The organism is Roseateles microcysteis, from assembly GCF_036880965.1.
In the GTDB taxonomy this organism is placed as follows: domain Bacteria; phylum Pseudomonadota; class Gammaproteobacteria; order Burkholderiales; family Burkholderiaceae_C; genus JAUASW01.
In genome coordinates, this window is sequence record NZ_JBAJMV010000004.1 from 172551 (window position 1) to 229391 (window position 56841).

The window sequence follows — 56841 nt, forward strand, 5'->3', positions numbered from 1 at the left end:
GCGCCATGCCTTACCGCGCTGGCAACGAAGAGCGCATCGCCTTCCTGTCGGACCGCGATGGCACGGTCAACGTCTGGTCGGTCAATGCACAGGGCCAGGACTTGCGCCAGCACAGCCGGCACAAGGGCTGGGACATCCGCCATGCCTCGGTCGACGGCAGCCGCGTGGTCTATGCGCTGGGGGCCGATCTCTATGTGCTGGACCTCGCCAGCGGCGCTGAAAGCCGCAAGCTCGCCGTGAGCCTGGGCGGAGATTTCGACCAGATGCGTGAGCGCTGGATCAAGAAACCGCAAGACTTCCTCACCGACACCTCGCTGGCGCCCAACGGCGAGCGCGTGCTGCTGGCCAGCCGCGGCCACCTGGCCACGCAAGGCGTGGGCAGCCTGCGCCGCGCCGAACTGCCCACACCGGCCGATGGCCGCTGCCGCAAGGGTGAATTCAGCGCCGACAGCAGGCAGGTCTATGCCATCTGCGATTTCAGCGGCGAGCACGAGATCTGGCGCTTTGCCGCCAATGGCCTGGCCAAGCCCGAGCAGATCACCACGGACGGCAACACGCTGCGCCGTGAACTCAAGGTCTCGCCGGACGGCCGCTACATCGCCCATGTCGACAAGGAAGGCCGCCTCTTCCTCACCGACCTGAAGGCAAGTCCCAAGGTCAGCACCCGCCTCGTCACCCAGGCCAAGCTCGAATCGACCATCGGCGAAATCGCCTGGGCCAGCGACAGCCGCAGCCTCGCGTTCCCGCAGGCGCAGCGCAATGTGGACCGTGCGCAGTTGATGCTCTACAGCATTGCCGACGACAAGCTGCATCAGCTGACCAGCGACCGCTACGACAGCGACTCGCCAAGTTTCAGCCCGGACGGCAAATGGCTGTATTTCGTCTCCAACCGCCAGATCACCATTGCCGGCAACGGCAGCCCCTGGGGTGACCGCAACACCGGTCCGAACTTCGACCGCCGCGCCAAGGTGTATGCCTTGTCGCTGCAGGCCGGTAGCCGCTTCCCGTTTGCAGCCAAGGATGAGCTGGAGCAAGCCGAGGCCAAGGCGGACGCCAAGCCCGAGGCGAAGGCCGAAGCGAAGCCCGATACCAAGCCCGATGCAAAGGCAGACGCAAAGCCCGACAGCAAGGCCAAGCCCGCCATTCAGTTCGACGGCCTGGCCGAGCGCCTGTATGAACTGCCCATGCCGGCTGGCAACTACTACGCGCTGCGCACCGACGGCAAACGCTTGTGGGTGCTCGATACCGAAGGCGAGCGCCGCGGCCTCTTGAAGACCTTCGCCATCGACAACCAGGGCGGCAGCCTGGAGAACATGGCGAGCGACGTGCGCGCCTACGAGCTCAGCGCCGACGGCAAGAAGATGATGCTTGTGCGTGGCGCCAGCCCGGGCAGTGCGCCCGACATCCACATCATCGACGCCGGCCCCAAGCTGCCCGGCGAGGCCAACAAGTTCCAGGTGCGCTGGAGCGACTGGCAGATCGCGACCAGCCCCAAGTCCGAGTGGAAGCAGATGTTTGCCGACGCCTGGCTGATGCACCGCGAGCACTTCTACGACAAGGCCATGCATGGCGTCGACTGGAAGGCCGTGCGCAGCAAGTACGAGCCACTGGTGGGTCGCATCACCGACCGCGCCGAACTGGCCGAGCTGATGGCGCAGATGGTCAGCGAATTGGGCGCCCTGCACAGCCAGGTGGGCGCCGGCGACCTGCGTGCTACGCCGGATGAGCCCGGCCTGGCTGGCCTCGGCACACGCCTCTCGAAGGTGGCCGACGGCTGGAAGATCGAACAGATCTATCTCAGCGACCCCGAGCTGCCGAATGAAGCTGGGCCGCTGGGCTCGCCCGCTCTGGGCCTGAAAGCTGGCGATGTGATCACTGCCGTCAACGGCCGCAAGGCTGGCGAATCGCCGCATATCTCCGAGCTGCTGCGCGGGCAGGCCGGCAAGCAGGTGTTGATCGACGTGAAGCTGGCTGCGGACGGCAAGACGGTGCAGCGCATCATCACGCCTGTGACGCAACGCCGCGACGCGGCACTGCGCTACAACGACTGGCGTTACGGCAACGCCCGTGCCGTCGCCAAGGCAAGCGAAGGTCGCATCGGCTATCTGCATTTGCGCGCCATGGGGCCGGACGACATCGCCGACTTCGCGCGTGAGTTCTATGCCCACAGCGACCGCGAGGGCCTGATCATCGACGTCCGATACAACAACGGCGGCAACATCGACAGCTGGATCCTGGAGAAGCTGCTGCGCCGTGCCTGGGCTTTCTGGCAGCCCCGCGCTCCGCAAGGTGCCGCGGTGTACCCCAACATGCAGCATGCGTTTCGGGGCCATGTCGTGGTGCTGGTCAACGAAGACACCTACTCGGACGGTGAAACCTTCGCCGAGGGCTTCAAGCGCCTGGGCCTGGGCCCGGTGATCGGCAAGCAGACCTCTGGCGCCGGCGTCTGGCTCTCGGACGGCAACCGCCTGCTGGACAACGGCATCATGCGCGCCGCAGAAACCGGCCAGATGACACCGGAAGGCCGCTTCCTGATCGAGGGCGTCGGTGTGAAGCCGGACATCGAGATCGACAACGCTCCACGCGCCACCTTCCTCGGCCGTGATGCGCAGCTCGAAGTCGCCATCGCGCAATTGAAGAAGACCATGGCCGACAAGCCGCTGGTGACGCCCAAGCCGGGCAACTACCCACGCCCGGTCAAGCCTTGAGCTGAGCGCTGCAGGCAAGCCAGCCCGCCCCGCAACGGGGCGGGCCACGGTGCAACACGCACCGTTTTATGGCGCCGAGTCGCAAACGTTGGCCACCGTCAATTCGTCAACCCCCTCAGGCGCGGGGCGGTCGATGCAAAACACCAACGCACATCGGGGCTTCCCCGTGCAAAGTTGTCATAAACAGCGTCTACGCTGCAGCATCCCTCGCTCAATGCTGATCGCACGGCCGGGGTTTGCCCGCGCACGTTTCGACACAGGATTCGCCAAACGTTTGCGGTTGATTGACTTCAGATTTTTGGATTACCCATGCAGTTCAAGCCCGCTCTCCTCCTCGCTGCAGCCGCATTGATCGCGTCCAGCGCACAAGCCACGCCCGTTGCCATCGCGCAGTGGAACTACAACACCAGCAGCACCAAGCAGACGTTCAGCATGAACGGCGCGTCGTTTTCCACCCTGGGCGGCGTGACCACCGCCTTTGTCTCGGGTTCCGGTTCAACGGACTCGGGCAGCCCCAACAATGCCTTGAACACCACCGGCTACGGCACGATCTCGACCGGCAATATGACCCGCGGCGTGCAGTTCATGATCGATACCAGCGGCTACCAGGACGTGTCGTTCACCTTCGACCAGCGCAACAGCGGCACGGGCTCGGCCTGGACCGCCCTGCTATACACGCTGGACGATGGCGACAGCTGGACCAAGGCTTCGCAGTTCCAGATCAGCAGCACCAGCTTCCTCAACAACCGCAGCTTCAGCTTTGCCGACATCGAAGGCGCTGACAACAATCCGCTGTTCGGGGTTCAACTGGTGGCAATGTTTGCGCCGGGCACCTCGGGCTACGTCGGCGCCACTAGCGGCTACGGCTCCAGCGGCACCATCCGCTACGACATGGTGACCCTGTCCGGCACGGAAATCCCGGAAGCGGTCATCCCTGAGCCCGGCAGCCTCGGTCTCCTGATGGCCGGCCTCGGCGGCATCGGTTTTGTAGCCCGCCGCCGCCGCGCGAGCTGAGCGCTTCGCTGCAACAGACCCCTCTTGAGTGAACCGTGCCGCGTCCCGCCGGGATGCGTCGCACCGATGCGCCATCGTGCGCTGAAAGCGAATCAACGTGAACACCACATACATCTTCAAGACAGCCCAAGGGCTGCGCGTCGCCAGCATCACCACGCTGGCTGTCCTGCTGTCCGCCTGCGGTGGCGGTGAGACCGCCAAGTCACAGGCGGCGCAAGGCAACGCCACTGTCGAGCCGACGGTCTCGGCACAAGCCGTCCATCCGAGCGTCAAGTACCCGGACCACCATGAGTTCGAAGCGGCGCTGGACGTGCCCTTCGTCAGCAACGAGGCGAGCGGCGCTCGCACGCTGTCCGTGCTGCTGGACTATCCCGGCGCCCCCGACGGCCAACTGCTCGCCTATCAGGTCGAGCTGCTGAACCCGGCCGGCAATGTCGTCCAGGAATGGAGCGGCCTGCAAAGCTATGCGGGCAAGCCGCAAAGCGTGCGCCTGGCCTGGGCTGGCCGCAGCGGTGATCAGTCCAAGCTGGCCGACGGCATCTATACCGTCCGCATGACGGCCCTGAGCGCCGATGCCGAGCAGGCGCCCAAGGTCGAAGGCAGCAAGGCGAAGGTCGCGGCACTGCTCGCAGGCTACAGCGGCGACCATGCGCCGGTCACGCAAAGCTGGCCGCTCTCGCTGGGCAAGACGCCCCGCGTGGCCATGCCCACCTTCAAGGCGCTGGCCATCGCCAGCCATGTCGAGACCGACAAGCGCCGCGCCCAGGCTGCAACGCCCGCCACCGGCTCCTGGCCCTACACGATCTACTACGGCACCTTCCACGGCCAGACGAATGATTCGGACGGCGGCGGCGCCATTGCGACCTGCAGTTCCTCGCTGCCCGCACAAAGCGGCGAGTTCGGCCCGGATGCCGCGTTCCCGTATGCCAAGAACGCTGGCCTGGACTTCCTGGCCAACACCGATCACAACCACTACTTCGACGGCTCCACGGGCACCAACACCTCGGCCAGTTCGTCGGTGGCCAAGGCCCGCTACCAGAATGGCCTGACGATCGCCGCCAACTACACGGCTGCGACCCCAGGCTTCCTGGCGCTCTACGGCATGGAATGGGGCGTGATCAGCAATGGCGGCCACCTGAACATCTTCAACAGCAATGAGCTGTTCTCTTGGGAATACAACAGTAGCGGCGAACTGTTCGGCGACCGCTACACCTCCAAGACCGACTACGCCGCGCTCTACACGACCATGCGTACGCAGGGCCTGGTCGGCCAGTTCAACCATCCCGACAGCACGGGCCAGTTCGTGGTCAATGGCGTCGATCTCGGCTATACCGCCGACGGCGACGAAGTGATGGTGATGGCCGAGATCATGAACACCTCGGCGTTCTCCAGCAATACGACGGAGACCGAGACCTCGCGCAGCCTCTACGAAGGCAGCTACAAGAAGCTGCTGGAGCGCGGGTTCCATGTTGCACCGGCCACCAACCAGGACAACCACTGCGCCAACTGGGGCCTGTCGTACACCAACCGGACGGCCGTGCTGATCCCGAATGGCACCGCGCTGACCAAGGCCAGCATGGTGGAAGCGCTGCGTGCACGCCGCGTCTTCGCCACGATGGACAAGAACTCGCAGGTGGTGCTGAGCGCCAACGGCCACATCATGGGCGAGCGCTTCGACAATATCGGCCCGCTGAACCTCAATGTCGGCTATGCCAACCCGAACGGCCGCACCGTTGCCCTGACAGAAATCTACGAAGGCGTTCCGGGTCGCAATGGCACGGTGAGCCTGCTGAGCAACAGCCCCGCTGTGTCGATCACGCCGAGCATGGGCAAGCACTTCTACTACGCCAAGCTCACACAGGACGACGGCAAGGTGCTGTGGTCGGCCCCGCTGTGGGTCAACCAGACCGTGGACGGCGCCGACCAGACGCCGCCGACGGTCAGCGCGAGCGTGACCGGCAACACCGGCACGATCACGCTGAACGCCACAGCCAGCGACAACGTCGGAGTCACCAAGGTCGAGCTCTGGCTGGACGGCGGCCTCAAGACCACGCTGACCAGCGCACCCTACAAGCTCGACGTTGACTCCTCGCTGCTCGCCAACGGCACGCACAGCCTGGTCGCCAAGGCATTCGACGCGGCCGGCAACAGCACCGCGTCGAGCCCGGTGAGCTTTGAGGTCAGCAATGTCAGCGCCGGCATGACCGAGTCCGAGTCCAACAACACCATCGCAAAGGCCAATGCCGTGGGCAAGCGCGCCACCGTCAACGGCTTCATCGGCACGACGTCGGACAAGGACTACTTCAGCGTCAGCCTGGCCGCCAACCAGCGCATCCGTGTCGACATGGTCGGCCCCAGCGGCACCGACTACGACCTGTACCTGGTGACCAGCTCCGGTGCCGGCCTGGCCCGCTCGGAAAGCTCTACTTCAAGCGAGTCGATGACCTACACCAACACGGCAACCGCGCGCACGGTCTACATCAAGGTGCAGTCCTACGCCGGCTCCAGCACGACCATGGGCTATACGTTGACGATCAGCTATCCCTGAGCGATCGCCAAAATGAAAGGCCCGGCCCCCGCAAAGGGGCCGGGCCTTTTTTTCTTGCGCCGGAGAAGTCAGGCGCCCAGTGTGACGCGCGCGAACTTGCGCTTGCCGACCTGGGCGACGAAGGTGCCGGCTTCGAGCTTCAAGGCCTTGTCGCTGATGGTCACGCCGTCGATCTTGACGCCGCCCTGCTCGATCATCCGTGTGGCTTCTCCGCCAGAAGCTACCAGGCCCGCACCCAGCAGCACCTTGCCGATCATCAGCGGCGCGCCGCCGAGGCTCACCTCGGGCACCTCATCCGGAATGCCGCCCTTGGCGCGGTTGTTGAAATCCGCCTCGGCGCTCTCGGCCGCCGCGGCGCTGTGGAAGCGCGCGGTGATTTCCTTGGCCAGCAACACCTTCGCATCCTTCGGGTTGCGTCCGCCCACGACCTCGGCTTTCAACGCCGCGATCTCGGCCAGGCTCCTGAAGCTCAGGAGCGTGAACCACTTCCACATCAGCTCGTCGCTGATCGAGAGTACCTTGGCGAACATGGTGTTGGCCGGTTCGGTGATGCCGATGTAGTTGTTCTTGGACTTGGACATCTTGTCCACACCATCCAGGCCTTCCAGCAGCGGCATGGTCAGGATGCACTGCGGCTCCTGGCCGTATTCCTGCTGCAGATGGCGGCCCATCAGCAAATTGAACTTCTGGTCGGTGCCGCCGAGCTCGAGGTCGCTCTTCAGGGCCACCGAGTCATAGCCCTGCATCAGCGGGTAGAGGAATTCGTGGACCGAGATCGGAGTCTGCGCGGCGAAGCGCTTGGTGAAGTCGTCTCGCTCCATCATCCGGGCGACCGTGTACTTGCTGGCGAGCTGGATCATGCCGGCAGCACCCAGCGGGTCGCTCCATTCGCTGTTGTAGCGAATCTCGGTGCGCGCCGGGTCCAGCACCAGGCTGGCCTGCTTGTAATAGGTCTCGGCGTTGGCCAGGATCTGCTCTTTGGTCAAGGGCGGGCGGGTGCTGTTGCGGCCGGACGGGTCGCCGATCATCGACGTGAAGTCGCCGATCAGGAAGATCACCTGGTGGCCCAGGTCCTGCAGCTGGCGCATCTTGTTCAGCACCACGGTGTGACCGATGTGGATGTCGGGCGCGGTCGGGTCCAGGCCCAGCTTGATGCGCAGCGGCACACCGGTGGCCTCGCTCTTGGCCAGCTTCTTGACCCAGTCGGCCTCGGGCAGCAGCTCATCGGCACCGCGCAAGGATTGCGCGAGTGCTTCGCGGACACGATCTGTCACCGGGTGGGCAGGGGTGGCGGGGCTTGTTCGCGATTCGGACATGGGCTGTGTAAAGTTTCCCTTAGCCAGCGCTAAGGTCTTGATTTCTCGGGTTTCCTAGACATTGACCGGGAAAGCGGGCCGGTATACTCGCGGCTCGCTTTTGGCTCCCAAGGGACTGCCCAAGGCGTGCGAATTCTAGTGGACGCCGCATCGGCGGCCTTCTCAAGCAAGTACACAACAAGTACGCGACAAGAACATTGCCCGTGGGATTCCCTGGCCGTTTGAACGATTGGATTGAAGAGTTGCTGAAGGCAGGCCGCCTGGCCGAGGCTTTCGCAGCCAAGCATCCGCGCGCGCTCACCGGCAGCGTGGTCGGCGTCCTCAGCACGTTCGCGATCACCGCCTTCGGCATTGCCCCGCTGGCCCCCGATGCGCAAGACCTGCCGCAGCGTCAGGTCAGCGAAGTCGTCACGACCGACAGCCTGGAAGAGCAACTGGCCGCCCTGGCCGCCAACAAGCTCTCGCTGACTCGCAACGACTTCACCCGCTCCAGCGACACCGCTGACTCCCTGCTGCGGCGCATGGGCGCCTTCGATGCCGCTGCCGCTGCCTTCCTGCGCAGCGACCCGCTGGCTCGTCGTGTCCTGCAAGGCCGCGTCGGCAAGATGGTCCAAGTCTCTGCCGATGCCTCGGGCACGGTGGACAAGCTCATCGCCCGCTTCCCGGCCGAAAAGTCCGAGCAGCAAGCCACTCATTTCAGTCGTCTGACGATCGAGCGCCAAGGCAAGGGCTTCGCCTCTCGCCTGGAGACCGTGGCCATGCAGTCGCAAGTTCGCATGGGCAGTGGCACGGTGCAAACCTCACTGTTCGCCGCGACGGACGATGCCCGCATTCCTGACGGCGTGGCATCGCAGCTGGCCGACATGTTCTCCGGCGACATCGATTTCCACCGCGAGCTGCGCAAGGGCGACCGCTTCTCGGTCGTCTACGAAAGCCTCACCGCCGACGGCGAACCGATCAACTGGGACGGCGCCGCCGGCCGTGTTGTTGCTGCCGAGTTCGTCAACAACGGTCGCAGCCATTCCGCAGTCTGGTACCGCGACGAAGCCAGCGGCCGTGGCAGCTACTACGGCTTCGATGGCCAGAACAAGCGCCGCGCCTTCCTGGCCAGCCCGATGGAGTTCTCGCGGGTGACCTCGAACTTCTCGATGCGGTTCCACCCCATCCTGCAGACCTGGCGCAAGCACCTGGGCACAGACTACGGTGCGCCGACCGGCACGGCCGTGCGCAGCGTCGGCGACGCCACGGTTGACTTCGCAGGCTGGCAGAACGGCTTCGGCAATGTGGTGCATCTGCGCCATGCCGGTGACCGCACCACGGTCTACGCCCACCTGAGCAAGATCGACGTCAAGAAGGGCCAACGCGTCGAGCAAGGGCAGCGCATTGGCGCGGTCGGCTCGACCGGCTGGGCTACCGGGCCGCATCTGCATTTCGAATTCCGCATCGGCGGCCGTCATCAAGACCCGCGCCTGGTGGCCCGCGCCTCCGAGTCGGTGCCACTGCCGGCCACGGCCCGCGCCCAATTCAAGCAGCAGGTCGCCAGTGCGCAGACCCAGCTGCAGGTTGCCGCCACCATCGCCAACGGCGTGAGCGCCGCCGACTGATCAATGAGCAGCCAAGCCGGGCTCTACCTGGGCCTGATGTCCGGCACTTCGCTGGACGGTGTTGACGCCGTACTCGCTCGCTTTCCTTCTCCCACGCAGGTCGAAGTACTGGCGCATTGCCACCAGCCCTTCCCGACTGAGCTGCGCAGCGAGTTGCTGGCGCTGAACAGCGTCGGCGACAACGAAGCCCACCGAATGGCCCTGGCCGCCAACGGCGTCGCCCGCAGCTATGCAGCCGTTGCCGCCGAAGCCCTGCAAGGCATCGCCGAACCGGTAACAGCCCTGGGCGCTCACGGCCAGACCATCCGCCATCAGCCGCTCGCCTTTGACGGTTGCGGCTACAGCCTGCAGCTGCTCAATGGCAGCTTGCTGGCGGAGCTCAGCGGCATCGACGTCATCTGCGACTTCCGCAACCGCGACCTGGCGGCGGGCGGCCAAGGCGCCCCGTTGGTACCAGCCTTCCATCGTGCGCTGTTCGGTCGGACGGATGCGGATGTGGCCGTGCTCAATATCGGCGGCTTCAGCAATCTGAGCCTGTTGGTGGCAGCCGGACAAACGACCGGCTTCGACTGCGGCCCCGGCAACTGCCTGATGGATTTGTGGATCGCTGAACAACGCGGGCTGGCCTACGACGCTGATGGCGCCTGGGCGGCCAGCGGCGTCGTCTTGCCAGGCCTTCTGAAGGCCATGCTGGCCGAACCCTGGTTTGCCCTGCCCCCGCCGCGCAGCACCGGCCGCGATCTGTTCAGCCTGGATTGGCTGCTCGGCCATGTGCGAGGCCATGCAGCCAATGCCAGAGCGGAAGACGTGCAGGCCACACTGTTGGAGCTGACAGTCGAAACCATCGCGCCACATGTCGGCTCACCGATTGAATTGCTGGTCTGCGGTGGCGGTGCGTTGAATGGCCAGCTGATGAGGCGCCTGCAAGCGCGCCTGCCGGCGAGCCAGGTGCTCAGCACGGCAGCGCGCGGCCTGCCGCCGATGCAGGTCGAGGCCGCCGCCTTCGCCTGGCTGGCACAGCGCTTCGTCCAGCGTGAGCCGGGCAATCTGGAGGCGGTCACGGGTGCGCGCGGGCCGCGCATGCTCGGCGCGCTCTACCCGCACTAGGGCTCTGCGCGGTCAGAAATGCAAAAAGCCGCCCGAGGGCGGCTTTCTCTATGGCCGAGCGGCGGTGTTCAGACCGTGAAGCTGGAGCCGCAACCGCAGGTGGTCGTGGCATTCGGGTTCTTGATCACGAACTGCGCACCTTGCAGGTCTTCCTTGTAGTCGATCTCGGCGCCCATCAGGTACTGCAGGCTCATCGCGTCGATCAGAAGCGTCACGCCATTCTTGTTCATCTGGGTGTCGTCCTCGTTGGCCACCTCGTCAAAGGTGAAGCCGTACTGGAAGCCCGAGCAGCCGCCGCCTTGCACGAAGACCCGCAGTTTCAGGTCGGGGTTGCCTTCTTCGGCCACCAGGTCGCGCACCTTGTCGGCGGCACTGTCGGTGAAGACCAGCGGTGCCGGCGGCATTTCGCTGGAGGTGGTGGATTCAAGCACTGCGCTCATGATTGCTGTTCCTGGCAAAAACCATCGATGGGCCGGATTGTCCCCTGAAATCCCGGCCCGTTCCTGACCATGGGTATATAGGGCCTTTCCAGAAACAACAAAGGCCACTGAACAGCGGCCATTGTTGAAAGACTGACTCCGACGGAGCCAGGCTGGGAAGTTCGATCAGCGCTTGCTGAACTGCTTCCTGCGACGTGCACCGTGCAGACCGACCTTCTTACGCTCGACTTCACGCGCATCGCGAGTGACGAAGCCGGCGCGGCTCAGTTCGGGCTTCAGGGCTGCGTCATAGTCGATCAGAGCGCGGGTGATGCCGTGGCGCACTGCACCGGCTTGACCCGACTCACCGCCACCGTGGACGTTGATCTTGATGTCGAAGGCTTCACCGTTGTTCGTCAGCAGCAGCGGCTGCTTGGCGATCATGATGGAAGTTTGACGGCCGAAATACTCAACAATGGCTTTGCCATTGATGGTGATTTGGCCGGTGCCCTTCTTGATGAAGACGCGAGCAACCGACGACTTGCGGCGGCCGGTTCCGTAGTTCCAGTTTCCGATCATCACCGCTCCTTAGATTTCCAGAGCCTTGGGCTGCTGGGCGGCGTGCGGGTGGGTATCACCGGCGTACACCTTCAGCTTCTTCACCATGGCATAACCCAGCGGGCCCTTGGGCAGCATGCCCTTGACGGCCTTCTCCAGGGCGCGGCCCGGATGCTTGGCTTGCATGTCCTTGAACTTGGTTGCGTAGATACCGCCCGGGAATCCCGAGTGACGGTAGTACACCTTGTCATTGGCCTTGTTGCCCGTGACGCGCAGCTTGTCTGCGTTGATGATGACGATGAAGTCACCGGTGTCGACGTGAGGCGTGTAGATGGCCTTGTGCTTGCCGCGCAAACGGAGTGCCACTTCGCTGGCAACACGTCCGAGCACCTTGTCGGTGGCGTCAATCACAAACCACTCGTGCGTCACTTCGGCCGGCTTGGCGCTGAAGGTCTTCATGAGATTCTTTCAAATTCCGGCCGGCTCAAATGAGCTGGCGGAGGATTAATTGGTTGAAAACAGCTGTGATGCCCTTGAATCGGTGCCGCTTGTTGACCGGATTGCACCCGCCCCTGCGACCTCTCATACCAGGAAACCAAAGCTTCTTCCCCGCAACCAAGTCGAGGAAAGCCCGCGAGTGTAGCAGAGCCTCGGGAAATCCCCAAACACCGTGCCAGCTAAGCCCGGAGGGCCCGGGACCTCATGCGCGGGTTAGCATCAGTGCCAGCCCAAGCCCATCCGCCATGACCCTGCCCGCCCCGCAAGACGGTGAAGAAAGCCAGCCCTGGCATCAGGCGGTACTACGCCGCTGGTCGGCCTGGGTGCCGATACGCTCACTGGCCAGGCGGCACCGGCAACGCATCAAGAACCATCTGCTGGCGCTGGACGAGCGGGATCGCTATCTGCGCTTTGGCTACCCCGCTACCGACGAGCAGGTCAGCAAATATGCCCTGGGCCTCGATTTCGAGCGCGATGAGGTGCTGGGCATCTTCAACCGGAAGCTGGAACTGGTGGCGATGGCCCATCTGGCCTACGAACCGCTGCCCCAGCGCGTCGGCAAGCCGGCCATGGCGGAGTTCGGCGTTTCGGTGATGGGAAAGGCTCGCGGCCGGGGGTTTGGCGCCCGCCTGTTCGAACATGCGGCACTGCATGCCCGCAACCGGGGCATCGAGACGCTTTTCATCCATGCACTGAGCGAAAACGCGCCCATGCTCAAGATCGCCCGCAAGGCGGGGGCAACCGTGGAGCGCGACGGTTCCGAATCCGAAGCCTGGTTGCGCCTGCCGCCAGACACCGTGGCCTCGCATGTAGGCGAGGCGCTGGAGCGCCACCTGGCCGAGGTCGATTTCACGCTGAAGAGGCATGTGAAGACCTTCCACGCCATCGTCGACGGCGTGACCGAAGCGGCCCAGAGCCTTGGTGATGGTGGCAAAGGCCCCAAGCCTTGAAATCCTGCCCGCGCCCTGAGTTGCGCCTGACGCCCGGCCTTGCCGGCCCCCGCTCAAGGGGTGGTCTACCCCCGCATTGAGCGGGTAGGCCCGTAGTGACTTGTTGCAAATATCCGCTACATTCGCCGGATAAGCACCCCAGTACAGGTGCATTTCTGCGTTTCAGCCAACATCGCGAGAGCGAGGGATATGTCGGCAAACCTTCCGTGGATCATCGCGCTGGTATCAAGCTGCGGCTTGCTGGCCCTTGCTCTGCTGTGGGCGCTGCGCCGGCCCAACCGAGGCGTCAAGCCGCTGCCGACCGAGTGGTCGCTGACCGCCCGACCGGTCTTCAGCACCGATGAGCGCCGCGTCTATCGCCTGCTCAAGGAAGCGCTGCCGCACCACGTCATCCTGTCCAAGCTGCCCCTGGTGCGCTTTTGCCAGCCCACCGAAGCCAAGGAAGTTCGCTACTGGTTCGACCTGCTGGGCGCCATCCACGTCACCTTCGCGATCTGCAGTCCCAATGGTCGGGTGCTGGCCGCCATCGACCTGGACAACGAACGCAGCGTGTCCGGCCGGGCCTTGCAGATCAAGCAGTCGGTGCTGAGCGCCTGCCGCGTGCGCTACCTGCGCTGCCCGATCGACAACCTGCCCAGCGCAGCGGAGCTGCAGTTGCTGGTGCCATTCAGCAGCAGCAACAACGCTCGCGGCCCGCAAGCGGCCCCCACCTTGCGCCCTGCGGCCCGCCCTGGCATGGCTGGCGTGGCCGAAGCCCGGCGCGGCGGCCGCGACCAGAGCCTCTGGCAAGACTCGGCCCTGTTCGGCGACTCCTTCTTTGCACCCGACAGCCGTTTCGACTCGCTGACCGGCAGCCCGCCGCTCAGCCGCGCCGAGCCCCAGCCTGCCACGGGCCTGCGCAACACCACGCCATTCGCCGAACCCCTGGGCGGCAACTCCCAATTCCCGGACGAAGCGCCGAACGACATCGTCGGCGTGGTAGTCGATTCGCCTCGCTACGGCGCCTCCACGCCGCGCTGACGCCGAGGCTGGGCGCAGCGCCCATAATCGCCAGACGGCGCCCACAGTCGGGCGCCGTTTGCATTTGAGCCCTGATGAGCCAAGACCCTGACACCAGCTTCGGCAACCTGACCCCGGAATTCATGCTGGACGCGCTGGAGCAAGCCGGTCTTTATGGCGATGGCCGCCTGCTGCAACTGAACTCCTACGAAAACCGCGTGCTGCAGGTCCATCTGGAAGACGGCCGCATTGCCGTGGCCAAGTTCTACCGCCCGGGACGCTGGACAGACGAGCAGATTCTCGAGGAGCACAGCTTCGCCGCCGAACTGGCGGAGAGCGAAGTGCCGGTCGCGGCGCCCTGGCTGCTGGGCGATTCGACGCTGCGCCACTATCAAGACCAGCGCTTTGCGGTCACGCCTCGCCAGGGTGGCCGGGCACCAGAGCTTGACGACCCCGAGGTACTGACCTGGATCGGCCGCCTCCTGGGTCGATTCCATCTGGTCGGCCAGCGACGACCTTTCAAGCACCGCCTGCACTGGGCCAGCGCCGAGCCGGGCCGCGTGGCCCGCGACTGGCTCTTGAACAGTGGCATGCTGGCACCCGAGATCAGACCTGCATGGGAAAACGTCGTTCAGCAATGCCTGGCGAGCATCGACGAAGCCTTTGGGGCGATTCCGGACCTGAAGACGCTGCGCCTGCATGGTGACTGCCATCCCGGCAATATCCTCTGGACGCCCGACAAGGGCCCGCATTTCGTTGATCTCGACGATGCGGTGATGGGCCCTGCCATCCAGGACCTGTGGATGCTGCTCTCAGGCGACGACTTGAGCATGCGCCAGCAACTGGCCTGCGTGCTCGACGGCTATGAGACCGTGGCCGAGTTTGATCGCCGCGAACTCGCGCTGATCGAGCCGCTGCGCACACTACGCATGATTCACCACAGCGGCTGGCTGGCCAAGCGCTGGGGCGACCCGGCCTTCCCTCACGCCTTCCCCTGGTTTGGTACACCCAACTACTGGAACGACCAGGTCGCCAAGCTGCGCGAGCAAGTGGAAGCCATGCGGCCGCGCGAGCCCTTTGCAGAGCTGGCACGGCCGGAGGACGAGGTGGACTTCGATGGCGACGGATTTTCCTGAACCGTCGCCAGTTCGTCAGCCCAGGAGCATCGCGTTGACCCGCTTCACGTAGGCGGCCGGATCTTCCAGATTGCCACCTTCGGCCAGCACCGCCTGGTCGAACAGCACGTTGGCCAGATCATCGAAATGCGTCGAACCTTCGAGCTTTTTGACAAGCGCGTGTTCGGCGTTGATCTCAAGCGTCGGCAGCGAGGCCGGTGCCTGCTGGCCGGCCTGCTTCAGCAGGCGCGCCAGATGGCCGGACATGTCGCCCTCTTCCACCACGATACAGGCCGGTGAATCGACCAGGCGAGTGGTCACGCGCACGTCCTTGGCCCGGTCCTTCAGCGCCTCTTTCAGCTTGTCCAGCACGGGCTTGAAGCTCTCGGCCACTTCCTCGGCCTTCTTCTTCTCTTCCTCGTCCTGCAGCTTGCCCAGGTCGACGGCACCCTTGGCCACCGACTGCAGGGTCTTGCCCTCGAATTCGTAGAGGTTGGACAGCATCCACTCGTCCACGCGGTCCACCAGCAGCAGGACCTCGATGCCCTTCTTGCGGAAGATCTCGAGTTGAGGGCTGTTCTTGGCCGCAGCCAGCGAGTCGGCCGTGATGTAGTAGATCGTCTCCTGGCCTTCCTTCATGCGCGACACATAGTCGGCAAAGCTCACGCCGGCGTCGGCATGCGTGGAGGCGAAGCGAAACAGCTTGGCCAGGCGCTCCTGGTTCTGGTGATCTTCACCAATGCCTTCCTTCAGCACCGAACCAAAGTCCTTCCAGAAGGCGGCGTACTTGTCTTTCTCGGCCTGGTCTTCGCTGTCCGCCAGCGACTCCAGCATCGAGAGCACGCGCTTGGTCGAGCCTTCGCGGATCGCCTTCACATCGCGGCTCTCCTGAAGCAGTTCGCGCGAGACGTTCAGCGGCAGGTCAGCCGAGTCGATCACGCCCTTGACGAAGCGCAGGTAGACCGGCATCAGTGCTTCGGCGTCGTCCATGATGAAGACGCGCTTCACATAGAGCTTCACGCCGCCGCGTTTGTCGCGGTTCCACAGGTCCATCGGCGCCTTGGCCGGGATGTAGAGCAGCTGCGTGTACTCGCTGCGGCCTTCGACACGGTTGTGCGTGTAGGCCAGTGGCGCATCGCTGTCGTAGCTGATCTGCTTGTAGAACTCTTCGTACTGTTCCTGCGTCACCTCGCTCTTGGAGCGCGACCACAGGGCCGAGGCCTTGTTGACGCTTTCCCATTCGTCGGTGACTTCTTGCTCGCTCTTTTCCGGGTCCCACTTTTCCTTGCGCATCAGGATGGGCAGAGAGATGTGGTCGGAGTACTTGCTGATGATGGACTTCAGGCGCCAGGTCTTCAGGAACTCGTCCTCGCCTTCGCGCAGATGCAGGATCACGTCCGTGCCGCGGCCGGGCTTGCTGATGGTCTCGACTTCGTAGTCGCCCGTGCCCTCGGAAGTCCAGCGCACGCCCTCATCGGCGCCCAGGCCCGCGCGGCGGGTTTCAACCGTGATGCGCTCCGCCACGATGAAGCCTGAATAGAAGCCCACGCCGAATTGGCCGATCAGGTTGGCGTCCTTTTTCTGATCGCCTTCGAGCTTTGCCATGAATTCGCGCGTGCCGCTCTTGGCAATGGTGCCCAGGTGCGCAATCGCCTCATCGGCGCTCATGCCGATGCCGTTGTCGCTGATGGTGACGGTGCGCTTCTCGGTGTCAAAGCTGACGCGCACTTCCAGATTCGGCTGGTCTTCGAACAGGGCGTTGTTGTCCAGCGCTTCGAAGCGCAGCTTGTCGCAGGCATCCGAGGCATTGGAGACCAGCTCGCGCAGGAAGATTTCCTTGTTGGAGTACAGCGAGTGCGTGACGAGGTGCAGGATCTGCTTGACCTCGGCCTGGAAGGAATGGGTTTGCTTGCTCATGGGGATCTTGTCGATTCAGTAAAGGCAGCAGCGCCGCCGGCGCCCAGCCACCTGGGGACGCCGCGGCGCATTTCAAGGGCGGAATTATTCAGTACGACAGCGTCTGCTTCGGCACATCGACCCTCAGCAGGGCCTTGCTCAAGGCGCCACTGGCCGCACGGGCGTAGTCCAGCGCCACGGCGGCGTCCTTGAAGCCCTCAGGGCCCAGCGCCGCAGCCACACCAAGAATCTTGTCCGCCACCAGCACCTTGCCCGAGCCGCGCATCGGCTCGCAGCCCAGGCGGACGAATTGCTCGTCCAGCCATTGGCGCGATGCTTCGAATGACAAGACCTCCTCGGCCTCGACGGCCAGGTCGATTTCCTTGCCTGGGCCGAACACCAGCTTCACTTGCTTGCGCATGCCGTGATCCTGCAGTTGGGACACATTGATTGTGAGTCAGTTGGCGCGGCGTGCACGCACTGCCTCGCTCAGGATGTCCAGCACCTGCAAGGAGTCGTCCCAGCCCAGGCAGGCGTCGGTGATGCTCTTGCCATACTCGAGCTTGCTCGGGTCGTCCTTGCCAGGGCTGAATTTCTGGGCGCCGTCGTTCAGGTGGCTCTCGACCATCACGCCGAAGATCTGCTGGCGGCCTGCAGTCAGCTGCGAGGCGATGTCGCGGGCCACGTCGAGCTGGCGCGTGTGCAGCTTGCTGCTGTTGGCATGCGAGCAGTCGACCATCAAGGCGCAATCGAGCTTGGCCGCGACCAGGTCCTTGCAGGCCGCATCCACGCTCGCGGCGTCATAGTTGGGCGTCTTGCCGCCACGCAGGATGACGTGGCAGTCCTTGTTGCCCTTGGTCTCGACGATGGCGACCTGGCCGTTCTTGTGCACTGACAGGAAGTGGTGCGGACGCGCCGCCGCCTGGATCGCATCGGTGGCGATCTTGATATTGCCGTCGGTGCCGTTCTTGAAGCCGATCGGCGCCGAGAGGCCCGAGGCCAGCTCGCGGTGCACCTGGCTCTCCGTCGTGCGCGCGCCGATGGCGCCCCAGGCGATCAGGTCGCCGATGTACTGCGGCGAGATCACGTCGAGGAACTCGCTGCCCGCCGGCATGCCCAACCGGTTGATCTCCAGCAGCAGCTGGCGCGCGATGCGCAGGCCTTCGTCGATGCGGTAGCTCTCATCGAGATAGGGGTCGTTGATCAGGCCCTTCCAGCCCACCGTGGTGCGTGGCTTCTCGAAATAGACACGCATGACGATCTCGAGCGTGTCCTTGTGCTTTTCGCGCTCGACCATCAGGCGCTTGGCGTATTCCAGGGCGGCGGCCGGGTCGTGGATCGAGCAGGGACCGATGACGACCAGCAGCCGGTCGTCCTTGCGTTCCATGATGTTGCGGATCTTCTGGCGCGTGCCGGTGATCAACTGCTCCATCGGCGTGCCGCTGATCGGGAAGAAGCGGATCAGGTGCTCCGGCGGCGGCAGCGGCGTCACGTCGCGGATGCGCTGGTCGTCGGTCTGGCTGGTCTTGTCCTGCGGGGAGTACCAGCGATCGGCCTGGGTCGAGGTCTTGGCGTTCATGGACTGGATTCTTTCCGTGTGGGCTGACTAAAAAGCTATGGCGGGGCTCAAGCGGCGAAAAAAAACCGCCGGGTCTTGAGCCCGGCGGTTTTTGGAGATTCGGTTTGCTTGTTCGCTTTGCCTGCTTACGCGCTTGCCTCTCCGCCGCCGGTGCGGTGCGAGAACCAAAAAAACGCAAAAAAGTAGGACTTCAGCGAAAGCATGGCTTGAATGTAGCACGCGCTCCGGCCGATGCAGCCTTCACGCTATGGCAAGTCAGCGTTGCCAATCAGGCGGTGCCGCCCACCGTCAAGGCATCGATGCGCAGCGTCGGCTGGCCCACGCCCACCGGCACGCTCTGGCCTTCCTTGCCGCAGACGCCCACGCCGGTATCGAGCGACATGTCGTTGCCGATCATGCTGACTCGCGTCAACGCATCCGGGCCGTTGCCGATGATGGTCGCACCCTTGACCGGGTACTGGATCTTGCCGTTCTCGACCCAGAAGGCCTCGCTCGCGGAGAACACGAACTTGCCGCTGGTGATGTCGACCTGGCCACCGCCGAAGTTCGTGGCATAGAGGCCTCGCTTGATGCTCGCGATGATCTCCTGCGGGTCCTTGTCGCCCCCCAGCATATAGGTGTTGGTCATGCGCGGCATGGGCGTATGGGCATAGCTTTCGCGCCGGCCATTGCCGGTGGGCGCCACACGCATCAGGCGGGCATTCATCGCGTCCTGGATATATCCCTTCAGGATGCCGTCCTCGATGAGGACATTGCGCTGCGAGGCACAGCCTTCGTCGTCGATGTTCAGGGAGCCGCGCCGGTCGGGAATGGTGCCGTCGTCCAGCACCGTCACGCCCTTGGCAGCCACGCGCTGGCCGATGCGGCCGGCAAAGGTGCTCGATCCCTTGCGGTTGAAGTCCCCTTCCAGGCCATGGCCGACGGCCTCGTGCAGGAGCACGCCGGGCCAACCAGGGCCGAGCACCACGGTCATCTCGCCGGCCGGGGCCGGGCGCGACTCCAGATTCGTCAGCGCCGCGGTGACTGCCTGCTCGACATAGCAGGCAATCATCTCGTCGGTGAAATAGGCCAGGCCGAAACGGCCGCCACCACCACCGCTGCCCACCTCGCGGCGCTCGCCCTGCTCGGCAATCACGGTGATGGAAAGGCGCACCAGCGGACGCACGTCGGCGGCCAAGGTGCCATCGGCGCGTGCGATCAAGACGACTTCATGCTCGGCAGCCAGGCCGGCCATCACCTGCGCTACACGCGGGTCCTTGGCGCGGGCCATGCGCTCGGCGCGCTCCAGCAGCTTCACCTTCTCGGTGCTGTCCAGGCTGGCGATGGGGTCGGACTCGCCGTAAAGCGTGCGGCTGCCCGGCACGACTGGCGTGCTGGGCACCTTCACGCGCTTGCTCTGGCCCGCCGCGGCGATGGTGCGCACGGTGCGAGCTGCATCCAGCAGCGCCGCTTCGGAAATGTCGTCGGAATAGGCAAAGGCCGTCTTCTCACCAGCAACGGCGCGCACGCCAACGCCCTGGTCGATCGAGAAGCTGCCGCTCTTGACGATGCCCTCTTCCAGGCTCCAGCCCTCGGAGCGCGTGGTCTGGAAATACAGGTCGGCGTCGTCCACCCGGTGCTCGGTGATCAGGCGCAACGCTTTCGCCAGGCTCTCATCGCTGAGGCCGAAGGGTTCCAGCAGCTTGCTGCGGGCCGTGATGAGACGGGCCAGGGTGGGTTCGCGAGCGATCATCGGGCCATTGTAGGAGCGGCGAAAGCCCCTGCCGGATGATCGAAAACCAGGCGCAATCGGGGGGCGACCGGATGTCAGTGCTGGAACCGGCTGCCCGCGCGACGGTCTGCGCTTTCACGATTCTTTACACCTCGTGCGGTCGGCGAGCTCACGGGTATGGCGTTGTTTGGCCACGCGCAATTCAGCGCTGCCCGCCCCAACCAAGGAGCCTCTGATGAACCGTCACATCCGCCTGATCGCCCTGCTCGGCTTTGCTGGCTTGAGTGCCCTGAGCCAAGCGCAGGCTCCCGCAGCCACTGCGCCCACGACGACGCCGGCCACGCCGCGCGTCGACCAGCGTGAAGCCCATCAGCAGGCGCGCATTGCCCAGGGCGCAGCCTCCGGCAGCCTGACGGCGCGCGAGACCCGGCGGCTCGAGAAAGAGCAGCACGTCATCAACAAGGCCGAGGACAAGGCCAAGGCCGATGGCACGGTGACCCGGCATGAGCGCCGCCGCCTGCACAAGATGCAGGAAGGCGCGAGCAAGGACATCCATCACGCCAAGCACAACGCAAAGTCTGCCAGCGCCCCGGGGCAATGAACCAGGCGCAGAGGCCCGCCGCGACTGAAAGGACAGCCGATTCAGGCCTCGCGGGCCTTCTTCATCGCCAGCCCCAGTTCGTAGAGCTGGTTGCGCGGCGCGCCGCTGATCTCTGCGGCCAGCGCAACCGCCTGCTTCAAGGGCAGCTCGGCCGCCAGCAGTTCCAGCGAGCGTCGCGCCAGCAGGGGCAGCTCTTCTTCGGCCGATTCGGCGGCAGGAGCCGCATGCAAGACCAGCACGAACTCGCCGCGCCCTCGCTGGGCATCGGCTGCCAACCAGGCCGGCAGCTCGGCGGCCAGCGCCGTATGCACCGTCTCGAATTGCTTGGTCAACTCCCGGCCCAGCGTGACGCGCTGCTGCGGCGCCAGCTCGGCCAGCAGATTCAAGAGATCCTCGATACGGTGAGGTGCTTCGAACAGCACCTGGCTGTGGTCTGCGCCCACGAGGGCCTGCAGGCGCCTGCGCCGTTCCTGCCCCTTGGGCGGCAGGAAGCCGACGAAGCGGAAGCCGCTCGCCTGCGCATCACCAGCCACACTCATCAGCGTTGTCGCGCTGCTGGCGCCGGGCAGCGGCAGGGTTCGCAGGCCCGCAGCCTGCACCGCAGCCACCAGCGCAGCGCCGGGGTCGGAAACAGCCGGCGTGCCGGCATCGCTGACATAGGCAATCCGCTCGCCCGCCTGCAAGCGCGCGACCAGGCCTGCAGCAGCTTCATGCTCGTTGTGCTGATGCAGGCTGAGCAGCGGCTTGTGCAGGCCCAGATGTCGCAGGAGCCCCGCTGTGACGCGGGTGTCTTCACAGGCCACCGCATCGACCAGCGACAGGACCTGGATCGCGCGCAAGCTGATATCCGCCAGATTGCCTATGGGCGTGGCCACCAGATACAGGCAGGCGGCGGGATACTGCTGAGCGCCGGCCGCAGCCTCTGCGGCTTGCAGCATCAGGGAGGCAGGGGCAATGCTCAAGTGGGGCTCTCCGAAGGGGCGCGGCGACGCGGCGGAAGACCGCGCCTTGCAGTATTTGCAGCGCCAGGGGCTGCAGCTGGTGGAGCGCAATTATCGGGTCGCACGCGGGCCGTGCGCGCGGGGCGGCGAGATCGACCTGATCATGCGCACGCCAGACGGCTGCCTGGTCTTCGTCGAGGTGCGCGCCCGCGCGAGCAGTTCGCACGGCGGCGCAGCGGCGAGCGTGAGCTACGCCAAGCAGCGCCGCATCATCCTGGCCGCGCGCCATTACCTGCTGCGCCTGATCACGCCGCCACCCTGCCGCTTCGACGTGCTCGCGCTCGATGGCGAGCGACTCGACTGGTTACAGGCCGCATTCGATGCCTCGGTATGATGCAAGCCAATGCTTGAGCAAAGAATCCAACAACAGTTTTTCGAGAGCGCCGACCTGCTGTACCAGGTGGCTGAAAGCCTCTCGCGGCCGGTGGCCGACGCCGCTCAATTGCTGGTTGACGGCATCACGGCCGGCAACCGCGTGCTTTGCTGCGGCCTGGGCCTGTCCTCGCTGGATGCGCGCTACATGGCCGCACTGCTGAGCGGCCACTTCGAGCAGGATAGACCCGGCCTGGCCGCACTTTTCCTCGATGGCCAGCTGCAGATGAGCGCGCCTGCCGATGCCGGCGCTGCGCTGGCCCGCCAGATCCAGGTGCTGGGCCACCCCGGCGACCTGCTCTTGCTGTTCGAGTCGCAAGGTGCCCCGCGCGCTCAGCTGGCACCCCTATTGGAAGCGGCCCATGCGCAGGACATGACCGTGATCGCGCTCAGCGGCAGCCAGGACGACGAGTGGCGCAGTGCGCTGCTCGACACCGATGTCCAGATCCGCCTGCCGCACAGCCGGCCGGCGCGAGTGGCCGAAGGCCAGCGCCTGCTGGCACATTGCCTGTGCGACGCGATCGACCTGCAGCTGCTGGGCAGCGGCGAGTGACAACCCACCCAATTCTTCAAGGGACGAATCCCCACATGAGCATCCAGAACCAAGCACGCCGCAGCGCCCTGCTGGCCACCGTTCTCGCCAGCGCCCTGCTGAGCACGGCCTGTGCGCCTCTGATCGTGGGCGGCGCCATGATGGGCGGCGCCCTGGTCGCCACCGACCGCCGCACCTCGGGCATGCAGCTGGAAGACGAAAGCATCGAGCTCAAGGTCGGCCAGAACATGCGCCACCACCTGCCGGATCGCGCCCATGTCAATGCCAACAGCTACAACCGCATGGTGCTGCTGACCGGCGAAGTGGCCAGCGAGGCCGACAAGAGCAAGGCCGAGGTCGTGGTCGGCAAGATCGAGAACGTGCGTGGGGTCATCAACGAGCTGGAAGTCACCTTCACCAGCTCGATGACCAGCCGCGCCAATGACAGCCTGCTGGCCACCAAGGTCAAGGGTCGCCTGGTCGAATCCAAGGACCTGCTCGCCAATGCCTTCTACGTCGTCGTCGAACGCGGCAACGTCTACCTGCTCGGCCGCGTGACCGAGCGCGAAGCCAGCCGCGCCGCCGAGATCACGAGCGCCGTCAGCGGCGTCAAGAAGGTCGTGAAGATGTTCGAGCTGATCAGCGAGGAAGAGCTGGCGCGGATGACGCCGAAAGCACCTCCGAAGGAAAAAGACTGATCACTTCAGTCGGCGGATCAGGCTGGACGTATCCCAGCGCCTTCCGCCCATGGCCTGCACATCGGCGTAGAACTGGTCCACCAGGGCGGTCAGCGGCAGCTTGGCGCCGTTGTGCCGGGCTTCATCCAGCACCAGCCCCAGGTCCTTGCGCATCCAGTCGACGGCGAAGCCGAACTCGAACTGGTCGTCCACCATGGTCTTGCCGCGATTGTCCATCTGCCAGCTCTGCGCGGCGCCCTTGCCGATCACGTCCAGCACCTGCTTCATGTCCAGGCCCGCTTTCTGGCCGAAGGCAATCGCTTCGGCCAAGCCCTGGACCACGCCGGCAATGCAGACCTGATTGACCATCTTGGCCAACTGGCCGGCGCCCGATTCGCCCACGCGGGTGACAGCTTTCGAGAAGGCCATCGCCACAGGCTGGATCGCTTCGAAGGGCTCGGCATCGCCGCCGCACATCACGGTCAGCAGGCCATTCACGGCGCCTGCCTGACCACCGGACACCGGCGCGTCGATGAAGTTCAGGCCCAGGCGCAAGGCCTCGCCATGCAGTTCGCGGGCGACGTCGGCAGAAGCCGTGGTGTGGTCCACAAAGATCGCGCCGCGCTTCATGCCTTTGAAGGCGCCGGTTTCACCGAGCACCACCGAGCGCAGGTCAGCGTCGTTGCCCACGCATGCCAACACGATGTCGGCGCCTGCCGCAGCCGCAGCCGGCGTGGGCGCGGCCGAGCCGCCGTACTCCTCGGCCCAGGCTTCGGCCTTGCTGGCCGTGCGGTTGTAGACCGTCACATGATGGCCGGCGCGCGCCAGGTGGCCGGCCATCGGGTGGCCCATCACGCCCAGTCCGAGGAAGGCGACACGGCGCGGAGTGATGGCTTCGTAGCTGCGGTTGCTCATGCGGCCGGCCTCAGACAATGGTCATGTGTTCGGTGCCCGAGCTCAGGTCGCCGCTGCGCGCGCGCTCGCTGTTGAGCTTGATCTGCAGTCGCAGGTCGTTCACCGAGTCGGCATTGCGCAGCGCGTCTTCGTAGCTCACCTTGTGGTTCTCGTAGAGGTCGAACAGCGCCTGGTCGAAGGTCTGCATGCCTTGCTCGCGCGAGCGCTTCATCAGCTCCTTGATCTCGCTGACCTCGCCCTTGAAGATCATGTCGGACACCAGCGGCGTGTTGAGCAGGATCTCGACCGCTGCCACCCGGCCCTTGCCTTCCTGACGTGGCAGGAGCCGCTGCGAGATCAGCGAGCGCAGGTTCAGCGACAAGTCCATCAAGAGCTGCGCGCGCCGCTCTTCCGGGAAGAAGTTGATGATGCGGTCCAGCGCCTGGTTGGCGCTGTTGGCGTGCAGCGTGGCCATGCAGAGGTGGCCTGTCTCGGCAAACGCCACTGCGTGTTCCATCGTCTCGCGGTCGCGGATCTCGCCCATCAGGATCACGTCGGGCGCCTGGCGCAGCGTGTTCTTGAGGGCCATTTCCCAGCTGTCGGTGTCGATGCCCAGTTCACGCTGGGTGACGATGCAGTTCTTGTGCGGATGAACGAACTCGACCGGGTCTTCGATCGTGATGATGTGGCCGTAGGTCGTCTCGTTGCGCTCGTCGATCATGGCGGCCAGCGTCGTGCTCTTGCCGGAGCCGGTGGCGCCCACCACGATCACCAGGCCGCGCTTGGTCTGCACCACTTCGCGCAGGATGTCGGGCAGGTCCAATGACTTGATTGTCGGCAGCGTCGCCGGAATCGTCCGCAGCACGAGGCCCACGCTGCCCTGCTGCAGGAAGGCATTGGCACGGAAACGGCCGATGCCTTGCGGCGAGATCGCGAAATTGCACTCCTTGGTGCGCTCAAACTCCGCCGCCTGCTTGTCGTTCATGATGGAACGCGCCAGCTGCAGCGTGTGCTGGCCGGTCAGTGGCTGCGGCGACACCTTGGTGACCTTGCCATCGACCTTGATGGCCGGCGGAAAGTCGGCCGTCAGGAACAGGTCGGAGCCCTTGCGCGAGACCATCAGGCGCAGGAGGTCGTTGATGAATTTCGAGGCCTGGTCGCGTTCCATGAAGTGCTCTTTCGGTTCGTGACTTGCGGGGGCAAATTTTGCCGTCACTCACATGGCTGACGCCATATGAGTGACGTCGAACTTTCCGGGCTTCAGCCCGGAAAGTTCTCCGGAAACTTGGCTTTGGAGCGGGCCTCGGCCGGCGAGATGATGTTGCGGCGAACGAGGTCGGTGAGGTTCTGGTCCAGCGTCTGCATGCCCATGGCATTGCCGGTCTGGATGGCCGAGTACATCTGGGCCACCTTGTTCTCGCGGATCAGGTTGCGGATGGCCGAGGTGCCCAGCATGATCTCGTGAGCAGCCACCCGGCCGCTGCCATCCTTCAGCTTGCAAAGGCTCTGCGAGATCACCGCCACCAGCGACTCCGACACCATGGCGCGGACCATTTCCTTTTCCGCCGCCGGGAACACGTCGACGATACGGTCCACGGTCTTGGCCGCGGACGAGGTATGCAGCGTACCGAAGACCAGGTGACCAGTTTCAGCCGCGGTCAGTGCCAGCCGGATGGTTTCCAGGTCGCGCATTTCGCCGACCAGCACCGCGTCCGGGTCTTCACGAAGCGCCGAACGCAAGGCGTTGGCAAAGCTCAGCGTGTGCGGGCCGACCTCGCGCTGGTTGATCAGGCTCTTCTTGGATTCATGGACGAATTCGATCGGGTCCTCGATGGTGAGGATGTGGCCGTATTCGTTCTCGTTGAGGTGGTTGACCATGCCTGCCAGCGTGGTCGACTTGCCCGAGCCCGTGGGGCCGGTCACCAGCACCAGGCCACGCGGCTTCAAGGCCAGCTCGGCGAAGACCTTGGGCGCGTTCAGCTGCTCCAGCGTCAGGATCTTGGACGGAATGGTCCGGAACACGGCGCCGGCGCCGCGGTTCTGGTTGAAGGCATTGACCCGGAAACGCGCCAGGCCCTGAATCTCGAATGAGAAGTCGACCTCCAGCGTTTCCTCGTAGGCCTTGCGCTGCGAGTCGTTCATGATGTCGTACACCATGTCGTGCACCGCGCGATGGTCGAGCGCCTCGACGTTGATACGGCGCACATCGCCGTGCACGCGGATCATCGGTGGCAGACCGGCAGAGAGATGCAAGTCCGAGGCCTTGTTCTTGACCGAGAATGCCAGCAGTTGGGTGATGTCCATTGGTCGGGCTACTCCGAAAACGTCGAAGCATTATGGCCACGATCGCTGCCAACTTGTATCAGCTCCACCACCGTATCGACGCGGCCTGCACGGCTGCCTCGCGACCCGTGCAAAGCGTCACGTTGATGGTGGTCAGCAAGACGTTTCCAGGGGACGCAGTGCGGGAGGCGCACGCCGCGGGCGAACATCGCTTCGGCGAGAACTATGTGCAGGAGGGCCTGGACAAGATTGCCGAGCTGGCCGATCTGCGCTCCAGCCTCGAGTGGCATCTGATCGGCCCGCTGCAAAGCAACAAGAGCCGCGGCGTGGCCGAGGCCTTTGATTGGGTGCACAGCGTCGACCGTCTCAAGCTGGCACAGCGCTTGTCAGAGCAGCGGCCGGCGTCCCTGCCGCCGATGCAGGTCTGCCTGCAGGTCAATATCAGTGGCGAAGCCAGCAAGAGCGGCGTCGTGCCGGCAGATCTCCCCGAGCTGGCCCGTGCCGTCGCCTCCCTGCCGCGGCTGCAGCTGCGCGGCCTGATGGCGATTCCGGCGCCGGCTGAGGGTGAGCAGGCACAGCGCCTGCCGCACCGCGCCCTGGCGGAGTTGATGGCCCGCACCAATCGACAGCTGGGCCTCAGCATGGACACCCTCTCCATGGGCATGAGCGCCGACATGGAAGCCGCCATCCTCGAAGGTGCAACGATGGTGCGCGTCGGTTCGGCCATCTTTGGAAGCCGTCCGCGGCCCTGACTCTGACGCCTGCAAGCCCGCGGTCAGGGGGTTGAGGCCCAAACTAGGGATTACCCATCCCCACGTTTGGCAATCCTTCACAGGACCAGCGATGTGCACTCACGAGTTTTGGTGCATCTGGCTTGAAACTTCTTCTTACGCCAAGTGCCAGCGACCATCCGGTCCGCGCAAGGCACGCCAACCACTGACAGTCTGAGGGATTCCCTAGATGAACCTGCTTTCCAAGCTGCGCATCAGCATGCGCCTGGGCCTGAGCTATCTGCTGCTGATCGTCCTGCTGATTGCCATTGGCGCCTATGGCGCAGCGAACTCCAATCGCCTGGCCAATGACCTGAACAGCACCGCCAATTCCAGCCTGGTGAAGATTGCCGCCGCCAATGCCCTGGAAGGCAATGTGAACGTCATCGCCCGGGCTTCCCGCGACCTGCTGCTGCTCGACGAAGCACGCCAGATCAAGAAGCAGAAGGCCGCCCTCGAGACCGCTCAAGCCGACAGCGAAAAGCAGCTGTCCAGCCTGGCCGAAATGCTCGCCGGCGACAAGGAAAAGCAGATCCTCAATGCCGTGCGCGAGCACCAGGCCGAGTTCTTCTCCTCGCTGCAGAAGTTCCTGAAGGTGCAGGAAGCCGGCAGCCCTGATGAGGCCCGCGAAAGCCTGATCACCGTGGTGCGTCCGGCCCAGCAGGCCTACCAGAACGACCTGAAGGGCCTCGTGGACCTGCAGTTCGAAAGCGCCCGCGACCTGGCCGTGGCCGGTAGCGATGTCGCTCAGAAGTCGATCTACGTGACCGCCTTCCTGGTGCTCGTCGCCGTGTTGATCGGCCTGGGCGGCGGCATCGTGATCGCTCGCTCCATCGTCGTTCCGGCCCGCAAGGCCCAGGCCGCCGCCGAGGCGATTGCCGCCGGCGACCTGACCCAGCACATCGACGCCCAAGGCAGTGACGAGCTGGCGCAGATGCTGCATGCCATGCATGAAATGCAGATGGCCCTGAGCGGCGTGGTCCACAGCGTCAGCACCGCTGCCGGCGAAGTGGCCCAGAGCTCCAACCTCATCGCCGACAGCAATGTCGACCTGTCGGACCGCACCTCGCGTTCGGCTGCCAGCTTGCAGAACACGGCCGCTTCGGTGGAACAGATTGCGGCCAACCTGAGCGGCGCCAGCGAGCTGACCCGCAAGGCCGCCGGCATCGCCACCAAGGCCCGTCAATCGGCCTCGGCCGGTGGCGCCGTGGTATCGCAAGTCGTCTCGACGATGCAGGAGATCAGCACCAGCTCCAAGAAGATCGGCGACATCATCGGCGTGATCGACGGCATCGCCTTCCAGACCAACATCCTGGCGCTGAACGCCGCCGTGGAAGCGGCGCGTGCCGGCGAGCATGGCAAGGGTTTCGCTGTCGTGGCCACCGAAGTGCGCGCCCTGGCTTCGCGCTCGGCCGCTGCCGCCAAGGAAATCAAGGTCCTGATCCAGGAAAGCACCGACAAGGTCGAGAACGGCACGACCCTGGTGAACAACGCCGGCGTGACCATCCGCTCGGTCGTCGACGAAGTCAACAACATGGGTCAGCTGATCGAAGAAATCTCGCACTCGGCCCAGGAGCAGGCCTCGGGCGTCGGCGTGGTCAACCAGGCCATGAACGAGCTGGACAAGACCACGCAGCAAAACACCACGCTCGTCGACGAGCTGAGCCGCTCGACCGACGCGCTGAAGACGAGCTCCAGCCGCCTGCTGGATGCCGTGGGCTTCTTCCGCTCGGCCGCCGCCTGATCCAGGCCCGCTTTCTCTACAGATCTTTCTCTCTACAGATCTCTCTCTTCTCTCTCTACCGTTACCAAGAAGTCATCGTCATGCAAGTCTCCAAGTTCTTCGCCTTCGCCGCCGCCCTGAGCCTGGCCCTCTCTGCCCACGCCGCCGCACCCAAGATTGTCAAGAAGGTGCCGCCGGAGTTCCCGCGCGAAGCCGCCCAGAAGGGCATCTCCAACGGCAGCGTCAAGGCCGAACTGGCCATCGATGCCGATGGCAAGGTCAGCAAGGTCACCGTGCTGGAAGCCGAGCCCAAGCGCGTCTTCGACAAGGCCGTCACCGCCGCCCTGTTGGAGTGGAAGTACGAAGGTTCGGGCGAAAAGCAGACCGCTGAAGTGAAGCTGGTTTTCCGCAATGAAGACTGAGTCGTGACCGAGGACAAGCCCTGCGGTTTGTCCGAAGCACGACGAAGGCCAGGCCGTGTGCTGCACGGAGGGGCTGAATCCTGATCCAAGGGCCGCCATCGCGGCCCTTGTTGTATTCACGGGGCATCCCTTGATTGACCTGCGGGCCGGGTCGCACCAGCATGGCGCATGCTCATCGAGGACTGCCCCAAGCCCACCCGCAGCGAACAGACGCGGCAGAAGCTGATCCAGGCCGCGCTGGAAGTGATCGGCGCCCAAGGCTATGAACTGGCGACCACGCGCATGCTCACGGCCCATGCCGGCGTCAACCTGGCCGCCATCCCCTATCACTTCGCCTCGAAGGAAGAGCTCTACCGCGCCGCGGCCGAGTTCCTGGCCGGGCGTCTGAAGACCGACCAGGCCGCGCCTCTGCAAGCGCTGCGGCTGGCAACCGAGCAGCATGGCGGCACCGAAGCTCTGATCGAGGCCGTGATCGCCTTCATGCTGAGCATGGCCCGCAACATCCTGAGCGGCGAGTTGCCGCAGAGCTGGGTGCAGTTTTTCCTGCGCAGCCAGGCCGACCCGGCCGACACCACGGGCCAGATCTTCCGCCAGGCCTTGCAGCCCGGCCGCCAGCAGGTGCGCGCCGCCGTGGCCCTGATCTGTGGCGGTGAAGCCGATTCACTGCCGGTGCGCGCGCTGGCCTTCTCGCTGTTCCACCAAGCGTTCTACTTCCGCCTGGCCGAGCCAGTGCTGCTGCAGCACCTGGCCCAGCAAACCCTCAGCGCCGAGGTGCAGGAGCAGTTGCTGACGACGCTGACCCAGGGCCTGCGCGCGCAATTGCAGGCCGCTGCGCGTTGCTGAAGGCCGCAGGCCCTCAAGCTCTCAGGCCTTGTGCGGCGTGGGTACGGCACTCACGCCGGCCTGTGCCACGGCGGCGATCTGCTGGGCGATCAGGTTCAAAGCGGCGCGAGTATGCGCTGCTCGCGCAGAAACTGCAGGGTGGCGGCCGTCACCTCCTGATGGATCTTCTCGCGCGGTTTTTTGCCGGCCTCCTCGCAGGCAAATGACTCGTTGGTTTCAGCCAGCACTGCCACGCCGGTGGGCGCACACAGGGGCAGGAAGCTGAAGTGCCAGGCTTGCTGGATCTCGACATAGCGGCTGTGAGTTGGCAGCCAGCCAAGAATCGGCTTGACGTGGGTGGCCGGCGGCAGCTGGCCGTCGCGCTCGCCGCTGATCAACAGCACCGGCGTTTTCAAGCCTTGCAGCGAGGATTCGGTCAGCGATTCGGTCAGCCCGGCAGCAATCGCCACGGCAGCGCGGATGCGTGGCTCCCTCAGGTCGGCATTGGCATGCTTGAAAAAGTCGGCATCCAGGCTCGCGAAGCGCGAACGGAAAGCGCGGCAGGCGCCGTCGTCATGGCTCTCACAGAAGCGCGGGAAGCGCTGGAAATCCAGCCGGCCGCCGGCCAGCGACAGGGCCGCCGTACCACCCAGCGAAAAGCCGACCACTGCAATGCGCTGGGGATCGATGCGCGCGCCCCATGGCGAGGCCAGGATGGCGTCCAGCATCTGGCCGACCTCCTGCGGCTGACGCCAGATCTGCAGAAGCTCCGGCCGCTCCGGGTCGCCGCCACTGCTGCCCGGATGGTCGGCCGCGATCACGATGGCACCGTGCCGGACCAGTTCCACGCCCAGCCAGGCCATGCCCTCGCCCGAGCCGCCCGAGCCATGGTTCATGACGATCAAGGGGGCCGGCGCCGCTGTCAGCGGCTTGGCATCCGGTACAGCCAGATAGCCTTGCCGGACCAGGTTCTTGCCTATTCTTTGCACCTTGCCACCCGCGGCCGGGTACCAGAGCCGGGTGAGGAAACCTGGCTTCCCGGCGATGGCGGGCACCTGGAACTCAATGCGACCGACATCCGGCGCCTCGGCCCGGACGATGCCCGGCAGGGCCGCCAGCAACATGAGGCCGGTCGTCAGGCAACGGAGAAATTGGAGCGGACAATTCTTCTTCATCGGGCAGTCCTGGGGAGCATTCGTTGCAATGCCGGCATGCTGGCGGCAGCCGCCCGGAATTGCTCTGAAGCTTGTCGAAAGGTTTTCTGAATGCGTCTTGAATCCTTGAAAATCAAGGACTTGCGGAACTCCGCAGGCCAGGCATGAACAGCTCGCAGCGCTGGCTTCTGGGCGACTGGACGGTCGATCCAGGCAGCAACCGCCTGCTAGGCGCCGAAGAAGAGCGCCTGCTGGAGCCCCGCTTGATGGCCGTGCTGCAACTCTTGATCGCAGCCGGCGAAGGCACGGTGAGCCAGCAAGCGCTGCTGGACGGCGTCTGGCCGGGCGTGGTGGTCAGCGAGGCCTCGGTCTACCAGGCGGTGGCGCAACTGCGCAAGGCGCTGGGCGATACCGAGCGGCCCTATCGCTACATCGGCAGCGTGAGCGGCAAGGGCTACCGGCTCTTGCAGCCAGCCAGCGCCGACACCAGGGCCGCCCAGGCCGCCCTGCCCCCGCAAGCGCCAGGAGGCGCCACGCCGCCCCGAGCCCTGCGAGCCTGGCATGGCCTGGCCGCTCTTGCCGCTCTGGCCTTGCTGGCAGCCACGGTACTCATCGCCTGGCAAGCCTGGCGCCCACCTCAAGCCGGCGACGCCGGCCTGCTGGCCGACACGCCCGCCGCCCGTGCCTACCAGGAAGGCCGTTGGCTCTGGTCGCGGCGCGACCCGGCGCAACTCGCCGCGGCCGAACAGAAATTCCGCCAGGCGCTGCAGCTCGACCCGGGGCTCACGCCGGCCTATGTGGGCCTGTGCGACGTCTTCCATTTCCAGCATCTCTATGGCGACTGGCCCTTGCAGCGCACGCTGGCGCACTGCGAGCCTCTGCTGCGCGAGGCCTTGCGTCGCCAGCCCGAGTTACCGGAAGCCCTGGCCAGCTTTGGCCTCCTGAAGCTCAGCCAGCAGGATCTTGATGCGGCCGGTAGCTTTCTCGACCGAGCCCTGGCCGCCGCGCCCAAGAACGCCAATGCGCAGATGTGGCGCGGCGAGGTGGACCGCGAGCGCGGCGACATGGAGGCAGCGCTGCGCCGCTTGAAGCAGGCTGCCGAGCTGGACCCGCTGTCGGGCCTGATCAAGCGCAACCTGGCCCATGCGCTGGCTGCCAATGGCGAGGCCGCGGCCTCGCGCAGGCAGCTCGAAGAAGCGCTGCTGCTGGAATCGGCGTACGCCAGCCGGCCGCTGGACGAGATCGAGCTGCTGCCGCTGACAGCCACGCGGGCGCGCGCCTTTCTGCAGTGGGCGCAGCGCTTTCCTGATCGCCTGCAAGGGCCACAGGGCATCGAAGCCCGGCTCAGCCTCGCTCATGTGCGGCTAGCCCTGGGACAGCCAAAAGAGGCCAGAGAAACGCTGCAGGGCCTGGGGCCAGAAGAGCAGAAACACGCCTATGTCCAACTGATGCAAGCCATGCTCTTGCGGGCCGAGGGCGCGCATGAAAAGGCGGCCGAACTGCTGGAGCGGCGCGCGAACAGCCGGCCAGCCAACACGTCCCTGCTTTACCCCCTGCTTCATCAATGGGTAGAGATGGGGCGCAAGGACGATGCCCAGACGTTGGTTCGACAGAAGCTGCTCACACTGGCCGACGTCGTGAGCGCAGCACCATCGCCACACCGGGTCCGGGACCTGCTGCTGGCAGTCAGGCTGATGCCTCCAACGGAACGCCTGCGGCATGCAACGCTGGTCCATCGCTGGATCCAGGCCGGCGCTGTCGACGCCGGCGCAGAACTCTCGCTGCTCCAGCTGATTGGCGCTCGACAGGAAGCTGATTCGCGCTTGCGCGCCCTGCTGGCCGAGGACCGGCTGCCCTCGCCGGCGGAGGACTACTTTCTGATCGAGCAAAGCCCTTTGTGGTCGCCCCTGCCCGCCGACCTGCTTGCACAACTGACACGCGTTCGCCGCAGCGCCGAACCTTGAACGCAGGCTAGACGACCCGCGCCTCGAAGCCCATCAGGTCCTCGTCACGCAGGCCCAGGAAGATGGGCGCGCCATCGCGGCGATGGATGTTGACCTTGGCATTGAACACGCGGTGCGGCTGCCCATGCTTGTCCGCGATCTCGTATTCGCTGATCGCGTAAGCGCCATCGGGTGCTTCCGGGCCGGTCAGGTAGCAGGAGATTTCATCGATCTCGGCGCCGGCCAGCGTCAGGCCACCCAGCTGCTGCAGCGGGGCGCGAGTACGCTCGACGAATTCGATGCTGTCGATCTCGACGTCACGGCCGGTGGCCTCGTCGCGCATCTGCGTACGGAACTTGCCGACCAGGATCTGGCCCGGCAAGGCGCGCTCCACCATGCGCGCCAGCTCGATGGTGACCTGCCCCACCACATAGCTGAACGAGGTCGGGTTCAGGCCTTCGCTCTGATGGAATTCATAGTGCGAGCCGACATGGAAGCAGGCGCGCAGCTGCGGCACCGTCGTCTTGCGCGGCGCCCGCTCGCGCGCAATCGCGTTGTCAGCGAGGATGAACTGCATCAGCTGGTACAGCTCCACATTGGCCGCGATGCCGCGCATGCGGTTCCAGATGTAGAAGCCGTCGCCGGTCGTCGTGCGGGCGAAGTTGATGTTGATCTCGCGGTCCAGCAGCTTGGCATAGGCCGCGTTGACCGAGCATGACAGCGCATTGAGCTGCACCACCTGCTCCAGCGGCGAGAGCAGGGAAAAGCCCACCGCGTCGAGCAGGATCACGGCCCGGTCCTGCACCAGGCGGATGCCGTAGCGCTCGACGATGGCCGCCACCAGTGGCAGGCCCAGGCCGGCATCCAGGTTGAAGGGCAGCTCGATCAGGCGCGGCTTCAGGCCCAGTTGCTGGGCGGCGGTATCGAGCGCAGCGGCCGAGAGGTGCTCGCGCCGCGTCATCAGGTGCTCGAGCAATTGCGCGCGGCGCCATTGGCCGGCTTCGTCGGCCGCCTCGGCCACGTACTCGGTCAGCAGCGTGTGCGGCGCCACCAGCACGCGCAGGCCGCGGCCGCTCGGGCTCCAGGCATAGACGAGGTTCTCACCGAGGCGCCACAGTTCGTAGAGCAACTGGTCCAGCAGCACGATGTTGTGCCGCACCGCAGCTTCGCTCAGCCCCGCGGGCAGCGGGTAGGCCATGAAGCCATCAAGCCACGACTTGCGCTTGCGCATCTCTTCGGCCAATTGCACTACTCCAGATCTTGAATTGGAATGCGATTGTCCGGCATGCAACTTCAGGCGCAAGGCCTGGCCCCGCAATCCGGTGCTGAGACAATACACCCCAAACACCCCACAGCAAAGAAGACGAGCAGCAATGGCGATCCAATGGTTCCCGGGTCATATGAACTCGACCCGCAACGCGATCAAGGAACGCATGAAGGGCGGCATCGATGTGGTGATCGAGCTGCTCGACGCCCGCCTGCCCGGCTCCAGCAGCAACCCGCTGCTGCGCGAATTGACCGAGGCCAAGCCCAGCCTCAAGGTCCTGAACAAGCAGGACCTGGCCGACCCCGCGCGCAATGCGCTGTGGCTGGCGCATTACCAGGCCATGCCGGAAACCCGCGCCATGGTGCTCGACACCTCGATGGTCGCGCCGGCCAAGGCCCTGGCGGCCGAATGCCGCGCGCTGGCGCCCAACCGCGGCGGCATGGCCAAGCCCTTGCGCGTCTTGATCTGCGGCATTCCGAACGTCGGCAAGTCCACGCTGATCAACACCTTGATGGGCAAGAAGTCGACCAAGACCGGCGACGAGCCCGGCATCACCAAGGTCGAGCAGAAGCTGGTGCTGGAGAATGACTTCTACCTGTTCGATACACCCGGCATGCTGTGGCCGCGCATCAGCGTCGAGCAGACCGGCTACAACCTCGCCTCCAGTGGCGCCATCGGCCGCAATGCCTTCGAGGAGGAGGAAGTGGCGCTGGAGTTGCTCACGTACCTGCGACATGAGTACCCGGTGGCCATCGAGCAACGCTACAAGCTTGGCGCGGCCGCGTATGAGCTGGATGACGAGGGCCTCCTGACCGCCATCGGCCGCAAGCGCGGCGCGGTGATGAGTGGCGGCCGCGTCAATATGCAGAAGGCTGCCGAGGTCCTGATCTACGAGTTCCGCCAGGGCATCCTCGGTCGCATCACGCTGGAAACGCCCGAACAGTTCGGGGCCTGGTGCCAGGCGGCCAAGGCCAGCGACGCAGCTCGCGAGAAGAAGCTGGCGGATCGCAAGGCCCGCCGCAAGGGCGTGGACAGCCGCGCGGCCGACCGGGCTGCCGCCGCTGCAGCGGTCGAAGACGACAGCGAACCGAACGACTGAGCCTACTGCTGGCCCAGCAGCTCGCGCACGGCTTTCAGCAAGGCCTGCAGCTCCGGCCCGAGAGCCCTCGCCTCCGCCAGCCATTCGGTCTGCGGCTTCTCCTTCAGCGCAAGCTCGAATCGCTGCACCTGCAAGGGCAGGCGTTGCGCGCCAATGGTTGCGGAGGCACCGCGCAGCGAATGCACCAGGCGACTGAGACCGGCCGTGTCGTGCTGTGACAAGAGCACCTCCATCGCCGCCGCGCTCTCGGCATAGCGCTGGACGAATTGCTCCAGCACGCGCCGATAGGCGTCGGGCCGGCCGCCGCAATAGCGCAGGCCCAGCACCTGGTCCAGCGTCTGTGCCTCGGCCTCGGGCGGCGGCGGTGCAGGCACCGGTGCCGGCAAGGCGGAATCGCCCGCCGTGGCCGGCAGCCAGCGCAGCAGCGCGGCATAGAGTTCGGCCGGATCCACGGGCTTGGACACATGGTCGTTCATGCCGGCAGCCAGGCAGGCCGCACGGTCTTCGCCGAAGGCATTGGCCGTCATCGCCAGGATGGGCAGGTCTTGCAGACTGGCTATCGCGCGAATTCGCCGACTCGCCTCCAGGCCGTCCATGCGCGGCATCTGCATGTCCATCAGGATGAGGTCAAAGCGCTGCGGCGGCTGCAGGAGCACCAGGGCCTCGGCGCCATTGCCAGCCACCTCGACCTTGAGGCCGGCCGCCTGCAGCAGCTCCAGTCCGACCTGCTGGTTGACCGGGTTGTCTTCGACCAGCAGCACGCGAGCACCAGCGCAGCGCTCGCGCAGCAGCCGCTCGCCGTCGCCGGCGCGTGTGAGTGGCTGCGGCATGGCTTCACCACGTCTCAGCCGGGCGCTGAACCAGAACTCGCTGCCCTGCCCCAGCGTGCTGGTCACGCCCACCTCGCCGCCCATCAGCCGGGCCAGGCGTTGCGTGATGGCCAGGCCGAGGCCCGTGCCGCCAAAGCGGCGGGTGGTTGATGCATCGCCCTGCACAAAGGCCTGGAACAGCTGCTGCAAGGTCTCGGGCGCCATGCCAATGCCGGTATCGCGCACGGCAAAGCGCAGCTGCAGTTCATCATCGGCCGGGCCTACGCTCAGCAGGCTCACGCCCAGCGTCACGCCACCGCGCTCGGTGAACTTGACCGCATTGCTGAGCAGGTTCAGCAGGCCCTGGCTGAGCCGGGTCGGGTCACCGCGCAGCAGGTCGGGCAGGCCTTCGCCAATGTTCAGCTCCAGGCTCAGCCCCTGCTCGTGCGCGCGCGGCCCCAGCAGCGAGCGGCAGCGCTCCAGCAGGGCGCGCAGCGAAAAGTCGGTCTGCTCCAGCACCAGCTTGTCGGCCTCGATCTTGGACAGGTCGAGGATGTCATTGAGGATCTGCAGCAGATGTGAGGCTGCCTGGCCCACCTGATCCAGCCGTGCCTTCGATGTGCTGTCTTGTGCATCGCGGCGCAAGAGGTAGTTGAGGCCGATGATGGCATTCATCGGCGTGCGGATCTCGTGGCTCATATTGGCCACGAAGGCACTCTTGGCCTGGTTGGCGGCATCGGCGGCTTCGCGCGCCTGCATCAGCTCGGCGGTGCGCTCTGTCACCCGCTGCTCGAGTTCGGCATTGATTGCGCGGATTGCCTGCTCGGCACGGCGGCGCTCGCTGATGTCCACGCTATGGATCGTGATGCCTTCCGGCGAGCGGCGCACATAGAGCTCGAACCAGCACAGCTCCTGGTTGTCGGGGAACTGGTACTCCACTTCGCCGCGGAACTCCTTGCCCTGCTCCATGCATTCCTGCAGTGGCAAAAAGGCCGCGCTGTGCTCGATGCCCGGGAACACCTCCTGCATGCGCCAGCCCAGCATGGCCTCGACCGGCTGCCGGTTCTGCCGCGCTGCGGCCGCATTCAGGTAGAGATAGCGCCAGTCACGATCCAGGATCTGGCATGCCTCCAGCATGTTGTCGAGCAGATGGCGATAGCGCTCGGCACTGCGGTGCAAGGCCTCGTCGGCTTCGATGCGCTGCCTGGCCGCACGATCCAGCAAGGCCTTGGCTGCGTTGATCTCGCGAATCTGCGCCACCGGCCGGCCCTCCGGCTCAGCCTCGTGACCCGGCGACAGCGCCGCCACCGCACGCCCCAGGCGCCGGCTGGCCAGCCAACCGCCGAGCACGCCGACCAGCGTGGCGCCAAGCACCGCAATGGACAAGGTGAGCGCCGCCGCCAGCAAGGGCGCGCGATAGATCGAGCTCGGTATCTCCAGCAGCGCAAACCAGGGCGTACTGGCCACCGGCACCTTCACCTGCTTGCCACCGTCCGTGCTGGCTGCGCCACGATGGGCGATGCGCACGCCGCCGCTGTCCACCAGGCTGACCGACCAGTCGTCGGGCACGGCCAGCCGGTCCAGGTGCGGCTGGAACTGCGTGGCCTCGAACACACTCAAGAGCACCCCGGCATTCTTTTCATCGCGCCGCACGGGCTGGGCCACAGCGACAAGCAGCTGCTGGGCCACCGGGCCGACAAAGGTGTCGCCCACGGCAGGCTGGCCAGTTTCCAGTGCCGTCTGGACCGCACTGCGGCCTTTGGGTTTGGGCAGGCGCGGCAATGGGCTGCCATAGGGCGAGCGGGTGTTGAAGACCATCTGCATCTGCAGATCAGCCAGCACCACATGACTGCCAAAAGCCTGCCGGAAACCCTGAGCTTCCTCATACAGGGACGGCAGGCCCTCGGGCTTGTCGAGCAGTGGCGAGCGCGCCAGCATCTGCAGCCCATTGAGGCGGCCATGAAGGTCTTGCTCGACGTCGACGGCCAGGGCATGGGCCTGGTTGCCGGCACGGCGGTCCAGATCGGCTTGCACCTGCTGCACCCGGGCGTACGCCAGGTAGGCGGCGAGCAGCACCACCGGACTCAGGCAGGCCCAGATCAGCCGGGTGACAAAGACATGCAATGAAATGCCGACGCTAGCCCGCTCGTCAGAATCCACCATCCAGCACTCCCTGGCGGCGCCATTCAATTGGCACCTTGGCACAAGCGTAAGCGCAAACGCTGTTGCAGGCATGCTTCAGGGGCCTAGCATGGGCCTCTTGCCCCGCAAATGAGCCCCACCCATGACACTCCCGCTGTTCCCTTCGGCCTGGATGACTGACGAGCACCGCATGCTGCAAGACAGCGTGGCGCGCTTCTTTCGTGAACGCTGGGTGCCCCGCGCCGCCGCATGGCGCGAGGCTGGCCTGATGGGCCGTGACACCTGGCTGGAAGCCGGCGCCACCGGTCTGCTCTGTGCCGCCATGCCGGAGGAATATGGCGGTGGTGGCGGCGACTTCGGTCATGAGGCCGTCATCCTGCTGGAGCAGGCAAGGGCCAATCTGAGCGGCTTTGGCGGCGGCCTGCATTCGGCCATCGTCGCGCCCTACATCCTTCATCACGGCACTGATGAGCAGAAGCAGCGCTGGCTGCCGAAGATGGCCCGCGGCGAGCTGGTCGGCGCCATCGCCATGACCGAGCCCGGCACCGGCTCCGACCTGCAAGGCGTGCGCACACAAGCGAAGCGGGATGGCGACGACTACCTCATCAGCGGCCAGAAGGTCTTCATCACCAACGGCCAGAACGCCAACCTGGTGATCGTGGTCTGCCGCACCGGCGGCGAGGCCGGCGCGCGTGGCATATCCCTGCTGGTGGCCGAGGTGGAGAACGAGGACGGCTCGCTGCGCGACGGATTCCGCCGCGGCCGCAACCTCGACAAGATCGGCATGAAGGCGCAAGACACCTCGGAGCTGTTCTTCGACGGCCTGCGCGTTCCAGCGGCCAACCTGCTCGGCGGAGCAAGCGGCGCCGAGGGCCAGGGCTTCTTCCAGCTGATGCAGGAGCTGCCGCAGGAGCGGCTGATCATTGCGGTCAGCACCATCGGCGCGATGGAGCGTGCGCTGGCAGACACCGTGACCTACACCAAGGAGCGCCAGGCCTTCGGCAAGGCGGTGTGGGACTTCCAGAACACCCGCTTCAAGCTGGCCGAGGTGCAGAGCCAGGTGCTGGCCGCACGCGCCACCGTCGATGCGGCAATCCAGGCCCACCTGAGGGGCGAGCTCGATGCCGCACGCGCCGCCCTGGTCAAGGCCTGGTGCACCGACCTCGCCTGCAAGGTGATGGACGAATGCCTGCAGCTCTTTGGTGGCTATGGCTACATGATGGAGTACCCGATCGCCGAGCTCTATGCCGATGCGCGAGTAGCGCGCATCTACGGCGGCACGAATGAGATCATGAAGGAACTGGCCTCGCGCTTCATGTAGGCCTCAGGGAGTAGTCGATGTTTGATGCCTATCTGTTCGACCATGTCCGCACGCCGCGCGGCAAGGGCAAGAAGGACGGCGGCCTGCACCAGGCCAGCCCGGTCTGGCTGCTGCGTACGCTACTCAAGGCCTTGCAGGAGCGCCAGCACCTGGACACTTCGCTGGTGGACGACCTGGTGCTCGGCTGCGTGACACCCATCGGAGAACAGGGCGCCGACATTGCCCGCACCGCCGTGCTCGATGCCGGTTGGGCCGAGAGCGTGGCCGGCGTCACCCAATCGCGCTTCTGCGCCTCGGGCCTGGAGTCGATCAATCTGGCTGCCGCCAAGGTGGCCAGCGGCTTTGAGCGCCTGGTGGTGGCCGGTGGCGTGGAATCGATGAGTCGCTGGCCGATGGGCAGCGATGGCGGCGCCTGGTTCATGGACCCACGCATCAACCAGTTGATCGGCTTCATTCCGCAAGGCATCAGCGCCGACCTGATCGCGGCGCTGGAAGGATTCAGCCGCAGCGATGTGGACGCCTTCGCCGTGCAATCGCACCAGCGCGCCGCCGCGGCGCGTGAGGCGGGCAATTTCAGCCGCTCCATCGTGCCGGTGCTGGACATCGCCGGCCTGCCGCTGCTGGCGCAGGACGAGACCATCCGCCCCGGCACCACGCTGGAAACGCTCGCCAGGCTCGAACCCTCGTTCGCCATGATGGGCGGCATGGGCTTCGATGCCACAGCGCTGCGCAAGTACACGACGCTGGAGCAGATTCCGCACATCCACCATGCCGGCAATTCCTCCGGCATCGTCGATGGCGCGGCGCTGATGTTGGTCGGCTCCAAGGCCGGCGGCGAGGCGGCGGGCTTGCGGCCCAGAGCGCGGATACGGGCAGCCGCCGTGGTCGGCTCCGAGCCCACCATCATGTTGACGGGTCCGACGCCTGCTTGCCAGAAGGCGCTGGCGCAGGCCGGGCTCAAGGCCTCGGACATCGACCTCTGGGAGATCAACGAAGCCTTCGCCGTGGTGCCGATGAAGACGGCGCGCGACCTCGGCGTCTCGCTCGACAAGGTCAACGTCAACGGTGGCGCCATCGCCATGGGACACCCGCTGGGTGCCACCGGCTGCATCATCCTCGGCACCTTGCTGGAGGAGCTGGAACGCCGCCATCTGAACCTCGGCTGCGCCACGCTGTGCGTCGGCGGCGGCATGGGCATCGCAACCATCATCGAGAGGGTCTGACCATGAGCACCGCACGGCCGCCCGAAGGGGCTCAACTCCCGCTCGGCGGGACAGCGCGAAGCGCGAAGGGTGTACAAGACTCTGCCCTGCGTTGCGAACTGGAAGAAGGCGGCCTGCTGGTCGCCACCATGGACCTGCCCGGCCATGCGATGAACGTGCTCAATGACGAGCTGGCCCTGCCCTTGGCCGAGCTTGCTGCGCGGCTGGAAACCGATGCGGCGGTCATGGCGCTGATCCTGCGCTCTGCCAAGCCCGACTTTCTGGCTGGCGCCGATGTGGACCGGCTGCGTGCACTCGGCACGGCGCAGCAGGCCTTCGACGAATCGATGCGCTTCAAGGCCTTCATTCGGCGCCTGGAGCGTTGCGGCAAGCCTGTGGTGGCGGTGCTCAACGGCCGCTGCCTCGGCGGTGGTCTGGAGATCGCCATGGGCTGCCATTGGCGCATCGTGATCGACGACGGAAAGGCCAGGCTCGGTCTGCCCGAAGTGAAGCTCGGGCTCTTGCCAGGCGGCGGCGGCACGCAACGCCTGCCGCGGCTGGTGGGCATGCAGCAGGCCCTTCAATGGATGTTGGAAGGCACGGAGGTGCGCGCCGACCAGGCCCTGGCCTCCGGTCTGGTCCACGAGTTGGCCAGCGATGCCGATGAAGCGATGGCCAAGGCCCGCGCCTGGATCGCGCAGCAGGGCAAGAAGAAGCCGCAGCAGCCCTGGGATGCGCCACGGTTCCGCTATCCCGGCGGTGACTCGCGTTCGCCCGCGGTGGCGCAATTGATGTCGGCGGCGCCCTCGATGGCTTCGACCAAGAGCTGGGGCAACTACCCGGCGCTGACGCACATCCTGTCCAGCGTGTTCGAAGGCGGCCTGACCGACATCGACCGGGCCCTTGAAATCGAATCGCGCTTCTTTGCCGCCTGCGCAGTGAGCCCTGCCTCGCGCAACATGATGGGCACGCTCTGGTACCAGCTGAACGCGCTGAAGAAAGGCGCCTCGCGGCCCGCGGGCATCGAGCCGCAGAAGATCCGCCGGCTCGCTGTGCTGGGTGCCGGCATGATGGGCGCGGGCATCGCGCATGCTGCTGCCTCGGTCGGCATCTCCGTCGTGTTGCTGGACCAGACCATGGAAGCCGCCGAGCGCGGCAAGCAGCATTCACGCTGGCTGCTGGACCAGGCGGTCAAGAAGGGACGCCGCACCAGCGAGCAGCGCGAGGCGCAGCTGGCGCTGATCACACCCTGCAACGACTACGCCCATGTGGACGGCTGCGAGCTGGTGATCGAGGCGGTGTTTGAAGACCGCTCGATCAAGGCGGAAGTGACCAAGGCCGCGGAGGCCGTGCTGGCGGCGGATGCGATCTTTGCCTCCAACACCTCGACCCTGCCCATCACCGGCCTGGCCGAGGCCAGCGTTCGGCCGGCCCAGTTCATCGGCCTGCACTTTTTCTCCCCGGTGGACAAGATGCCCCTGGTCGAGATCATCTGCGGCGCGCAGACCAACGAGCCCACGCTGGCCCGGGCGTTCGACTTCGTGCAGCAGATCGGCAAGACGCCCATCGTCGTCAACGACTCGCGCGGCTTCTACACCAGCCGCGTCTTCGCGACCTACGTGATGGAAGGCATTGCGATGCTGGCCGAGGGCGTGCACCCACGCGCCATCGAGGTGGCGGGCCAGCAGGCCGGCATGCCCATGCCGCCGCTGGCCTTGCAGGACGAGGTGAGCCTGAGCCTGGCGCTGCATGTGATCGACCAGACGCGGCGCGACCTGGCGGCGGCCGGCCGGGTCTATCGCGCGCATCCGGCCGAGGCCGTGCTGCGCCGCATCAGCGAACTGGGTCGCATCGGCAAGAAGGCGGGCCAGGGCTTCTACGACTGGGATGACGACGGCCGGCGACTGTGGTCGGGCCTGACCGGGATGTATCCGCAGTCAGCCGAGCAGCCGACGCAGGCCGAGCTGATGGATCGGCTGATGCTGATCCAGGCCAACGAGGCGGCGCGCTGCCTCGATGAAGGCGTGCTGCGCTCGGTGGCTGACGCCAACATCGGCTCGATCTTCGGCTGGGGCTTCGCGCCCTTCCAGGGCGGCGCCTTGCAGTTCATCAATGCGATGGGCTTGCCGGCCTTCGTCGCCCGTTGCCGAGAATTGGCAGCCCGCCATGGCGAGCGCTTCGAACCGGCACAGCTCGTGGTGCGGATGGCTGATCGGGGCGAACGGTTCGCGGAGGGTGGACCTAGTCCAGCTTGAACAAGGCGCCCAGGACAACCATGCCCAGCAAGAGCACCGCGGCGGTCAGCCACAGCGCGCCGGTGTAGCTGCCACTGGCTTGCACCATGGCGCCGGTCAAGGCCGGCGCCGTGATCTGCGCGACGCCGTAGCTGAGCGTCAGCCGCGCCATTGCCTTGCCAGGGTTCGCTGGCGAACGCCGACCCGCCAATGCCAGCGTCAGGCTGACGATGCCGATGAAGGTGGCGCCATAGAGCAGCGCGCCGGCCAGCGCCGCAATGAGAGAGCTGGACAGCACCAGCAGCAGCACGCCGGCGGTCTGCACGGCAAAGGCGACCAGCAGGGCCTGCACGTCGCCCAGCCGACGGGCCACACGGTCCCAGAGAAACACCGCGGGCGTGGCAGCCACGCCCACCAGCAGCCAGGCCCAGGGGCCCTGCCCGGCCAGCAGCGGCTGGCGCTCGACGATGGCGACGGTGAAGGTCGCATTGATCACAAATCCCCAGCCGGCGCAGAAGTACATGGCGATCATCAACGCCATCCACTTTCGCGCCGGTGCCGCGCCTGCGGCAGCCACTCCGGGCGGCGGCGCAGGCGGGCGCCAGGCCCAGGCTGGCACGAGAAAGAGAAGACCGATCAGCGCATAGCCCTGCCATTGGTGCGCCCAGTTCAGGTGAACCAGTGCCATGGCCATCGCGCCCAGCGCCGAGACCACGATACCCAGCCCCAGTCCGGTGAAATGCAGGCCCAGTTCGGGCCGACGGCCGGCGCGCATCAACCAGCCCAGCACCAGCCCTGAACCCAGCAGCATGCCGGCAGCGCCGCACAGGCCGCCCAGGTAGCGCGCCAGGGCCCAGAGCCAGACATTGGGCGCCAGCGCCATCAAGACGCAGGACAGAAGGGATAGCCACAGCCCATGGCTGTAGAGCCGCTGCCGCCAGCGAGGGTCGTCGATCCAGGCGGCCAGCAAGGCGCCGCTCATGTAGCCGGCATAGTTGATCGCCGCGAGCGCACCGGCCATGGCGTCACTCAAGCCGGCTTGCGACTGCATCAGTGGCAGCATCGGTGTGTAGGAGAAGCGGCCCAGGCCGATGCTGAGCACCAGGCCGGCAATGCCGCCGCTGATCACCTGCCAGGCCTGGAGTGACTTGCCACTTGTCTGCATGGGAGCGAGCGTAAGGCCGGAGCACTACTTCGCGCTGACAGCTGGGCGACAGCCCGGGGCACTTGTTCAGGACATTGGCCCGGGACATTCGCTCTTGAATTCGTGCCTGGACCGCCCATCTGACCGTCACAGCCTCTTCCCGGACAAAGCAAGCGCCATGGCCCTGTTCCTGATATTCGCTCTGGGCCTGTTGGGCGTCGCCGCCCTGATCGCCCCGCCGCTGTGGCGCCGCTACCGCCGCCATCAGTTGACGAAACAGCCCTTTCCGCAGGCCTGGCGCCGCATCCTGCGCCGCCGCGTGCCCCAGATCGCGCAGCTGCCTGCCGATCTTCAAATGCGGCTCAAGGGCCTGATCCAGGTTTTCCTGGCCGAAAAGCCCATCATCGGCTGCGGCGATCTGGAGGTGACAGACGAGATGCGGGTGACCATCGCCGCCCAGGCATGCCTGCTCTTGCTGGGCGTGACACGCGGCATGTACCCGAACCTGCGCCAGGTGCTGCTGTACCCGGGGGCCTTCGTGGTGGACCGACCGGTCAACGCGCCAGGCGGCGTGATGCAGGACCAGCGCCGCGCCCTGGCCGGGGAGTCATGGGTGCAGGGCCAGGTGCTCCTGTCGTGGCGGGATGTCGTGATGGGTGCGGCCGATCCGGCGGACGGCCAGAACGTCGTGGTGCACGAATTTGCGCATCAGCTGGACCAGCTGAAAGGCTTTGCCAATGGTGCGCCCCTCTTGAAGAGCCGCGCGGCCTATGAGCGCTGGAGCCGGGTGATGGCCGCGGAATACCAGGCCCTGCAATGGCGAAGCGCCCAAGGAGACGCGGGCCTCTTGAGCGCTTATGGGGCCACCGACCCGGCCGAGTTCTTCGCCGTGGCCAGTGAGGTGTTTTTTGAGCAGCCGCGCGAGATGGCGGTGCTGCATCCGGCGCTGTACGGGGAGCTGGCCGGCTACTACCGGCTCGACCCTCTCAGCTGGAACTGAGGCTTCGCTGGATCAGCGCAAGCCGAGGCGGCTTGATCAGCCGCCGGGGCCGCGACGCTCGAGGTGGCGGAACGTGATCCGGCCCTTGCTCAGGTCGTAGGGCGAGAGTTCCAGCGAAACCCGGTCACCGGCCAAGATGCGGATGTGGTTCTTCTTCATCTTGCCGGCGCTGTAAGCGACCAGCTGATGACCGTTGTCCAGGGTCACGCGAAAACGCGTGTCCGGCAGGACTTCGTCAACCTTGCCCTGCATCTCGATCAGTTCTTCCTTGGCCATGCGATCTCCGTTGGCGCACCACTTTAGCCGGGTGCGAGGCAAAACAAAACCGCCACAACGGCAAGCGTCGCAGCGGTGAATGCAGCGAAGTTTAACAGAACCGGGTGTTTGCGCACCCGGCACTGGTTCACGGCCGACTCAGGCGCGTGCGGCGCTGGCGGCCTTCTTGGCCGCCGGCTTGCGCTTCTTGATCGCCAGATCACCCGCCTCGGCCTGCCAGGTTTTGCTTTCCTGGCGCTTGACCTTGGTGGCGGCGCGCTGGTAGGCCTCCTCGGCCTTCTGACGCATCTCGATCGCTTTCTGGAGCGCCTGCTGATAGCGCTCTATCGTGTAGGTGCTCTCGGAAGCGATGTAGACGCTCGAACGCCGCGGCGATTCGCCAAAACGCGGCAACAGGACGCTGAAGCTGCAATCGCGCACATTCGGGCGGCGCTCCCGCACGATAGGGCCGGAAATGCCCACCGGCAGGTCGTTGCCCTTGTTGGCATTGCGCTCAGGCTTGAGTCGCGTCGGTGCTGGCAGCTTGGCAATGCGCTTGCCCAACTCCGTATTGGCTGCCGCCAGGGCACCACCGGCTCCGCCTTCGAACTTACTGTCCGAGTAGAACTTCGTGCCGCCGTAGCGAAGTTGCCAACCGTGGGTGGAGCGAGCGTCGATGCGCTGGATGCCTTGCGGCACCTTGAACTGCTCGCCGTTGTAGATCAGTACTTCTCTGAATTTCATCTATGAGTATCCCAAGACTGCTGGACCACTCCCCTGTGCTGCTAGTGTACGGTCCACAGGGCAAGGTTCGTGCACGGCAGTAACATGGGACAAACACGGCTTTTGTTCAGCCCGATATGACCTTGACCCCATCGACAGGTCTCGAAGCCGCCCTTGCCGAGCAGATCCTGCGGCGCCTGGGCAGTGTGATGCTGGTGCTGTTCGGTCCCGACGGGCGACTCGTTCATTGCAACGACCTGGCCGAGCAGCAGCTGGGGCGGGAGCTGCTGAACCTGCCCGATCTGCGCAGCGTGCTACCCGAAGGCATGAGCAGCCGGCTTGAAGCCATGCTGCAAGCCGAGCGGGACGTGCAGGACTGGCACAGCGAGCTGGTGCACAAGGGCCGGCGCACGCGCTGGTACTTTCAGCGCCTGGACGACTCCCGCGGCGTGGCGCACCTGCTGTGCTCCGGCGTCGATGTCAGCGCCGAGCGGCAGGCACAGAAGCAGGCGCAAGCGCAGAACGACGCCTTGCGCGAGTTGCTCAACCACGATGAGTTGACCGGCCTCCTGAGCCGCCATGCCCTGCGTGAGGAGCTGCTGGGCTGGGTGGCGCATGCCGAGACCTTTGGCCTGCTGTCGCTGAAGCTGGTGGATTTCGGCCTGTTGCGCGACAACTTCGGCCCGGAGGGCGCCGACCAGGTGCTGATCGAGACGGCTGCGGCGTTGCGCGCACTGCTGGCGCCTGGCCAGCTACTGGCCCGTGAAGGTGGCGACGAATTCAGCATCGCTGTGCCGACCGCCCATGGCGACAACAGCGAGCTGCAAAGGCTGGGTCGCAGCATCCTGAACCGCTTCAAGACGCCCCTGCAGCTGGCCAGCACCGAAGTCAATGCCTCCATCGCCATCGGCGCGGTCAGCTATCCCGCGCACGGCGCCTCGCTGGAAGAGCTCTTGCGCAATGCCTCGACCGCGCTGCACAGCGCGCTCGAGTCGCCGGGCAGCCACCTGACGGTCTATGAACCGCGCCTGCTGCTGCGCGCTCGTGAGCGCCTATGGCTGGACCACCACCTGCGGCGCGCACTGGACCTGCATCAGCTGGAGTTGCACTACCAACCCAAGGTGGCACTCGCCGGCGAGGTGGCCACCAGCGTGGAGGCCCTGCTGCGCTGGCGCCATCCCAAGCGCGGCCTGATACGCCCCGACCTCTTCATTGCCCGGGCCGAGAAGAACGGGCAAATCGTGGCGATGGGCCGCTGGGTCATCGTCAATGCCGCGGCCCAGGCCGCGCAATGGCTGGCGCAAGGGCTGCGTGTGCGAATCGCCATCAACATCAGCGCCCGCCAGCTGTCGGACCCCGAGTTGCCGCGTTGGCTGGCCGAATGCCAGCGCATCGCCCACGGCCTGCTCGACGTGGAGCTGACCGAAAGCTGCGTGATCGAGGACGAAGGCCGCGCCGAAGGCTTCATGCAGGAATGCCGGTTGCTCGGCTGCCAGGTCTTCCTGGATGACTTCGGCACCGGCTTCTCATCGCTGGCCCAGTTGGCCCGCTTGCCGCTGGACTCGATCAAGCTGGACCGCTCCTTCATCAACACCGGCGGCGAGCGCGGCCAGGCCCTGATCCGCTCGCTGGTGACGGCAGCGCGCGAGCTGCAGCTCAAGGTGATTGCGGAGGGTGTGGAAACCGAAGTGCAGGCCAGGTGGCTGCTCGAAATGAAGGTCGATGAGGCACAGGGCTGGTTGTACGCGCCGGCCTTGCCGGCGCCCGAGTACCAGGCCTGGCTGGCGGCACACAACGCGAAGAAGGATTGAGGCGCGAAGTCTGGCGGCGGGCTCAGGACCAGAGGTCCAGCGGCGGCTCGTGGCCAATCGCCCGCAGCAGGTCGCTTCTCGATATGAAGCCAATGGCGCGGCCGCTGTCATCGTCCACCACAGGCAAGCCAGGCAGGCGCATCTCATGCAGCACCTGCGAGACCTCTCGGATCGGCGTTTCAGGGCTGACGCAGGGGATGGGCGCGGTCATGGCACTGCTCACGGGCTGCTGCAGGCGCTCGCGCCAGTTGCCCCAGGCGGACAGGTCGGCGTGCGCCGGAGAGAGCTGTGGCAGATCGGCTCGAATCAGCAGGCCGACTGGCCGCTCCTGCTCGTCCAGCACCGGCGCCTGCGCCAGGCGAGTCTCGAGCAGCCTCTGCCAGGCTTCGGACAGCGTCAGTCCCAAGGGCAGGCCCAGCACGCGCGCTGTCATCAACTCGCGCACGCGAGTCAGCCGCTGGCGCTCGGGCTGGTTGGCCCGGGCGGCCTGCGCATAGGCTGCGGCCGCTGCGCGCGGCAGGGCCTCCGCGGGCGGCGCCGGATTCTGTTTTGCAGGCTGGCCCTGCGAGCCGACGCGGACGACCGCCGCATCGAGCTGAGCGCCCGCCACGGCCGCCGTACCGCGCAAGCGGGCCACGGCGCGCACCGGCTCCAGCTCGCGCAGGCCGTCCAGGGCGCCGCTGTAGAGGCGGCCATTCAGTCCGAAAAGGGTGAACATCGGCCCATTGTGCAGCCGGCTGCGGCCAGGCGGCGCAGCGTCAGCCGCCGAAATGCAATAGCCTGCTGGCCCAGGTGTAGCCGGCCTCTGAGGACATCAGCCCGATCAGCACCAGCAACACCAGGGGTGGCATCAGGATTGCGCAGACCAGCGCCATGCGTTCCCAGGCCATGTGCATGAAAACGGCAATGATCAGCCCCGCCTTCAGCGCCATGAAGGCCAGCACCAGGGTCCAGCGCAGGAGGCCCTGGAACTGGAAGTAGTCCACCATGTAGGAGAAGGCGCTGAGCACGAACAGCAGGATCCAGACCTTGAAGTAGAGGCCCAGCGGATGCGTTTGACCTGTTTCGGATGACATGGCTGCACTCCCTCACCAGAGATAGAACAGGGCAAAGATGAACACCCAGACCAGGTCCACGAAGTGCCAGTACAGGCCGGCAATCTCGACGATCTGGTAGCCGCGCTTCTCGTAGTCGCCGCGCCGCACCTTGATGGCGACGATCAGCAGATAGATCACACCCAGCGACACATGCAGGCCGTGGAAGCCCGTGATCATGAAGAACACAGCGCCGAACTGAGCCGCGCCCATCGGGTTGCCCCAGGGGCGGATGCCTTCATCGACGATCAGCTTGGTCCACTCGAAAGCCTGCATGCCGACGAAGGTCGCCCCCAGGAGGCCGGTGGCCAGCATCAGCTTGAAGGTGGTGGCACGGTCGCGGCGATAGGCATGGTTGACCGCCAGTGCCATGGTGCCGCTGCTGGTGATCAGCACGAAGGTCATGATGGCGATGAGCAGCAGCGGCACGTCCGCGCCACCCACATGCAGCGAGAACACATGGCTGGAGTTGGGCCAGGGCACGGTCGTGGAGCTGCGCACCGTCATGTAGCCGGTCAGGAAGCAGCTGAAGACGAAGGTGTCGCTGAGCAGGAAGATCCACATCATGGCCTTGCCCCAGGAGACCTTGAAGGCCGTCCGGTCGCCCGACCAGTCCTGCACCAGGCCGCGCCAACCCGAGGGCACTGCCGAGCTGGAATGCGCATTGCTGCTCATCGCATGACTCCTTTCTTGTCTATCGCAGGCTGCCGCAGATGGCACGCACGACATCGGGCGTCATCCAGCCCAGCAGGCCGAACAGGATCACCCATACCAGCAACAGGAAATGCCAATAGCGCGCCAGCAGGGCGATACGCCAGGCCTGTGCCCCCTTGCGACTGGCCAGCAGCCAGCCGCCCAGGCCACCGATCACGTGCAGGCCATGCAAGGCCGTCAGCACATAGAGGAAGCTACCCGCTGGGTTGCCCACCGGCAGGACCTTGCGGCTGGCCAGCTCCTGCCAGCCCCAGAGCTGGCTGATGACGAAGAGGCCGGCGCAGACCGCGCCCCATCGAAGCAGGCTGCCGGCGAGGCCGCGCCGGCGCGCCAGCTCCAACGCCGCGCTGCCGGCCACCAGCAAGGCCGTCGAGGCCCAGAACTGCCAGGGCATGGCGAGCGGATAGCCCTCGAGGCCGTCGAGCCTCATCACATAGGCCGCAATGAATAGTGTGAACAGCGAGCAGGCCACGGCGATGAAGAACCACAGCGCGATGCTGGCGGCCGAGCCGGGATCCGGGCGACCGCGCACCGGCACCTGCATGGCCACGCTACCGGCGCTCATGCCGCCGCTCCCCGCGGCTGCGTGCCGCCATGCTCATCGGGCTCCTGCCCGCCTTCCGAGGCCGGCGCGGTCTGGGTGACGAAATCTTCCTTGGTGCCCGGCACGTTGTAGGCATAGGCCCAGCGGTGCACCACCGGCAGGCGCGGGCCCCAGTTGCCATGTCTGGGCGGCGTGTCCGGCGTCAGCCATTCCAGCGATGCTGCACGCCAGGGATTGGGCTCGGCCTTGCGGCCGCGGAAGGCGCTCCAGACCAGGTTCCAGACGAACACCAGTTGCACCGCCCCGACGATGAAGACCACGATGCTGATGAAGGCGTTCAACTGATGCGCCGAGACCGGGATGAAGGCGTAGTCGTCGAAGTTGTAATAGCGCCGCGGCATGCCCAGCAGGCCCAGGTAGTGCATCGGGAAATAGATCAGGTAGGTGCCGATGAAGGTCACCCAGAAATGGAACAGGCCCAGCCGGTCGTCCAGCATGCGGCCGCTGATCTTGGGGTACCAGTGATAGATCGCGCCGAACACCACCAGGAGCGGCGCCACGCCCATGACCATGTGGAAGTGGGCGACGACGAAATAGGTGCCCGAGAGCGGAATGTCCACCGACACATTGCCCAGGAAGAGCCCCGTCAGGCCGCCGATGATGAAGGTGGAGATGAAGGCCAGCGCGAACAGCATCGGCACCGTCAGGTGGATGTCGCCCCGCCAGAGCGTCAGCAGCCAGTTGTAGACCTTGATGGCCGTGGGCACCGCGATGATCAGCGTGCTGGTCGCGAAGAAGAAGCCGAAGTACGGATTCATGCCACTGACGAACATGTGGTGGGCCCACACGACAAAGCTCAAGCCCCCGATGGCCACGATGGCCCAGACCATCTGGCGGTAGCCGAAGATGCATTTGCGCGCGTGCACGCTGATCAGGTCGGACACCAGACCGAAGGCCGGCAGCGCGACGATGTAGACCTCGGGATGGCCGAAGAACCAGAACAGATGCTGGAACAGCAGCGGCGTGCCGCCCTTGTAGGCCGTGACCTGGCCCAGGCTTACCAGCGCGGGCATGAAGAAGCTGGTGCCAAGCGTCTTGTCCAGCAGCATCATCACGGCAGACACGAAAAGCGCCGGGAAAGCCAGCAGCGCCAGGATGGTGGCGATGAAGATGCCCCAGACCGACAGCGGCATGCGCAGGAGGGTCATGCCTTCGCAGCGGGCCTGCAGCACCGTGGTGACGTAGTTCAGGCCGCCCATGGTGGCCGCGACGATGAAGATCGCCAGCGACACCAGCATCAGGATGATGCCCCAGTCGTGCCCCGGCGTACCGGGCAGGATGGCCTGCGGCGGATAGAGCGTCCAGCCCGCGCCGGTGGGCCCGCCGGGCACGAAGAAGCTGGCCAGCAGCACGATCACCGACAGCAGGTAGACCCAGAAGCTGAGCATGTTGAGGTAGGGGAACACCATGTCCCGCGCCCCGACCATCAACGGGATCAGGTAGTTGCCGAAGCCGCCCAGGAACAGTGCCGTCAGCAGATACACCACCATGATCATCCCGTGCATGGTGACGAACTGGTAGTAGCGCTCCGCGGTGATGAAGTCGAACGCGCCGGGAAAGCCCAGCTGCAAGCGCATCAGGTTGGACAAGAGCAGTCCGATCAGGCCGACGAAGATGGCCACGCTGCCGTACTGGATGGCGATCACCTTGTGGTCCTGGCTCCAGACGTACTTGGTCCAGAAGCTCTTCGGCTCGTGGTGTTCGTCGTCGTGATCGTGGTCGGGCGCGTCATGGGACATGGCGGGCGTCTCCTGTATGCGTACTTTTGCGGCTGAGCGTCTTGCTTCTACTTGGCCAGCGATTCGATATAGGCGACCAGCGCGGCCAGTTCGGCCTCGCTCAACTCGGACTTGGGCATGACCGGCGGGAAGCCCTTGACCACGCGCGCCTGCGGCTCCTTGATCTCGTGGATCAGGAAGGCCTGGTCCACCTTGGCCTGGCTGCCGTCGGCAAAGGCCTCGGTCTTGCCGAACAAGCCCTTCCAGCTCGGGCCCACACTCGCGCTGCCATCCACCGAATGGCAGGCCACGCAGGCCTTGCTCTTGGCCAGCGCCATGCCCAGCGCCACCGGGCTCGCAGCATCGCCGGCGGCGGCCTGGGCAGGTGCTGAGCGGCTGGGCTGCGCCTTGACCCAGGCTTCGAAGGCTGGCGCCGGCTCCACCACGACGGCGCCCCGCATATTGGCGTGCCCGACGCCGCACAGCTGGGCACACATCGCCTCATAGCGGCCGGCCTTGGTCGGCGTGAACCAGAAGCTGCTGATCTGGCCCGGCACCATGTTCATGCGGGCGCGGAACTGTGGCACGTAGAAGTCGTGCAGCACGTCGATCGAGCGCAGCAGCATCTTGATCGGCCGGTCTTGCGGCAGGCGCAGCTCGTTGCTTTCGATCAGCGGGTCGTCGTTGCCGTTGGCATCGTCCGGATCAAGGCCGAAGGCATTGCTGGGCGAGATGAAACGCGCATCGCTGCGGCCCAGCTTGCCGTCAGGCCCTGGGAAGCGGTAGCGCCATTGCCACTGGTTGCCGAGCACTTCCACTTCCATGGCATGGCTGGGCGGCCGCACATAGTCGGCATAGACCGAGAGGCCAGGCGCCAGCAGCGCAGCGATGAAGACGGCGGTGACGATGGTCAGCCAGCGCTCCAGCTTGTGGTTGGTCGGCTGATAGGCCGCGCCCTGCACCTTGCCGCGCCGGAAGCGCAGCACCGTGTAGGCCAGGAAGCCATTGAGCACGACGAAGAAGATGCCGGTGATCACGAAGGTGATCGTCAGCGTCTGGTCCATATCCCGCCAGTTCGAAGCCAGCGGCAGCGCGTGCCAGGGCGCGATGAAGTGGAACAGCAGCGAGCCCACCACCATCACGAGCAGGACAATCACCATCAGCATGGTCAGCCTCCTAGGAAGGCAGCAACGGCGCCGAGGAGGCGCCGCCGCGGGAAATCATGGTCAGCCTGCGACCCTGCCGCGCTGAGCCAGCTTCCAGTAGGTCAGGGCGGCCGTCATGCCGAAGACCATGTGCCCGATCAGCGTGGCCCAGCCGCGCAGTTCGGTGATCCAGGGGAAGACATGGCTCCAGCCATGCATGCTGATGACGTAGACGCCGATGCCGAACATCGCGCCTATGGTCTCGATCATCGGCACGCTGGATTCATAGTGGAAGCCGGCGACGATGAAGGCCAGACAAAGGGCGAACACCACGCCCAGTGCATAGTGGGTGACCAGGGCCACCGCCACGACGCCCATGTTGAAGGCGTTGTCTTGCAGGGCGCTCGGGCCCAGCACGATGGCAGAAATCAGGTGCGAACTGCGCCAGGTGTCCCCGCTGGACATGATGGAGGACCAGATCAGATCCATCACCATCAGCACGGCGCCAGCCACCAGGCCCGACACGATGGCTGCCGGCCAATCCGGCGCACGACGTTCCCACTGATGCGGGTGCATTTCGAGTTCCATGAACACCTCCCTCTCTGGAGCGGTAGAACGGACAAGGAAACTGAACTGCGGTGGACCCGATGCGGCTGCACTTGTCTCTTGATGCAACTCAAGGCCCAGGGCGTGCCCGACTTATACGCCCGGGCCTCGGGGCCCGCAAGCGGGCATGCCTGCACAGACAAAACCTGGCCCCTGCAAAGGTGCGCGCCCAAGCACCGGCGATCAGCGCAACACCTGACCCCAGCGGGAAGGCACTTAGCCCGGCACGGGCATCGCCGTCTCGTACTTGACCTCGCGCAGCACCACGTTGCTGCGCACGCTGGCCACGCCGGGCACCTTGAAGATCTTGGCCTGCAGGAACTGGTCGTAGGCCTTCATGTCGGGCGCCACCACCTTGACCACGTAGTCGGCCTCGCCGGTGATGGCCTGGCATTCGATGATCTCCGGGCTGGTGCGGACCATGGCCTCGAAGGCCTCGGTCGCGCCCTCGCTGTGCCGCACCAGGCTGACATTGGCCAGCACGCAGATCGACAGGCCGAGCTTCTCCCGGTCCACCAGCGCGACGTGACGGCGTATCACCCCGTTCTCCTCCAGCTCCTTGATGCGCCGCCAGACCGGTGTGGCCGACAGGCCCACCTGCTCGGCCAGCGCCTGCGTGCTCTGCCGGCTGTCCTGCTGGAGGGCTTCGAGGATCTGTCGGGTCGCTCGGTCGAAAGATTCCATCTCAAAACTCGCTTATGGTGAGTTGATTATTCTCCACCAAGCACTCAAGCCGAGTCAGAGAGCAAATTTTCACCGGCAGAACTGGAGAAAAATCCTCGCTCCCGGCATTGCCGAGCCCAGCACCCCAGACCCATGACCTCAACCGCCCTGCGTGACTACAAGCTCGCCGACAACCTGGCTGCCAGCACCGGCGCCGTTTTCCTCACCGGCACGCAGGCGCTGGTACGCCTGCTGCTGGCACAGAAGGCAGTGGACGAGCGAGCCGGCTTGAAGACGGCCGGCTTTGTGTCGGGCTATCGCGGCTCGCCGCTGGGCATGGTCGACCAGCAGCTCTGGAAGGCGAAGAAGTTCCTCGACGCCGCCCATGTCAACTTCCTGCCCGCCATCAACGAAGATCTGGCCGCCACCGCCTGCCTGGGCGTGCAGCGCGTGGCGCTGGATCCCAAGCGCACCGTCGATGGCGTGTTCGCCATGTGGTACGGCAAGGGCCCGGGCGTGGATCGTTCGGGCGATGCGCTGAAGCACGGCAACGTCTACGGCACGGCAAAGCAGGGCGGCGTGCTGGTGGTCTGTGGCGACGACCACGGCTGCGTGTCCTCCTCCACCCCGCATCAGAGCGACCTGGCGCTACAAGCCTGGTCAATGCCCCTGGTGCATCCGGCCAATGTGGCCGAGTACCTGGAGTTCGGCCTGTATGGCTGGGCGCTGTCCCGCTTCTCGGGCACCTGGGTCGGCTTCAAGGCGATCTCGGAAGTGGTCGAGTCGGGCATGACGGTGGACCTTGACAACGTGCCCATGGACTTCGAGCTGCCGGTGGACTACCAGGCGCCGACCGACCTGCACATCCGCAGCGTCGACCTGCCTTCGCTGGAGCTCGAATCTCGCCTGGCGCACAAGATCGACGCGGTGCTCGCCTTTGCCAAGCTCAACAGCATCGACAAGCACATCGTGATGAGCCCGCGCGCCACGCTCGGGATCGTCACCGTCGGCAAGGCGCACTACGACTTCATGGAAGTGCTGCGCCGCCTGGACCTGGACCCCAATGCGCTGGCAGCGGCCGGCGTGCGCGTCTACAAGGTCGGCCTCGTCTTCCCGCTGGAGCCGACCCGCATGCGCGAGTTCGCCCAGGGCCTCACCGACATGCTGGTGATCGAGGAGAAGGCGCCAGTCGTGGAGCGCCAGATCAAGGAATTGCTGTACCACCTGCCGGATGCCCAGCGCCCGCGCGTGATCGGCAAGACCGACGAGACCGGCGCCGCCGTGCTCTCGTCGCTTGGCGAGCTGCGCCCTTCGCGCATCATGAACACGGTGGCCGACTGGCTGGCACGGCTCAACCCGGCGCTGGATCGCCGCCACCTGGTGGTGGACTTCCTCACGCCCTGCCTCTTGAGCAACGCGGCCGACGGCGTGCGCCGCCAGCCCTACTTCTGCTCGGGCTGCCCGCACAACACGTCCACCAAATTGCCAGAAGGCTCGCGCGCACTGGCCGGCATCGGCTGCCATTTCATGGCGAGCTGGATGGAGCGTGGCACCTCGGGCCTGATCCAGATGGGCGCCGAGGGTGTGGACTGGGCAGCGCACAGCCGCTTCACCACCGAGAAGCATGTGTTCCAGAACCTGGGCGACGGCACCTACTACCACTCGGGCTATCTGGCCATCCGTCAGGCCATCGCGGCCAGGGCCAACATCACCTACAAGATCCTCTACAACGACGCGGTGGCCATGACCGGCGGCCAGCCGGTTGACGGCCAGACCAGCGTGCCGCAGATCGCACGCCAGGTCGAGGCCGAGGGCGTGAAGCGCCTGGTCGTGGTGTCTGACGACATCGGCAAGTACGACGATCACAAGAACCTGTTCCCGGCCGGCACCACCTTCCACGACCGCTCAGAGTTGGACGCGGTGCAGCGCGAGCTGCGCGAGATCGAGGGCGTGACCGTCCTGATCTACGACCAGACCTGTGCTGCCGAGAAGCGCCGTCGTCGCAAGAAAAAAGAGTTCTACGACCCGCCCAAGCGCATCTTCATCAACGAGCAGGTCTGCGAAGGCTGCGGCG

The 56841-nt window shown here is 65.6% G+C and carries 50 protein-coding genes (2 of these 50 running past the window's edge); 24 read left to right on the top strand and 26 right to left on the bottom strand.

The features are described 5' to 3' along the window. The 3 genes from V3596_RS12670 to V3596_RS12680 form a co-directional block, all read left to right on the top strand. Positions 1-2708 carry the 3' portion of a S41 family peptidase gene (locus V3596_RS12670; protein WP_334278117.1) on the top strand. It extends 646 nt beyond the left edge of the window, so 2708 of the gene's 3354 nt are visible here — the last part of the coding sequence; the start codon falls outside the window, past its left edge; it ends in the stop codon at positions 2706-2708. A 309-nt stretch (positions 2709-3017) separates the two neighbouring features. Continuing rightward, positions 3018-3722, top strand: coding sequence for a PEP-CTERM sorting domain-containing protein (locus V3596_RS12675; RefSeq protein ID WP_334278118.1), 705 nt, complete (start codon positions 3018-3020; stop codon positions 3720-3722). A gap of 97 nt (positions 3723-3819) precedes the next feature. Continuing rightward, on the top strand, positions 3820-6270 hold the full coding sequence (locus tag V3596_RS12680) for a CehA/McbA family metallohydrolase (RefSeq protein WP_334278119.1): 2451 nt from the start codon (positions 3820-3822) through the stop codon (positions 6268-6270). Positions 6271-6338: 68 nt separating this feature from the next. Here the strand turns inward: V3596_RS12680 and tyrS are convergent, their stop codons facing one another. Further along, positions 6339-7586, bottom strand: coding sequence for a tyrosine--tRNA ligase (gene tyrS / locus V3596_RS12685; protein ID WP_334278120.1), 1248 nt, complete (start codon positions 7584-7586; stop codon positions 6339-6341). A 221-nt stretch (positions 7587-7807) separates the two neighbouring features. On the opposite strand from tyrS, the gene V3596_RS12690 reads away from it, so the two are divergent. Next, entirely contained in the window at positions 7808-9190 is a 1383-nt protein-coding gene (locus tag V3596_RS12690) for a M23 family metallopeptidase (RefSeq protein WP_334278122.1), read from the top strand. Positions 9191-9193: 3 nt separating this feature from the next. Beyond that, positions 9194-10297 (top strand): anhydro-N-acetylmuramic acid kinase, encoded by a 1104-nt coding sequence (locus tag V3596_RS12695; RefSeq protein ID WP_334278123.1) that lies wholly within the window; start codon positions 9194-9196, stop codon positions 10295-10297. Positions 10298-10365: 68 nt separating this feature from the next. On the opposite strand, the gene erpA is transcribed toward V3596_RS12695, so the two are convergent. From erpA to rplM, 3 genes are all read right to left on the bottom strand, one after another. Beyond that, complete coding sequence (gene erpA / locus V3596_RS12700; protein WP_334278124.1) at positions 10366-10737, bottom strand: iron-sulfur cluster insertion protein ErpA; 372 nt, start codon at positions 10735-10737, stop codon at positions 10366-10368. Positions 10738-10902: 165 nt separating this feature from the next. After that, positions 10903-11295, bottom strand: coding sequence for a 30S ribosomal protein S9 (gene rpsI, locus V3596_RS12705; protein WP_334278125.1), 393 nt, complete (start codon positions 11293-11295; stop codon positions 10903-10905). 9 nt (positions 11296-11304) lie between these two features. Next, positions 11305-11733 carry a 50S ribosomal protein L13 gene (gene rplM / locus V3596_RS12710; protein WP_102766131.1) on the bottom strand — a complete coding sequence of 143 codons (429 nt, stop codon included), beginning with the start codon at positions 11731-11733 and terminating at the stop codon, positions 11305-11307. 284 nt (positions 11734-12017) lie between these two features. Between rplM and V3596_RS12715 the strand changes: the two genes are divergently transcribed. From V3596_RS12715 to V3596_RS12725, 3 genes are all read left to right on the top strand, one after another. Beyond that, positions 12018-12722 (top strand): GNAT family N-acetyltransferase, encoded by a 705-nt coding sequence (locus V3596_RS12715; protein ID WP_334278126.1) that lies wholly within the window; start codon positions 12018-12020, stop codon positions 12720-12722. A gap of 237 nt (positions 12723-12959) precedes the next feature. Beyond that, complete coding sequence (locus tag V3596_RS12720) at positions 12960-13742, top strand: DUF2726 domain-containing protein (protein WP_334278127.1); 783 nt, start codon at positions 12960-12962, stop codon at positions 13740-13742. 74 nt (positions 13743-13816) lie between these two features. Further along, a complete protein-coding gene (locus V3596_RS12725; protein ID WP_334278128.1) occupies positions 13817-14857 on the top strand; it encodes a serine/threonine protein kinase in 1041 nt (346 codons plus the stop codon). A 15-nt stretch (positions 14858-14872) separates the two neighbouring features. Here the strand turns inward: V3596_RS12725 and htpG are convergent, their stop codons facing one another. The 4 genes from htpG to tldD form a co-directional block, all read right to left on the bottom strand. After that, positions 14873-16753 carry a molecular chaperone HtpG gene (gene htpG, locus V3596_RS12730; RefSeq protein ID WP_334278129.1) on the bottom strand — a complete coding sequence of 627 codons (1881 nt, stop codon included), beginning with the start codon at positions 16751-16753 and terminating at the stop codon, positions 14873-14875. A gap of 88 nt (positions 16754-16841) precedes the next feature. Next, complete coding sequence (locus V3596_RS12735) at positions 16842-17153, bottom strand: hypothetical protein (protein ID WP_334278130.1); 312 nt, start codon at positions 17151-17153, stop codon at positions 16842-16844. A gap of 36 nt (positions 17154-17189) precedes the next feature. Continuing rightward, entirely contained in the window at positions 17190-18311 is a 1122-nt protein-coding gene (locus V3596_RS12740) for a 3-deoxy-7-phosphoheptulonate synthase (protein ID WP_334278131.1), read from the bottom strand. Between the two features lie 268 nt (positions 18312-18579). Next, positions 18580-20043, bottom strand: coding sequence for a metalloprotease TldD (tldD, locus tag V3596_RS12745; protein WP_334278132.1), 1464 nt, complete (start codon positions 20041-20043; stop codon positions 18580-18582). A 214-nt stretch (positions 20044-20257) separates the two neighbouring features. On the opposite strand from tldD, the gene V3596_RS12750 reads away from it, so the two are divergent. Beyond that, positions 20258-20623 carry a hypothetical protein gene (locus tag V3596_RS12750; RefSeq protein ID WP_334278133.1) on the top strand — a complete coding sequence of 122 codons (366 nt, stop codon included), beginning with the start codon at positions 20258-20260 and terminating at the stop codon, positions 20621-20623. Between the two features lie 41 nt (positions 20624-20664). Here the strand turns inward: V3596_RS12750 and rsmI are convergent, their stop codons facing one another. Continuing rightward, entirely contained in the window at positions 20665-21561 is an 897-nt protein-coding gene (gene rsmI, locus V3596_RS12755) for a 16S rRNA (cytidine(1402)-2'-O)-methyltransferase (RefSeq protein WP_334278459.1), read from the bottom strand. Positions 21562-21577: 16 nt separating this feature from the next. On the opposite strand from rsmI, the gene V3596_RS12760 reads away from it, so the two are divergent. From V3596_RS12760 to V3596_RS12770, 3 genes are read left to right on the top strand one after another with little or no spacing between them, the layout of a single operon-like run. After that, on the top strand, positions 21578-21958 hold the full coding sequence (locus V3596_RS12760) for a YraN family protein (RefSeq protein WP_334278134.1): 381 nt from the start codon (positions 21578-21580) through the stop codon (positions 21956-21958). A gap of 9 nt (positions 21959-21967) precedes the next feature. Beyond that, positions 21968-22549 (top strand): SIS domain-containing protein, encoded by a 582-nt coding sequence (locus V3596_RS12765; RefSeq protein ID WP_334278135.1) that lies wholly within the window; start codon positions 21968-21970, stop codon positions 22547-22549. A gap of 35 nt (positions 22550-22584) precedes the next feature. Beyond that, positions 22585-23226, top strand: a complete 642-nt coding sequence (locus tag V3596_RS12770) for a BON domain-containing protein (RefSeq protein WP_334278136.1) — start codon at positions 22585-22587, stop codon at positions 23224-23226. On the opposite strand, the gene V3596_RS12775 is transcribed toward V3596_RS12770, so the two are convergent. The 3 genes from V3596_RS12775 to V3596_RS12785 all read right to left on the bottom strand — a co-directional run bounded on the left by V3596_RS12775 (position 23227) and on the right by V3596_RS12785 (position 26403). Continuing rightward, positions 23227-24120, bottom strand: a complete 894-nt coding sequence (locus V3596_RS12775; protein WP_334278137.1) for an NAD(P)-dependent oxidoreductase — start codon at positions 24118-24120, stop codon at positions 23227-23229. A gap of 10 nt (positions 24121-24130) precedes the next feature. Continuing rightward, positions 24131-25267, bottom strand: coding sequence for a PilT/PilU family type 4a pilus ATPase (locus V3596_RS12780; RefSeq protein WP_334278138.1), 1137 nt, complete (start codon positions 25265-25267; stop codon positions 24131-24133). 92 nt (positions 25268-25359) lie between these two features. Further along, positions 25360-26403: a type IV pilus twitching motility protein PilT gene (locus tag V3596_RS12785; protein WP_334278139.1), complete on the bottom strand. Its 1044-nt coding sequence runs from the start codon at positions 26401-26403 to the stop codon at positions 25360-25362. A gap of 32 nt (positions 26404-26435) precedes the next feature. On the opposite strand from V3596_RS12785, the gene V3596_RS12790 reads away from it, so the two are divergent. The 4 genes from V3596_RS12790 (at position 26436) to V3596_RS12805 (ending at position 30140) form a co-directional block, all read left to right on the top strand. Further along, positions 26436-27134 (top strand): YggS family pyridoxal phosphate-dependent enzyme, encoded by a 699-nt coding sequence (locus tag V3596_RS12790; RefSeq protein ID WP_334278140.1) that lies wholly within the window; start codon positions 26436-26438, stop codon positions 27132-27134. A gap of 208 nt (positions 27135-27342) precedes the next feature. Then, a complete protein-coding gene (locus V3596_RS12795) occupies positions 27343-28896 on the top strand; it encodes a methyl-accepting chemotaxis protein (protein ID WP_334278141.1) in 1554 nt (517 codons plus the stop codon). 80 nt (positions 28897-28976) lie between these two features. Continuing rightward, positions 28977-29297, top strand: coding sequence for an energy transducer TonB (locus tag V3596_RS12800; protein ID WP_334278142.1), 321 nt, complete (start codon positions 28977-28979; stop codon positions 29295-29297). A 168-nt stretch (positions 29298-29465) separates the two neighbouring features. Beyond that, entirely contained in the window at positions 29466-30140 is a 675-nt protein-coding gene (locus V3596_RS12805) for a CerR family C-terminal domain-containing protein (protein ID WP_334278143.1), read from the top strand. Positions 30141-30235: 95 nt separating this feature from the next. Here V3596_RS12805 and V3596_RS12810 read toward each other — a convergent pair whose 3' ends face one another. Continuing rightward, positions 30236-31294 (bottom strand): alpha/beta hydrolase family protein, encoded by a 1059-nt coding sequence (locus tag V3596_RS12810; protein WP_334278144.1) that lies wholly within the window; start codon positions 31292-31294, stop codon positions 30236-30238. Positions 31295-31437: 143 nt separating this feature from the next. Between V3596_RS12810 and V3596_RS12815 the strand changes: the two genes are divergently transcribed. Continuing rightward, positions 31438-33237 (top strand): tetratricopeptide repeat protein, encoded by a 1800-nt coding sequence (locus V3596_RS12815; protein ID WP_334278145.1) that lies wholly within the window; start codon positions 31438-31440, stop codon positions 33235-33237. Between the two features lie 7 nt (positions 33238-33244). Here the strand turns inward: V3596_RS12815 and V3596_RS12820 are convergent, their stop codons facing one another. Next, entirely contained in the window at positions 33245-34465 is a 1221-nt protein-coding gene (locus V3596_RS12820) for a hypothetical protein (RefSeq protein ID WP_334278146.1), read from the bottom strand. Between the two features lie 124 nt (positions 34466-34589). On the opposite strand from V3596_RS12820, the gene ylqF reads away from it, so the two are divergent. Further along, the gene (ylqF, locus tag V3596_RS12825) at positions 34590-35582 is read left to right on the top strand and encodes a ribosome biogenesis GTPase YlqF (RefSeq protein WP_334278147.1); all 993 of its coding nucleotides are present in this window, start codon (positions 34590-34592) and stop codon (positions 35580-35582) included. Between the two features lie 2 nt (positions 35583-35584). On the opposite strand, the gene V3596_RS12830 is transcribed toward ylqF, so the two are convergent. Next, positions 35585-38554, bottom strand: coding sequence for a response regulator (locus V3596_RS12830; protein WP_334278148.1), 2970 nt, complete (start codon positions 38552-38554; stop codon positions 35585-35587). 121 nt (positions 38555-38675) lie between these two features. Between V3596_RS12830 and V3596_RS12835 the strand changes: the two genes are divergently transcribed. From V3596_RS12835 to V3596_RS12845, 3 genes are read left to right on the top strand one after another with little or no spacing between them, the layout of a single operon-like run. Beyond that, a complete protein-coding gene (locus V3596_RS12835; protein ID WP_334278149.1) occupies positions 38676-39854 on the top strand; it encodes an acyl-CoA dehydrogenase family protein in 1179 nt (392 codons plus the stop codon). Between the two features lie 17 nt (positions 39855-39871). Continuing rightward, complete coding sequence (locus V3596_RS12840) at positions 39872-41077, top strand: acetyl-CoA C-acetyltransferase (protein WP_334278150.1); 1206 nt, start codon at positions 39872-39874, stop codon at positions 41075-41077. 2 nt (positions 41078-41079) lie between these two features. Next, positions 41080-43311 carry a 3-hydroxyacyl-CoA dehydrogenase NAD-binding domain-containing protein gene (locus tag V3596_RS12845; protein ID WP_334278151.1) on the top strand — a complete coding sequence of 744 codons (2232 nt, stop codon included), beginning with the start codon at positions 41080-41082 and terminating at the stop codon, positions 43309-43311. Here the strand turns inward: V3596_RS12845 and V3596_RS12850 are convergent. After that, on the bottom strand, positions 43298-44455 hold the full coding sequence (locus V3596_RS12850) for a YbfB/YjiJ family MFS transporter (RefSeq protein ID WP_334278152.1): 1158 nt from the start codon (positions 44453-44455) through the stop codon (positions 43298-43300). The genes V3596_RS12845 and V3596_RS12850 overlap by 14 nt on opposite strands. A gap of 157 nt (positions 44456-44612) precedes the next feature. On the opposite strand from V3596_RS12850, the gene V3596_RS12855 reads away from it, so the two are divergent. Beyond that, positions 44613-45434: a M90 family metallopeptidase gene (locus tag V3596_RS12855; RefSeq protein WP_334278153.1), complete on the top strand. Its 822-nt coding sequence runs from the start codon at positions 44613-44615 to the stop codon at positions 45432-45434. Positions 45435-45470: 36 nt separating this feature from the next. Here V3596_RS12855 and infA read toward each other — a convergent pair whose 3' ends face one another. Both infA and V3596_RS12865 read right to left on the bottom strand, forming a co-directional pair. Then, positions 45471-45710: a translation initiation factor IF-1 gene (infA, locus tag V3596_RS12860; protein ID WP_282824125.1), complete on the bottom strand. Its 240-nt coding sequence runs from the start codon at positions 45708-45710 to the stop codon at positions 45471-45473. A 138-nt stretch (positions 45711-45848) separates the two neighbouring features. Then, complete coding sequence (locus tag V3596_RS12865; RefSeq protein WP_334278154.1) at positions 45849-46433, bottom strand: hypothetical protein; 585 nt, start codon at positions 46431-46433, stop codon at positions 45849-45851. Between the two features lie 122 nt (positions 46434-46555). On the opposite strand from V3596_RS12865, the gene V3596_RS12870 reads away from it, so the two are divergent. Then, the gene (locus V3596_RS12870) at positions 46556-48223 is read left to right on the top strand and encodes an EAL domain-containing protein (RefSeq protein WP_334278155.1); all 1668 of its coding nucleotides are present in this window, start codon (positions 46556-46558) and stop codon (positions 48221-48223) included. 22 nt (positions 48224-48245) lie between these two features. On the opposite strand, the gene V3596_RS12875 is transcribed toward V3596_RS12870, so the two are convergent. The 8 genes from V3596_RS12875 to V3596_RS12910 form a co-directional block, all read right to left on the bottom strand. After that, entirely contained in the window at positions 48246-48941 is a 696-nt protein-coding gene (locus V3596_RS12875; protein ID WP_334278156.1) for a CBS domain-containing protein, read from the bottom strand. A gap of 40 nt (positions 48942-48981) precedes the next feature. Next, positions 48982-49299 (bottom strand): cytochrome C oxidase subunit IV family protein, encoded by a 318-nt coding sequence (locus V3596_RS12880; protein ID WP_334278157.1) that lies wholly within the window; start codon positions 49297-49299, stop codon positions 48982-48984. 12 nt (positions 49300-49311) lie between these two features. Next, complete coding sequence (locus tag V3596_RS12885) at positions 49312-49992, bottom strand: heme-copper oxidase subunit III family protein (protein ID WP_334278158.1); 681 nt, start codon at positions 49990-49992, stop codon at positions 49312-49314. Positions 49993-50011: 19 nt separating this feature from the next. Next, on the bottom strand, positions 50012-50596 hold the full coding sequence (locus V3596_RS12890; RefSeq protein WP_334278159.1) for a cytochrome c oxidase subunit 3: 585 nt from the start codon (positions 50594-50596) through the stop codon (positions 50012-50014). Beyond that, positions 50593-52374: a cytochrome c oxidase subunit I gene (locus V3596_RS12895; RefSeq protein ID WP_334278160.1), complete on the bottom strand. Its 1782-nt coding sequence runs from the start codon at positions 52372-52374 to the stop codon at positions 50593-50595. Before V3596_RS12895 ends, V3596_RS12890 begins: the two co-directional genes overlap by 4 nt. A gap of 47 nt (positions 52375-52421) precedes the next feature. Further along, on the bottom strand, positions 52422-53519 hold the full coding sequence (locus V3596_RS12900) for a cytochrome c oxidase subunit II (protein WP_334278161.1): 1098 nt from the start codon (positions 53517-53519) through the stop codon (positions 52422-52424). A 60-nt stretch (positions 53520-53579) separates the two neighbouring features. Beyond that, a complete protein-coding gene (locus tag V3596_RS12905) occupies positions 53580-54086 on the bottom strand; it encodes a hypothetical protein (RefSeq protein ID WP_334278162.1) in 507 nt (168 codons plus the stop codon). 234 nt (positions 54087-54320) lie between these two features. Continuing rightward, entirely contained in the window at positions 54321-54788 is a 468-nt protein-coding gene (locus V3596_RS12910; protein WP_334278163.1) for an Lrp/AsnC family transcriptional regulator, read from the bottom strand. Positions 54789-54920: 132 nt separating this feature from the next. Between V3596_RS12910 and V3596_RS12915 the strand changes: the two genes are divergently transcribed. After that, positions 54921-56841 carry the 5' portion of an indolepyruvate ferredoxin oxidoreductase family protein gene (locus tag V3596_RS12915; RefSeq protein ID WP_334278164.1) on the top strand. It continues 1634 nt past the right edge of the window, so only the first 1921 of its 3555 coding nucleotides appear in the window; the start codon lies at positions 54921-54923; its stop codon lies off the right edge, out of view.

What these genes read in the sequence shown, in the direction of transcription:
- V3596_RS12800 (WP_334278142.1), top strand. Translation starts at nt 28,977, where the DNA reads ATGCAAGTCTCCAAGTTCTTCGCCTTCGCCGCCGCCCTGAGCCTGGCC.
- V3596_RS12880 (WP_334278157.1), bottom strand. Translation starts at nt 49,299, where the DNA reads ATGTCATCCGAAACAGGTCAAACGCATCCGCTGGGCCTCTACTTCAAG.
- V3596_RS12910 (WP_334278163.1), bottom strand. Translation starts at nt 54,788, where the DNA reads ATGGAATCTTTCGACCGAGCGACCCGACAGATCCTCGAAGCCCTCCAG.
- V3596_RS12865 (WP_334278154.1), bottom strand. Translation starts at nt 46,433, where the DNA reads ATGAAATTCAGAGAAGTACTGATCTACAACGGCGAGCAGTTCAAGGTG.
- V3596_RS12900 (WP_334278161.1), bottom strand. Translation starts at nt 53,519, where the DNA reads ATGCTGATGGTGATTGTCCTGCTCGTGATGGTGGTGGGCTCGCTGCTG.
- V3596_RS12695 (WP_334278123.1), top strand. Translation starts at nt 9,194, where the DNA reads ATGAGCAGCCAAGCCGGGCTCTACCTGGGCCTGATGTCCGGCACTTCG.
- V3596_RS12725 (WP_334278128.1), top strand. Translation starts at nt 13,817, where the DNA reads ATGAGCCAAGACCCTGACACCAGCTTCGGCAACCTGACCCCGGAATTC.
- V3596_RS12895 (WP_334278160.1), bottom strand. Translation starts at nt 52,374, where the DNA reads ATGTCCCATGACGCGCCCGACCACGATCACGACGACGAACACCACGAG.
- V3596_RS12780 (WP_334278138.1), bottom strand. Translation starts at nt 25,267, where the DNA reads ATGGAACGCGACCAGGCCTCGAAATTCATCAACGACCTCCTGCGCCTG.
- V3596_RS12830 (WP_334278148.1), bottom strand. Translation starts at nt 38,554, where the DNA reads ATGGTGGATTCTGACGAGCGGGCTAGCGTCGGCATTTCATTGCATGTC.
- rsmI (WP_334278459.1), bottom strand. Translation starts at nt 21,561, where the DNA reads ATGCTGCAAGCCGCAGAGGCTGCGGCCGGCGCTCAGCAGTATCCCGCC.
- V3596_RS12750 (WP_334278133.1), top strand. Translation starts at nt 20,258, where the DNA reads ATGAACCGTCACATCCGCCTGATCGCCCTGCTCGGCTTTGCTGGCTTG.
- rplM (WP_102766131.1), bottom strand. Translation starts at nt 11,733, where the DNA reads ATGAAGACCTTCAGCGCCAAGCCGGCCGAAGTGACGCACGAGTGGTTT.
- V3596_RS12740 (WP_334278131.1), bottom strand. Translation starts at nt 18,311, where the DNA reads ATGAACGCCAAGACCTCGACCCAGGCCGATCGCTGGTACTCCCCGCAG.
- V3596_RS12875 (WP_334278156.1), bottom strand. Translation starts at nt 48,941, where the DNA reads ATGTTCACCCTTTTCGGACTGAATGGCCGCCTCTACAGCGGCGCCCTG.
- rpsI (WP_334278125.1), bottom strand. Translation starts at nt 11,295, where the DNA reads ATGATCGGAAACTGGAACTACGGAACCGGCCGCCGCAAGTCGTCGGTT.
- infA (WP_282824125.1), bottom strand. Translation starts at nt 45,710, where the DNA reads ATGGCCAAGGAAGAACTGATCGAGATGCAGGGCAAGGTTGACGAAGTC.
- V3596_RS12855 (WP_334278153.1), top strand. Translation starts at nt 44,613, where the DNA reads ATGGCCCTGTTCCTGATATTCGCTCTGGGCCTGTTGGGCGTCGCCGCC.
- V3596_RS12760 (WP_334278134.1), top strand. Translation starts at nt 21,578, where the DNA reads ATGCTCAAGTGGGGCTCTCCGAAGGGGCGCGGCGACGCGGCGGAAGAC.
- htpG (WP_334278129.1), bottom strand. Translation starts at nt 16,753, where the DNA reads ATGAGCAAGCAAACCCATTCCTTCCAGGCCGAGGTCAAGCAGATCCTG.
- V3596_RS12770 (WP_334278136.1), top strand. Translation starts at nt 22,585, where the DNA reads ATGAGCATCCAGAACCAAGCACGCCGCAGCGCCCTGCTGGCCACCGTT.
- V3596_RS12890 (WP_334278159.1), bottom strand. Translation starts at nt 50,596, where the DNA reads ATGAGCGCCGGTAGCGTGGCCATGCAGGTGCCGGTGCGCGGTCGCCCG.
- V3596_RS12715 (WP_334278126.1), top strand. Translation starts at nt 12,018, where the DNA reads ATGACCCTGCCCGCCCCGCAAGACGGTGAAGAAAGCCAGCCCTGGCAT.
- ylqF (WP_334278147.1), top strand. Translation starts at nt 34,590, where the DNA reads ATGGCGATCCAATGGTTCCCGGGTCATATGAACTCGACCCGCAACGCG.
- V3596_RS12845 (WP_334278151.1), top strand. Translation starts at nt 41,080, where the DNA reads ATGAGCACCGCACGGCCGCCCGAAGGGGCTCAACTCCCGCTCGGCGGG.
- tyrS (WP_334278120.1), bottom strand. Translation starts at nt 7,586, where the DNA reads ATGTCCGAATCGCGAACAAGCCCCGCCACCCCTGCCCACCCGGTGACA.
- V3596_RS12785 (WP_334278139.1), bottom strand. Translation starts at nt 26,403, where the DNA reads ATGGACATCACCCAACTGCTGGCATTCTCGGTCAAGAACAAGGCCTCG.
- V3596_RS12735 (WP_334278130.1), bottom strand. Translation starts at nt 17,153, where the DNA reads ATGCGCAAGCAAGTGAAGCTGGTGTTCGGCCCAGGCAAGGAAATCGAC.
- V3596_RS12805 (WP_334278143.1), top strand. Translation starts at nt 29,466, where the DNA reads ATGCTCATCGAGGACTGCCCCAAGCCCACCCGCAGCGAACAGACGCGG.
- V3596_RS12790 (WP_334278140.1), top strand. Translation starts at nt 26,436, where the DNA reads ATGGCCACGATCGCTGCCAACTTGTATCAGCTCCACCACCGTATCGAC.
- V3596_RS12795 (WP_334278141.1), top strand. Translation starts at nt 27,343, where the DNA reads ATGAACCTGCTTTCCAAGCTGCGCATCAGCATGCGCCTGGGCCTGAGC.
- V3596_RS12840 (WP_334278150.1), top strand. Translation starts at nt 39,872, where the DNA reads ATGTTTGATGCCTATCTGTTCGACCATGTCCGCACGCCGCGCGGCAAG.
- V3596_RS12835 (WP_334278149.1), top strand. Translation starts at nt 38,676, where the DNA reads ATGACACTCCCGCTGTTCCCTTCGGCCTGGATGACTGACGAGCACCGC.
- erpA (WP_334278124.1), bottom strand. Translation starts at nt 10,737, where the DNA reads ATGAGCGCAGTGCTTGAATCCACCACCTCCAGCGAAATGCCGCCGGCA.
- V3596_RS12765 (WP_334278135.1), top strand. Translation starts at nt 21,968, where the DNA reads ATGCTTGAGCAAAGAATCCAACAACAGTTTTTCGAGAGCGCCGACCTG.
- V3596_RS12885 (WP_334278158.1), bottom strand. Translation starts at nt 49,992, where the DNA reads ATGAGCAGCAATGCGCATTCCAGCTCGGCAGTGCCCTCGGGTTGGCGC.
- V3596_RS12775 (WP_334278137.1), bottom strand. Translation starts at nt 24,120, where the DNA reads ATGAGCAACCGCAGCTACGAAGCCATCACTCCGCGCCGTGTCGCCTTC.
- V3596_RS12675 (WP_334278118.1), top strand. Translation starts at nt 3,018, where the DNA reads ATGCAGTTCAAGCCCGCTCTCCTCCTCGCTGCAGCCGCATTGATCGCG.
- V3596_RS12905 (WP_334278162.1), bottom strand. Translation starts at nt 54,086, where the DNA reads ATGGAACTCGAAATGCACCCGCATCAGTGGGAACGTCGTGCGCCGGAT.
- V3596_RS12850 (WP_334278152.1), bottom strand. Translation starts at nt 44,455, where the DNA reads ATGCAGACAAGTGGCAAGTCACTCCAGGCCTGGCAGGTGATCAGCGGC.
- V3596_RS12810 (WP_334278144.1), bottom strand. Translation starts at nt 31,294, where the DNA reads ATGAAGAAGAATTGTCCGCTCCAATTTCTCCGTTGCCTGACGACCGGC.
- tldD (WP_334278132.1), bottom strand. Translation starts at nt 20,043, where the DNA reads ATGATCGCTCGCGAACCCACCCTGGCCCGTCTCATCACGGCCCGCAGC.
- V3596_RS12815 (WP_334278145.1), top strand. Translation starts at nt 31,438, where the DNA reads ATGAACAGCTCGCAGCGCTGGCTTCTGGGCGACTGGACGGTCGATCCA.